Genomic DNA, 45,205 nt, shown 5'->3' with positions numbered 1-45,205 from the left:
AGCTCGATCTTTCCCCGGGCGAATGTGTTCAGCGGTCCGTAGTCGGCCAAGGCGCTGATCCGCCAGCCCTTCTGGTCGGGCAGGTCAGCCAGGGCTGGCCGGTAGGAGATGCCCAGCAGCTCCAGGAGGCCGAAGACGACGTCTGAGTAAGAACCCTGTGTCCGAGACGACGATCTCCGGCAGGTCGCCACCGTCCAAGCCGAAGATGACGTCGACCATGTGCAGGGAGTCGCGGATCGTCCCGGACACGACCTTCGCGCCGCGCCCCATGCCGCGGTCGTTCATGGCGTTCAGCCAGGTCATGCCGCGTTTGGAGCCGAAGTACTTGCGGTTATCGCCTTCACCCCGGTCAGGTGGATCTTCCCCTCCCCGTCCACCCGGACGTCGGGGTTGGCGACCAAGCGCCCGCCAACTTCGCGGAGGGCGGCGTCCAGGGTGCGGGAGTGCTCGGCCAGCAGCACGTCAGGGTCGGCGGGGAGGCTGAGCGCGGTCAGTGCGTCGGGCCGGATCGCCGCCCACTGAGCGCCTTCCAGCAGCTCGGCCTGGGGGTTGCGCCACTTGGTGGAGGCGTAGGTGTAGATCTCGCGGCGCTTCAGACCGCGCCGGAACCGCTCCAGCACGCAGAAGGCGTAGGCGTGCCGGTTCACCGCGCCACCCTCGTGGGCGGGGTGGCCGAACACCAGGCGCTTCCACGGGCCGGTGACCACACCGGCGTCGATCAGGCGGCCGGGGATCAGCGGGGCGGCCAGGCGGCTGCGGTGGACCAGTACCTCCGGCAGCGCCTTCATCGCCTCCAGCACCGGTGTGCCCTCGGCGTTCGCGCCGAAGGTGATCGTCTCGGGCAGGACCTTCAAGAACCCCGACACGGTGGTGTACCGGCCGACCAGCTCGGTCCGCCAGTCATCGGAATCAGCGGCATCGGCCGACGGCACGTTCTCGTTCACCAGCACCAGCGCGGCCCGCAAGTCGGCGCGGGAGATAACCGTCTCGATCGCCTCCCACACCTCCGCCACACGAACCTCCTCGTCCTCCCCGCCCCACCCGTCGGACTCGAACAACGCCTGCACCGCGACCGCCAGCCGGGCCGAGGCCTTGGCGAGCTTGGGGTGCTTGCGGACCTTCTCCTTGTTCGCAGCCATCTGCGCCTTGTTCAACAGCTCGGTCGCCATCAACAGGTCCAGCAGCTCCAGAGTGTCGTCAACCGACTTGCCCTCCAGATGCCGGACCATGGCCAGCAGAGTCGCCAACCGGCGGCCGTCACCGTGCCGACGCAGCGCCGAGGCGTCCGCCCGCATCCCGTACTTGGCCAGCTCACCCAACCGGCGCTGCGGCACCAGAGCCTCCGCGCCCAGGTCCGCGAGCTCCAGCCCCAGGATCTCCGCCACCTGGTCGAGAGCTTTGATGATCGTCGGGCCGGACGCTCGCGGTGGCACGCCCTTGCGCCACCGCTCCAGATCCGACACCCGCGACCCCAGCGGTACTTCCAGCAGCTGGTCCAGGACGTAACGCTGGCCGATGGTCAACAGGCCTTCCAGCACGCCCCACAACCGCTTGGTCGTGTCGTCGCGGATCTTCGCGACCAGCCGCGCCAGCGTCGTCACGCCCGGCAGCAACACCTTCCGCTCGCGCAGCCACCCCACTCCGTCGGTGAAAATCGCTTTTGGGCCATCCCCGGATGTCCAGGACCGGGCCGCCACCCACGCTACAAACTCGCCCTCGACCGAGGCGAAGTCCTTCCACTGGTAGACCTGCCGGATCTCCTGCTGATGATCGAACGGCGTCGGCCTCCGCTCGGTGTACCGCTTCACCTGCGACGGGTCCTCAACCCCCAGCTGCTCAGCTACGAACTCCAGCACCACCCCCGGCACATCCAGGGGATCTTCAAGGAACGTCCCGAGCCACCGCACCGTCACGAGCTGGAGGGCGAACCCCAGCCTCATGTGCTCGCCGCGCCGCCGTCCGACCAACGCCCGATCCTCGTCATCGAGGAAGAACACCCGCTCCAGATCAGTCTGCGCCGGCGGCCCCGCGAACCGCCCGTACGCAGCCGCCTCATCATCGGTCAGGAAATCCACCATCGGCATACGCCGCAAAGTAGGACCGACCCACCAGCAACCGGACCCAGAGCCACCGAACCGTTACAAGATCCGTGTCCGCCCGATGCCACCCGCATCAGACCGGCCAGTCACGATTAGCAGCGCCCGCCAGGCTCCTTATCGTGACTGGCCGCTTGGTTGCTGCTCAAGGGCCTATTCCTGGACGAACGCGAACGCGCCGTTCAACACCACCACCGCGATGGCCAGCGCCGGCCGGGGCATGCCCGCCAGGAGGGCCAGTCCCGCCGCGGCCCACAGCAGCAACGCGAAGAAGTGGACCATCTCGCGGATCAGCAGCACACCGGCCGGCGTCCGCCTGCCCTCGGGAAGCGTGTTCGGCCCCTCGCCGGCGAGACGCCGGGCCGCCTGCGCCCCCGTCAGCCCCGACCGTGTGCGAGAGGTGGTCGACATACCTCAATGCTTCCAACCGGAAGGTTCACCGGCGTAGAGGAGATCGTCGCAGGAGGGCGGGACCTTCGGCCTCGCGGACCTCCGGGCCTGACGGCCGGTACGGAAGTCCTCCGATCTCGGGGCTTTCTGCCCTGTTCGGGGACAAGGCCCCTGACCAGCGTGGATGGTGAACGCTCATGCGATCGGAGGGGGTCTTCCATGCACGCCAAGCAATGGACCGTACAGATCCACATCACCGAAGACGGCGACACCACCTCCGCCCGGGCGGTGCTGTCCACCGGGGACCGCACCTACCTGGCCGGGGCCGGCCACGCGTGCCGCAACCCGGCCGACCCGCAGGTACCCGAGATCGGCGACGAGCTCGCGGCCGCCCGCGCGCTGGCCGACCTGGCCGGCAGGTTGCTCGCCGTCGGCTCCGAGGACATCGCCCAGGTCAGCGGCCCCACCTCATGGTGAGGGCCCCTCATGCCGCGCCACCGGGATCAGCATGACCGGGACGCGGGCGCCGGCCACGGTTTCGCGCACGGTTCGCGCTCTTCCCTCGTCGAGGTGCTGGGACCATCCCAGCGCGATGAGATCCACACGCTCCGCCGCCACCACGTTCACCACCTGCTCTCCCGCCACTCCGCTGCGAAGCTCCATGCGCACCCCGGGGTACGCACAGCGACGGGCCAGGAACTCCTGCTCCCACGCCTGCCGGGCGTGTGCGGCCTGGTCCCAGAAGCGGGGAACGGTCGCCTCGTCGAAGACGTGCAGGACCACCAGATCGACGCCGGTACGGGTGAACAGCCCCGCGGTCTCGGTGACGGCGGCCGCGGCCTCGAAGGAGCCGTCCAGCGGCAGGAGCACCCGGGAGATGACGTGGCCGGACGCCGCCGGCTCCGCCGGTGAGGAAGGCAGCAGGACGACCGGTTTGGTGGAGCGGCGCACGATCCACCAGGACGTGACCGGAGTTGAGGCGTCACCGGCGAGGACGCCGAGAACCGTGCTCGTACGCTCCAGCTCGCGAAGCACCATCGTCGCGCTGTCCTGCGCCCGGGAGCCGACGGCGAGGTGAATCTCTCGAACACCCGTGCGCAGAACCTCCGCCATCGCCCGGGCGACGCCGGTCACGGCCGTGGCCGCGCCCGCGTCGCCGACAACGGCCAGCACGTCTTTCATGCCCGCTCCCCTCCGTGCGTCATCTCTCCGTGCGTCATCTCTCCGTGCGTCATCGGCGCCGTGGCAGGCGGGCGGAGCCGGCCACGTCCTGCGGGTCGCCGGCGCCCAGCCGTAGCCGCAGCGCTCCATCGGTTCGCACCTCGACCGCCTCCCGGGTGATGTCCGGCCGCACCCGGCGGCCCAGGCAGCGAATCCGCACGCCGAGGCTTCCCCACGCCGCGGGAAGCCGGGGGTCGAGGCACAGGATCCCGCTGTGCACCCGCGCTCCCGCGAAGCCGGTGAGCAGTGCCTGCCACACGCCCCCGAACGTGGCCAGGTGCAGGCCGGTGGCGGTGGTCCCGGTCAGATCGTCCAGATCCAGGGCCAGCGCGGTGCGCAGCAGGCTCAGCGCCTCGTCCGGGCGGCCCGCCCGGGCCAGCGAACAGGTGGTGATCGCCGGTGAGAGCGACGAGCCGTGAGCGGTACGGGGGCCGTAGAAGTCGAGGTTGGCCTCCAGCGAGCCCGCCTCGACCTCCTCGGGGACCAGGTGGTGAAGCATGAGGACATCGGGCTGTTTGATGATCTGTGTGGCGGCCAGCCGGTCACGGCCGAGCAGCAGGTCGGCGGCCACCGGCGGGACGGCGACCCGCGCCATCGTCAGCGGCTCCAGCCCGAAGTACCCGGCGAACTGCTCGTGCCTGCCCGAGGCCCTGCCCGAGGCGGGGTCGCAGCCGTCCACCAGGCGGTCCGCGAGCACGCGCCACCGGCGGCCCTCCTCGCCGCCGGAGGCGACGAGCTCGGCCGCCCGCCGCAGGTTCCACCGGGCCATCACGTTGGTGAACGCGTTGTCCGTCACCGCCTCGTGGTACTCGTCCGGCCCGATCACCTCACCGATGTGGGCCCGTCCGTCGTCATCCACCTGACAGCGCGACGTCCAGTAGCGGGCGGTCTCGATCAGGAGAGGGCGTGCGGGCCCGGCCAGGAATCCGTCGTCGCCGCTCCAGCGCGCGTAGTGGACGGCGGCCCAGGCGACGTCGGCGGTGATGTGCTCCTCCATCGGCCCGGTGAGGATGGCGACGGTCTCGCCGCCCAGATGCCCGCGGGCGGGGGTCACCTCCTCGCCCGTGGCGGCGGACTCCCAGGGGAAACGCGTACCGGAAAAGCCCAGGGCGGTGCGCGGGCCCGGGCCGCCGCCAGGCGGCGGAGCCGGTAGACGACCATGGCCCTGGCCGCGGCGGGATGCATGCTCACCAGGGCCGGCAGGACGAACACGTCGGCGTCCCAGAAGACATGACCGGCGTAGGCCTCACCTGACAGCCCTCGCGCGCCGACGGCCACCTCCTCACCACATCCGGCACTGCTCCAGAGGTGAAACAGTGCGAACCGTACGGCGCGCTGCGCTTCGGGATCATCGGGGATGCGGACGTCCACGGCCTCCCAGCGCGCGGCCCACGCCGCCCGCTGTTCGGCGAGCAGCCGGTCGAAGCCGAGCTCTCCGGCCGCCTCCAGCGCCGCGACGGCATCGCGCGGCACCGGCCGGCGGGCGGGGTGCGACGATCCGCCCGGACCAGCACGCCGACGCGCAGATCGAGCACGCGCAGATCCTCCTCGGGAGGCGTCCGCAGGATGAGCCCGGTCCACTGAGGGTCCGGCAGGCGCTGCCCGCCGGCGCCTCGCACATGAGGCAGTCGAAGGCCTCGACGGCAGCAGCTGGATCGGCAGGCTCGCTCATGTCGCAGAACCTACCGGGACCACCATTTCGAGAAGATGGTTTGCGAGAGGTTCTGAGAACGACGGTCAGGGACAAACAGGACGCGTGTCGCCGGTGTTCGCCGTCTCGCAGAACTGGTCGTTTCTGCGAATCGCGCACTTTGCGATCCAAGGGATGGGTCGGGCATGAAGGTTGCCAAGACAGGTGGTGACCTTGGAGGCTCTCCTTACCGACGCGTGCGACCTTCCAGGAGTGCCCTGTGATCATCGAGGATCTGTCCGAGCCGGAACTCGCCCTCTGGGAGGCGTTTCCCACAGCGCGTCCTGTGGATCTTCCTGGCACCCCCGTTCGGGCTGCGATCATCGCAAGGATGTTGCTCGGCGCCCGGGAACGCCTTGCAGGGCAGACGCCCGGCCTGCACCTGTCCGGCGCCCGGATCGCGGGCCGATTGGACCTGTCGTACGCCGAGGTACAGCACCCTCTGATCTTGACCAAGTGTGAGTTCGAGGAAGCGCCGGTCTTCACCGGAGCCCGCACCGGCCTGGTGGACCTCGCGGCCTCCCGGGCACCCGGACTGCAGGCTGTAGACGCTGTGATCGGCGGGGCACTGCGCCTGGAAGGCTGCGAGATGTCCGGCCCGATCCAGCTCGCCGGGGCCCATGTGTCCGGGACACTGAATCTCAGCGGCGCAGCGATCCACGCACTTCAGGCTGTCCATGCCGACGGCCTGATTGTCGACCGTGATCTTCTGTGCGCGAACGCCGTCATCGACGGTGAGTTACGTGTTGTTGGCGCCAGGATCGGCGGGACGATGACCCTCGATGGCGCACGGGTCGGGCGGTCAGGCGGCTTCAGCCTCACCGCCGAGGGGGTCGTCATCGACGGCGGGTTGTCGTGTGCCCGCGGTTTCCGCTCCTGGGGGGAGCTGAGCGTACAGGACGCCCGGATAGGGCGCCGGTGCGTCTTCAGCGGAGCCCAGCTGTCCAACCCGGACGGCATCGCCCTGAACGCGGAGAGACTCGGTGTCGAGGGCGGGCTGCGCATCGATGACGGCTTCTCGGCCGAAGGTGAAGTCCTTCTGCGCGGAGCCCGCGTGGCCGGTTCGCTCCGTTTCGCGCAGGCGAGCCTCGCCAATCCGGGAAGACGCGCGCTGAACGCGCCGCTGATGGAGATCAGCAGCGGACTGCGACTCACACCAGGTTTTGCGGCGAACGGAGAGGTCTTTCTGGACTCCACCCAGGTCCGCGGATCGGTCAACCTCGACGGCGGGACGTTGTCCAACCCGGGTGCGACGGCGCTTTCCCTGCGTCGGCTGGGGGTCACCGGCAGGCTCAGCTGCAGCAAAGGCTTCCGTGCCGACGGGGAGATCGTGCTCATCAACGCCCGAATCGAGGGCAGCTTGGAGTTTCACGGTGCCGCCCTCAGTAATCCCGGCGGGCGAGTTCTGTCCCTATGGGAGGTGAGCGCGGGCGGGGGCATCGACTGCTGCGAAGGCTTCACGGCCACGGGAGACGTCTCGATCAGGAACTCCCGGATCGCCGCCACACTGTGCCTTGCGGAGACCACCATCGACGGTGACCTTTACCTTCGTGGTGTAGAAGCGGCTTCGCTGAAGATCGGGCCCCGGACGGAACTGCTGCGGGCCGTCGACCTTCGCCACAGTCGGGTCGGCGTGCTCGATGACACTCCCAGCCGGTGGCCTGCTCACGTCCTGATGAACGGCTTCACCTATGACGGCCTGGAGGCTCCCCTGCCTGTCCAGGAGCGACTTGACTGGCTGGCCAGGGAGGCCTACCAACCTCAACCCTATGAGCAGTTGGCCGCCGTCTACCGTCGGCAGGGTCACGATGAGGCTGCTCGAGACGTGCTGCTGGCCAAACAGCGTCGCCGCCGCACGGGGCAACGGCTCGGGGCGCGGCTGTGGGGATATGTGCAGGACTGGACCGTCGGGTACGGCTACCGACCCTTCCGCGCTGCGCTCTGGCTCGCAGCCCTTCTCCTTATCGGCACGGTCGTTTTCACCGCCCACCAGCCACCGGCCTTCAAGCCAGGCGAGGCTCCCCCCTTCAACGCCTTCCTCTACACCCTGGACCTGCTCCTCCCGATCATCAGCTTCGGACAGGAGAGCTCCTTCGGCCCGCGCGGCGCACAACAGTGGCTCGCCGCAGCGATGATCATTGCAGGCTGGATCCTCGCAACGACCATCCTGGCAGGCCTCACTCGCGCACTCTCGCGCCAATAACGCGACCAGAAGCGGCCACCTTGACACCCTCTCAGCAGCCACTGACAGGGTGATCTACCTGGGAGCCGGCGCCACGGCCAGCAGAGCACCCCCGCCCCCATCATCACCCAGAGTTGCTTTGCCCCGGGTGACGCGGACCCGAGTGGGAGGCCGTGACCGAGGCCTTCGCGTCGCCGGGACCTCCCCCGCCGGCCGGCCGGAAACGATCGCCCACGACCAGCACCGGTCCCACGCCGATTCCCCGCTCGGCCAGGCAGGGCTCCGGGTCGTCCATCAGCCCCCACGTCGTCTTCCGGCGAGACCGGCCAGGGCGGCCTCGCCTCACCGTCGCCACGACGGCCACGGCGAGCTCCCCGGCTCCGGCGGGCGGAGAGCCCGAGGACGCGAGCACCCGCCGAACGGGGCGTCGGGCCGCCGACCCCGTGCCGCGGGGGCCGCCTCCAGGTTCGCGCGCCGTCCGCCGTCGCGGCAGAGCCTTCCACCCCCGGTGGAAGGGACTTTCGTCCCGTTTCCTCAGGACTCATCGCCGATGGGCACCGGATCACTTCGCCGGGTTTCGCCAGGCGAGGTGTCGCGCCGGCAGATCGGGCCATCCGGCCACGCCGTGAAGGACCTTCGGCTCTGCTCGCGGCTCCCGAACTCCCCATAACGTCAGAATTTAGAGTTATGTGGGGGTTTGTCATGAGAATGACCGTTCAGGATGTTATGACGACAAACGTCGCGACGGTGAGGGAGAACGCCTCGTTCCACGAGGTCGCCGAGACCCTCATCACCGCGGGCATCGGCGGGGTGCCGGTGACGGACGGCGCCGCCCACGTGCTCGGCGTCGTCTCCGAGGCCGACCTGCTGCGCAAGGAGGAGTTCAAACAGCGCTACCACTGCGAACGCTACCGGCCGTCGCTTCGCGCGTGGCTCCGTCACCGTGTGAACGGCGAGAGCGGCATTCGGAAAAAGGCCGAAGGCGAGACCGCGGGGGAGCTGATGAGCCGCCCCGCCATCGTCGTCACCGCCGACTCCCCCGTGGTGCTCGCCGCCCGGATGATGGACCGGCACGGGATCGGGCGGCTGCCGGTCGTGCGCGCCGACGGCGAGCTGGCCGGTATCGTCAGCCGCCGGGACCTGATCAAGGTGTTCGTCCGCGGCGACGACGAGATCAAGCGCCGCATACGTGATGACATCGTCGCCCGCGCCCTGGGGCCGGATCCCGGCGCCGTCGAGATCGAGGTTCGAGACGGCGTCGTGCGGCTCCGCGGGCGCGTGGACGAACGCAGTCAGGCCATCACCCTCGCGCAGATGACGCGGAACCTCGACGGGGTGGTCAGCGTGATCGACGAGGTTACCTGGCGAGAGGATGACATCGTGCCCATGTCGGTCATCTGGGGCGGAGCCTGATCGCCCGCGCCACCCGGCGACGGCAAGGCGTTCACCTCCCGCCCGCACGAGGAGGGATCGGCTTCGAGGCTCCGGCGAGGGAAACCGGAGGTCCTCAGTTCATCGACGGCCCGAAGTGGTCGGCGAACCAGTCGCGCGCGAGAACCGCGACGGTCTCGAGTGTTCCCGGCTCTTCGAACAGGTGTGTGGCATCGGGGACGATCTGGAGCAGGTTCTCGCAACGCAACTGCCCCTGCGCCGCCCTGTTGAGGTCGATCACCGCCTCGTCGCGGCCTCCCACGATCAGGAGGGTCGCCGCCCGCACCGCGGGAAGTCGCGGCCCGGCCAGATCGGGCCGCCCACCCCGGGAGACCACGGCGGCGACCTCGCAGCCCGGTTCCGCCGCCGCCCACAGCGCGGCCGCGGCTCCGGTGCTGGCCCCGAAATAACCGACCGGGATGCCCGCCACCTCGGGCCGATCCCCCAGCCGGTCCGTCACCTGGACAAGCCTGCCGGCCAGCAACCCGATGTCGAACACGTTGCCCCGGTCGAACTCCTCCTCCGGGGTGAGCAGGTCGAACAACAGCGTCGCCAGACCCGCGCGGTTGAGCGTCGAGGCCACATACCGGTTGCGCGGGCTGTGCCGGCTGCTGCCGCTGCCGTGCACGAACACCACCACCCCTGCGGCGTTCTGCGGAACGACGAGCCGGCCGGGCAGCCGGACCCCTCCGGCCTCCATCCGAACCTCCCCGTCGGGCTCGGGCGGATCGGCTTCCCGCGTGTTCTCCTCGCGCTCGTCCCCCGAGGCTCCGGCCCGGCGCAGCAGCTCGACCACTTGATCATCGGTGGTCTGGGAGAAATCGCGGTACCAGGCACCGATCGCGTAGAAGAACTCCGGCGTCTGCAGGCAGACCACCTCGTCGGCGACCTTGCGCAGGCTCTCGATCGTCTCCGGCGCTCCCACCGGAACCGCCAGCACCACCCGTGAGGCACCACGCGCACGGGCCACCTGGCAGGCGGCACGAGCCGTCCCGCCGGTGGCGATGCCGTCATCGACCACGATCACCGTGCGGCCCGCCAGATCCACCGGGGCACGGTCCCCGCGCAGGCGGCGCCCGCGGCGCAGGAGTTCGGCCCGCTCCAGCTCCTCCACCATGGTCATCTCTTCCTGGGTGAGATTCGCGCGCCACACGATGTCGCGATCGATCACGCGCACCCCGCCCTCCCCGAGGGCGCCGAACCCGACCTCGGGCTGGAACGGCACCCCGAGCTTGCGAACGATGATCACATCCAGCGGCGCGCCAAGGACCCTGGCCACCTCGAACGCCACCGGAACGCCGCCCCTGGGCAGCCCCACGACGACCACGTTCTCAGCGCCGGCGAACCCGCGCAGCCGCTCGGCCAGCCGCGTTCCCGCATCATGGCGATCAACGAACATCTCGTCCACCTCGCAACCTGCGATGAAAAGACCCCACTCACCACCTTCGACGGGGAAACCACGTCGGCGATAGGGCTGAAAGTCCTGATTGACGACCTCGTATGCGGGAACCGGCCCACCGGTTCCGCACAGGACAGCTCCACAGAAAAGGCCGCATCGTTCTCACGTCGGCCGCGGCCGGAGCACTCGAGCCCGCCCGAGGTCCGATCCTCGAAGGACGAAAGTCCCCGGGCCGCGCGGGCCGGAGCGGCACATGGCCGTGGGGGGACCTCCCGTCAGGCGGTGGTGACGTCCTCCGATCCGTGCCTCTCCTGGCGAACCTTGTCGGTGGGACCTCCCGTCAGGCGATGACGTCCAGGTCCGCCCGCGTCGCCCGCTCGTCCCGCAGCACGCCGCCGACGACGTCACCGTCGATCGTCTCGTGTTCGACCAGGATCGCGGCGAGCCGGTCGAGGGCGCCGCGGTGGACCCGTAACAGGTCGACCGCGCGTTTCTCGGCCTCGCGGACCAGGCGGGCGACCTCCTCGTCGATGATCTGCTGTGTCCGTTCGGAGTAGGGCTTGCGCTGGAGGTCCTCACCGTCCTTGCCAAGATACTGAGGGGCGGCGGGACAGTAGCCGACCGGGCCGAGCGCGGGTGACAGGCCGAAGTCGCGCACCATGCGGGTGGCGATCTGCGTGGCGGCCGCGAGATCGTTGGCGGCGCCGGTGGAACCCTCACCGAAGACGACCACTTCCGCGGCCCGGCCGCCCAGCCGCACGGTGAGCAGATCGGTTAGGTAGCTTTCGCTGTAGAGATGCCGCTCGGCCTCGGGCAGTTGCTCGGTGACGCCGAGTGTCAGGCCGGCGGGCAGGATGGTCACCTTCGCGACCGGATCGGCCTGTTCGCACAACGTGGCGAGCAGGGCGTGCCCGGACTCGTGCACGGCCACCGAGTGGCGCTCCTGGGGAAGCAGCGCGTTGGTCGTCTCCCGCCGTCCCAGCAGTACCCGCTCGCGTGCCGCGTCGAGGTCTTGGGCGTTGATGGTCGTGCGGTCGGCCCTGACCGCGTTGATCGCGGCCTCGTTGACGAGGTTGGCCAGGTCCGCGCCGGAGAATCCCGGCGTGGCACGGGAGATCACGCCGAGATCGACGTCCGGGGCCAGATGCTTGCCGGCCGCGTGAACGGCCAGTATCGCCGCGCGTTCGACCTGGTTGGGCAGGGGGACGGTGACCTGCCGGTCAAAGCGGCCGGGACGCAGCAGGGCCGGGTCAAGGGTCTCGGGCCTGTTCGTCGCGGCCAGAACGACGATCCCGCTGCTCTGGTCGAAGCCGTCCATCTCCGCCAGCAGCTGGTTGAGCGTCTGCTCGCGTTCGTCGTTGCCGGCGACCGCCCTGCCACGCCGGCCGCCGATGGCGTCGATCTCGTCGATGAAGACGATCGAGGGGGCACGTTTACGCGCCTCGTCGAAGAGGTCGCGGACCCGGGAGGCGCCCACGCCGACGAACATCTCCACGAACGCCGAGCCGGTGACCGACAGGAACGGCACGGCCGCCTCTCCCGCCACCGCCCGGGCGATGAGCGTCTTGCCCGTTCCCGGGGGGCCAACCATGATCACTCCCCGGGGTGGCTTCGCGCCCGCGGCCGCGTACCGGCCGGGGGCGCGCAGGAAGTCCACCACCTCGCTGATCTCCTGTTTGACACCGTCGTAACCGGCGATGTCGCCGAACCGGGTCGCCGGGCGCTGGGCCTCGATGATTTTCGCCTTCGACCGGCCGAAGCCTCCCATGCCGCCGGCCAGGGACTGCTGTGCCTGTCGCCCCATCCAGCCGAACAGGGCGATGAGCAACACCAGCGGCAGGAAGCCGACCAGGAGCGACGTCAGGGAGTTCTCCGCTCGCGTCGCGGTGATCTGGACGTGGCTGGACCTGAGCCGGTCCTCCAGCCGGCCGACGTTGAGGGCGGTGGGGATCTGGGTGGTGAACGTGGTGCCGTTGTTCAGCCTGCCCGACACCCCGCCCTGATCGTCGATCGTCACGGCCTTCACCTGTCCGGCGCTCACCTTGGCGACAAAATCGCTGTAGGAGTACGGGGCGGTCGCCGGCCCGGCGAACACCAGGGGTAGCAGCAGCCACAACGTGACGATCAGCATGACGATCGTCGGCAGCCAGCGCCGCCAGCCGGGGGCCGGCGGGGGCGCCGGCGAGGGTGGAGGCTCGTTCGGCGGTCCCGGCTTCGCCGTACCGGTCATGTGCCGACCGAGCAGCCGAATTCGCGTGATCACCAACTGGCCTCCCCCGGTCTGCTACCCCACCTGCCAGTTTTCAGCCACAGGGCAGTGGCGATACAGGGCCGAAAGACCCAAAAATCAGGACATAAAGGCTGTTGTGGCAGGAGGCGAGCCAGTCGGGCAACGGGCGCACCCGCTCACCGGCGCCGTGTCGTCCGCCGTGCCATCGGGTCGATCGCCGGCAGTCGCCGGCAGTCGCCGGCAGTGGAGTCACGGACCGTGACCAGGGGAAGGACTGAGGCATGGGGAGCCCGCCCATCCGCCCGCGATCACATCGAGGGCGGATCCGGCCGTTCGGCCGGGGCTTCGGCATCCGGCCGGCGGATTGAGCGTGGAGGCATTGCCGATGGGACCGTGGGCGCAGATCAAGGAGACGCACGTCGCCGTCGTGCTCCTGCTGGGAGATCGTGTCTTCAAGCTCAAGAAGCCGGTGGATCTCGGCTTTGTGGACTTCACCACCCGTGAGGCCCGGCGAGCCGCCTGCCACCGGGAGGTGGAGCTCAACCGGCGGCTGGCCCCGGATGTGTACGAGGGGGTCGCCGACGTGCTGGGCCCGGACGGAGAGGTCTGCGAGCATCTCGTCGTGATGCGGCGCATGCCGGAGGAACGCCGCCTCGCCGTCATGATCCGCCTGGGGCAACCGGTCGAGGAGCCCGTGCTGCGGATCGCACGGATGATCGCCGGCATGCACGCGCGGTCCCCTCACAGCCCACGGATCGACCAGCAAGGAGGAAGACCGGCGCTGCAGTCCCGCTGGAGCGCGAGCTTCGACCAGGTTCGCGCGCTTCCCGACGCGGTTCTCGAGCCCGAGGTCGTCACGGAGATCGAACGGCTCACGCTGCGCTTCCTCCGCGGCCGCGACCCCCTGTTCGCCGCCCGCGTCGAGGAGGGCCGCATCGTCGACGGCCACGGCGACCTGCTCGCGGAAGACATCTTCTGCCTGGACGACGGGCCGCGAATCCTGGACTGCCTGGAGTTCGACGAACGGCTCCGCTTTCTCGACGGCCTTGACGACGTGGCCTTTTTGGCCATGGACCTGGAGCGGCTCGGGGCGCCTCGCCTGGCCGAGGTGTTCCTGCACCGCTACACCGAGTTCACCGCCGATCCCGCTCCGCCCTCGCTCTGGCATCACTACGTCGCCTACCGGGCCTTCGTCCGCGCCAAGGTCGCCTGCCTGCGGCAGCGGCAGGAAGGCCCCGGCTCGGCCGGGCAGGCCCGGCAGTTCGCCGAGCTCACGATCCGTCACCTGCGAGCGGGGATGATCACTTTGGTTCTCGTCGGCGGAACTCCTGGAACCGGCAAGTCGACCCTGGCCGCCGCCATCGCCGACCGCCTCGGATACACGCTGCTGAACAGCGACCGCGTCCGCAAGGAACTCGCCGGCATCGCGCCCCACCAGCCGGCGGCGGCACCTTTCGGCGAGGGCCTCTACGATCGGGAGCGCACCGAACGCACCTATGACGAGTTGCTGTCTCGAGCCGAGAAGCTGCTCCAGCACGGCGAGCCGGTCATCCTCGACGCCTCCTGGATCGACGCCGAGCACCGCGCGGCGGCCGAGCAGCTGGCCCAGCGCACCTTCAGCGACCTCGTGGCCCTGCGCTGCACCGCTCCGCCACAGCTCACCGCCGAACGGCTCGCCCGCCGAACCGGCGGGGTATCCGACGCCGACCAGGCGATCGCCGCGACCATGGCGGCGAGAACGGCGCCCTGGCCCGCCGCAACCGAGATCGACACCGGCGCGACCGCGCGGCAGGCCCTCGATCGGGCCCTGACGGCGATCTGCGCTCCCTCGGCCGACATTCCCTGGCGGTTCCGGCGTCCTCAGATGGAACCCGGCTGAGAAGGCCGCGGACGAAGGGCACCTGGCCGGTATCCGGCCCGGACCCGTCACCGGACCCCGGCCGGTGACCTTCAGCCGGGCGATGGGGCCGAAGGACCCCTGACGCGGCCCCGGGCGCCGGGAGAGGCTGGCCTCATGGCGAGCTTCGACGAATGTGACGCGCTGCTGCGAAACGGGGAGATCGCCCATGTCCGGCCGCTGCGCGGCACGGACCGGGCGGCCCTGCACGACCTGGTGGACCGCACCTCCGCGAGATCGGCCTATCTGCGGTTCTTCACCGCCGGGCGCGCCACGGCCCACCGGTACATGGACCGGTTGACCGGCCCCGACCACCGCGGGCACGCCCAGGTCGCCCTCCTCGCCGACAAGCTCGTCGCGGTCGCGGAGTACATCCCCGATGAGGACCGCCACAGCGCCGACGTCTCCGTCCTCATCGACGACCGCGTACACGGGCGCGGCCTGGGCACCCTCCTGCTGGAACATCTGGCGCTCGACGCCGCGGCCCGCGGCGTGAGCGAGCTGGTGGCCGACGTGCTCACCGGCAACGGGGCGATGCTGAAAGTCCTCACCGACCTCGGCCTGGCGGCGACCCGCGAGTTCGCCGGCGACGAGGTGCGCGTCCGGATCGACCTGCGCCCCACCGACACGCTGACGGCCGCGATCGAGCGGCGCGACCACGAGGCCGAGCGCGCCTCGCTGGCGCGGGTGCTGTCGCCCCGGTCGGTCGCCGTCGTAGGTGCGAGCCGCGAGCCGGACCGGGTGGGGCACCGGCTGCTGGGCAACCTGCTCGACGGCGCCTTTCCCGGACCGGTCTACCCGGTGAACCCGAAGGCGGCCCAGATCCTCGGCGTCACCGCCTACCCGGACCTGTCCTCGATCGGCGAGCCGGTCGACCTGGTCGTCGTGGCCACCCCGGCGAGCGCCGTCCTGGACGTCGCACGCGAGTGCGCCGGCCACGGCGTGGCCGGCCTCGTCGTGGTCAGCGCCGGCTTTGCCGAGACCGGCCCGCGCGGAGCGGCACGCCAGGCCGAACTGCTGCGTGTCTGCCGTAGCGGCGGGATGCGGCTGATCGGCCCCAACTGCCTCGGGATCGTCAATACCGGCGCCGCGCTCAACGCCAGTTTCCTGCCCCATCCCCCGCCTCCGGGCGCCATGGCGCTGATGTCGCAGTCCGGGGCGGTGGCCGCCGGGCTCGTCGCCCGCGCCACCGAACTCCAGATCGGGATCTCCTCCTTCGTCTCGGTCGGCAACAAGGCCGACGTCAGCGGCAACGACCTGCTGGAGTACTGGGAGGACGACCCGCGCACCGAGGTCATCGCCCTGTACCTGGAGTCCTTCGGCAACCCGCGCAAGTTCGGCAGGATCGCCCGCCGCGTAGGACGGCACAAGCCGATCGTCGCGATCAAGAGCGGCCGCAGCACCTCGGGCGATCGGGCCGTGCGCTCGCACACCGCCGCCGCCGCGACCCCGGACATCGCCGTCGAGACCCTGCTGCGCGCCGCCGGGGTCATCCGCGTCGACGGCATGCAAGAGCTGCTGGACACCGCGCGGCTCCTGGCCACCCAGCCGCTGCCCGCCGGAGGCCGGATGGCGATCGTCGGTAACTCCGGCGGGCCGCAGGCATTGGCCGCCGACGCCTGCGAGCGCCACGGCCTGGTCGTCCCCGAACTGTCGCCCGCCACCCAGCGGCGGATGCGCTCGCGGCTGCGGGCGTCCGCCGCCGTGGCCAACCCTGTCGATCTGACGGCCGACGGGCAGGCCGAGGAGCTGGAGTTCGCCGCCTTGACCGCGCTGGAGGACCCGGCGGTCGACGCGGTCCTGATCGTCTACACCCCGCCGTTCGGTTCCGGGCTCCAGCGGACCCGCGAGGCGATCGCACGGGTGGCGGGCTCGGCGGGCAAGACCGTGGTCGCCTGCGTGGTCGGCCATGACGAGACGATCGGCTCGGTGCCGGCCTACGCCTTTCCCGAGCAGGCCGTGCAGGCGCTGAGCCGCGCCGCCGGCTACGCGCGGTGGCGCTCACGTCCGGCCCCGCCCTTCGTCCCCCCTGCGGGGACCGACATCCGGGCGGCGCGCGAACTCGTCGAAGAAGACCTGTCGCGGCATCCTGCGGGCCGCTGGCTCGACCCGGTGACGGCGGCTCGGCTTCTCGCCTGCTACGGCGTCGCGGTGGCGGAGTTCGCCACCGCGGACAGCGCTGACGAGGCCGTCCGGGCCGCCGCCCGTCTCGGGTTCCCCGTCGCGCTGAAGGCGACCGGACCGGTGCACAAGAGCGATGTCGGCGGCGTCCGGCTCGGGCTCCGCACCTCGAAGGAGGTCCGCGGCGCCTACCGTGCGATGAAGGACATGATCGGACCGGAGATGACCGGCGCGACCGTCCAGCCGATGGCCCCCGACGGCGTGGAGATCATCGTCGGCGCGGTCCGCCACCCCTCCTTCGGCCCCCTGGTCATGGTCGGCATGGGAGGCGTGAGCGCCGAACTGCTCACCGACCGGGCCTTTCGCAGCCCTCCGCTGACCGGCCAGGACGCCACGGAGATGATCCAGGAACTGCACTGCGCACCCCTGCTGTTCGGATACAGGGGCCGCCCGGTGGCCGACACCGCCGCGGTGAAGGATCACATCGTCCGCGTGGCGAAACTCGTGGACGACCTTCCCCAGATCGCCGAGCTGGACCTGAACCCGATCATCGCCGGCCCCGGCGGCGCCGTCGCGGTGGACCTGCGCATCCGGCTGGCCCCGGCCCCGCCCGCCCCCTCCCCCCTGCGCCGTCAGCTCCGTTGACGGCCAGGCGCCCCGGCCCCGGCCCCGCCCGCCGCGAGGGAAGAGCACCTGGTGGCCACGGTGAGCCGGTGCGGCGGGCCGGTGCGGTGCCCGCCCCGGCCGGGTGCCCGAACCGGCAAGGTCGCCCGGCCGCGACGAACAGGACTTTCGGCCCTGTTGCCTGCCGTTCCCCCGGCCGTAGCGTTCCCAGTGAGAAGACGTCGCCAGAGGCCGGCCCGCCAGAGCCCGGCGCCGTATCCGACGCGGCCCCGCCGCACGCCGCACGAAGTCGGCCTCCGCCGACGATGTCCATCTTCTGAGGGGAGAATCCCATGGCTGAACGCCTCGCCGCTGCCGGTGACCTCGGCCGCCGGATCACCAGACGGCGCGAAAGCCTCGGCCTGGACCGGGAAGAGCTGGCAAACCGGGCGGGAATCAACCCCTCCTACCTCGCCTACGTGGAGCAGAGGGCGGCCGCACCCGCCGTCGAGACCATAGAGCGCCTGGCCGCCGCTCTGGACACCAGCACCGCCGAACTCCTCGGAGCGACCATCGACCAACCGCCCGGGCAGGGGCGAGCCGCCCTTCATCCCGAGCTGGAGAGCCTGGACACTCAAGAGTGCCTGCGGCTCATCTCCCCCGGCGGGGTCGGCCGGCTGGCCTTCGACGACCTCGGCGGCCCGACGATCTTGCCGGTCAACTACGTCCTCCACGAGGGCTGCGTGATCTTCCGCACCGCCTTCGGCGGCCCGTTCGACGCCAACCTCAGCACCGGGGTGGAGGGGGTCGAGTTCAAAATCGCCTTCGAGGTCGATCGCATCGACGACGCCAACCGCGAGGGCTGGAGCGTGCTCATCCGCGGCGGCGTCCACCACGTCTCCACCGCCGAGGAGCAGGCGGCCGTGATGGCCCTGAGCGTCCAGTCCTGGGCCGGTGGCGACCGCGAACTCTACGTCAAGATCACTCCCGCCGAGATCACCGGCCGCCGCATCCGGCACGGCCGGTGAGCCACGCCGGGGCGGCCACTCGAAGATCACCCACCTTCGGCCGTCCCCTTCCGGCCCGCGCGCTCTTGCGGCGAAGGTCACCGGTCTCCAGCGCCGCCCGGCCCTGACGGCAGGGCCGGGCGGCGCCGTACCCCGCGGGAAGGGGCCGCTCCATGACAGCTCCCGCGGTGGTGGACCTCGAGGAGATCACCGCGGTGATCTTCGACACCGACGGGGTCATCACCGATACGGCCAGGGTGCACGCCGCCGCGTGGAAACAGGTGTTCGACACCTTTCTGGACGAGTACGCCAGACGATCCGGTGAGCGATTCCCGCCCTTCGACGCCGGCGAGGACTACCTGCGCCACGTCGACGGCAAATCCCGGCTGGACGGGGTGAACGACTTTCTTCGCTCCCGAAACATCACGGTCGATCCGGACACGGCGGCGGGCCTCGCCGCCGCGAAGGACGCGTCCTTCCGGGCTGAGATCAGCGCACACGGCGTGACCCCCTTCCCCTCGACCCTTGATCTGGTTCGCGAACTACGGCGCCGCGAAGTGCTCACGGCGGCCGTCTCGGCGAGCCGCAACTGCGCGAGAGTGCTCGAAGCGGCCAACGCCGCCGGCCTGTTCGACGTCCGGGTCGACGGCGTGGCCGCCGCCCGGCTGAAACTGGCGGGCAAACCCGATCCGGCGCTGTTCCTGCACGCGGCCCGGCGGCTGGGCGTGAGCCCGGGCCGGGCAGCCGTCGTGGAGGACTCCCTGGCCGGCGTGCGGGCGGGCAGGCGAGGCCGGTTCAAACTTGTCATCGGGGTCGACCGGCACGACCGGGGACAGGCCCTGCGGGCCGCTGGAGCCGATCTCGTCGTCACCGATCTGGCCGAACTACGGCTGAAGGGAAGAAGGCGCAACCGTTGATCGGTTCGACCGCGTCTCTTAGAGCCGACAGTCCCCGCCCGGAGAGCACTTGGACCCTACAGAATGCCGTGCACATGACCGATCCTGCCCCTATGAACCAATTGTCACCGCGTGTCCGGAGGCAGAGATGCACCATGTCACCGTCAAGGACGTGATGACCTGTCAGGTGATCTCAACGGGGGAGAACACCTGTTTCAAGGACATCGCCGAGACGCTTCTCACCCACGCGCTGAGCGCCCTGCCGGTGGTGGACGACGACGGCCACGTGGTGGGCGTCGTCTCCGAGGCCGACCTGCTGCACAGGCAGGAGCGCTGGGAGCAGTTCCCCGGCGAGCACCACCCCGCGCCCACCACGCCACCACGAAAGCCGCGCGCGGGCAGGACCGGGGGCGAGGTGGCCCGGGACCTGATGAGCACCCCCGCGGTCACGATCTCAAAGGACGCCTCCGTGGCGGCCGCCGGCCGCCTGATGCACGACAAAGCCGTCAAACGGCTCCCGGTGGTCGACGAGCACGGCCACCTGGCGGGCATCGTCAGCCGCTGCGACCTGCTGAAGGTGTTCATTCGCTCCGACCGCGAGATCGAACACGAGGTCCGCGTGGAGGTCTTGACGCGATCGCTGTGGATGGACACCTCCCGTGTCCAGGTCACGGTCAAGGACGGCGTGGTGACCCTGAGCGGGCGGATGACCCTGCGCGCGGACACGCGGATCACGCTGTGGATGACCCGGCAGATCAACGGAGTCGTCGACGTGATCGACGAACTCACCTGGGACCGGGACAACACCCCCCACCGGGGAACGAGGGATGCCGAGCATGCGAACGGAAAGTCGCGCCAGCGGACCGGATGAACGCGGCTCGCCGTGACATTCCGCCGGGCGGACGGCGAGATGGGCCGCGAAGGACCCGAAGAGCGCGAACAGATGGCTCACCGACACGTGAAGGTCAGCGACCAGATCGGCGACGGTCCATGGACAGCCGAGCCGACCTGCCCTCGCCGCGAAGGGGAACGCTCCACACCAGGCGGGTACCGCCCTCTGACCGGCAGCCGACGGCGAAGGACCCACCGAGCCGCTCGGCCCGCTCCCGAAGATTACGCAGCCCGCTGCCCCCGCCCTCGGCGAGCAGCCCGACACCGTTGTCGACCACGGTCAAAACGAGCCGCCCCCGGCCGGCATCCACCGATACGTCGACCTTCGAAGCTTCGGCATGACGCACCACGTTGGACAACGCCTCACGCAACGCGGCCAGCAGATGCTCGGCCGTCCGCGGCGGCACCTCGCTGTCCAGCCGGCCCCCCATGTCCAGACCCGGCATGAAACCCAGATGACCGCGCGCCCCCTGCACCAGGTCCACGATCTGCGCGCGCAAACCGAGGTCCTCCTCCTGCGGGGAAGCCTGCAAGGCGAAAACGGTGCAGCGGATCTGCCGGATCGTGCCGTCCAGCTCATCGATGGAGTTCCGCACCCGCGACGAGACCTCCGGCCGTTCGATCAACCGCACCGTGCTCATCAGCGTCATGGCCACCCAGAACAACCGCTGGATCACCACGTCGTGCAGGTCCTTGGCGATCCGATCGCGATCCTCCAGCAAGCTCAGCCGCTCGGTGTCCATCCGGCTCTCGGCCAGCTCCAGAGCGATCGCGGCCTGCCCGGCAAAAGAGTGCAAAGTACGCAATTCATCCTGGTTGAACGGAATGCGCCCCGAACGCTTCCCCAACGACAACACCCCCCGCACACCCCCCGACGCGCCGATCGGCACCGCCGCCACCGGCCCGAGCGAGACATACCCGGCGATCACGATCGGCACCTTCGCCTCACACGGATCAGTGACCATGAGCGGCTCACCACTGGTGAAAGCACGACCGGCCAGAGAATCGGCGATCAACGCCTCGGCATGCGCCACCTGATCACAGCCCTCCCCATCAGTGATCAACACCCGCAGAACCCGCCCACCCTCATCCGGCAGCAAAACCGCCACGACATCGGCCCCGACCATCTCCCGCGCCCGCCGCGCGATCAGCACGAGCACCTCGTGCGGCTCCACACCCGACAGCAGGCTCGTGGTGACCTCCGCCGACGCCTGCAGCCACATCTCCCTGCGCCGCGTCTCCTCGTACAACCGCGCGTTCTCGATGGCCACCCCGGCCGCACTCGCCAGCGCCGTCACCATCGCCTCGTCCTCGGCGTCGAACTCCCCTCCCCCACGCTTCTCCGTCAGATAGAGATTGCCGAACACCTCCTCACGCACCCGAACCGGCACCCCCAGAAACGACCCCATCGGCGGATGCCCCACAGGAAAACCATAAGACGCCGGATGATCAGAGATATGAGCCAGCCGCAACGTCTGCGGCTCCTTGATCAACAAACCCAGCAAGCCCAGCCCATGCGGCCAATGCTCAATCCTGGCGATCTCCTCCTCGCTCAACCCCACCGGGACGAACTGCACCAGCGTGCTCTGCTCACCGGCCACCCCCAAAGCCCCATAGGTGGCATCCACCAGCGCGGTGGCCGCCTCCACGATCCGGCGCAACACCGTCTCCAGATCCAGATCGCCACCCACCGCGACCACCGCGTTCAACAGCGCGTACACCCGGTCCCGGGTCGCCAGCACAGCCTCCAACCGCACCTGCAACTCCGCCAAGAGCTCATCCAGGCGCATATGCGCGATCAACGCACCCGGCTCGACCTTCGCCATACCCCAAGTCTCGCACCGGAGCATACGGACGCCCGCCCCGCCAAGAAGCCGACACCCACCCGGCCAACCATCGTTTACCCCACGATGGCAAGCCCCTGACCAGCGAGACACCCCCCCACCCGATAACCCACACCGAAGAGGCCACCGGCTCGGAACCCTCCCGCGCAGTGGCCGAAAGACCCCCACACCAAGGACCTGCGACCCCTGCCCGACCAGCCCCCGCGACAGTGAAATGGACATCTGAGAACCCAAAGGAAAACAGGCGAGCCACCACATCCCCGACGCGACCCGATCCACACAAGAACGAATACGCGGACGCACCCCACCACCGCGGATCCGCAGCCCGAAGGAGGCCGGCGATGCACGCGAAGGTAAAGGACCTCATGACCACACAAGTGACGTCGATCAACGACACCGCCCCGTTCAAGGAGGTCGCCGAGTCACTCATCACCCATCAGGTGAGCGCGCTCCCCGTCATCGACGGCGAAAGACGCGTCATCGGCATCATCTCCGAAGCCGACCTGCTCCACAAGGAAGAGTTCAAGGAACGCTACTACCGCGAAAACTACCGGCCACCCCTAAGCACCCGGCTGCGCCACCGCCTCAGCCGCAAGGGCGGCGACGGCCGCGCCAAGGCCCGCGGCGACACCGCCGCCGAACTCATGACCGCCCCCGCGATCACGATCCAGCCCCACGCCTCCATCGTGTCCGCCACACGCCTCATGATCGAACACGGAGTCAAAAGACTACCGGTCGTAAACGCCGACGGACTCCTCCAAGGCATCGTCAGCCGCCACGACCTGCTGAAGGTCTTCGTCCGCAGCGACCCCGACATCGCACACGAGGTCGACGAGAACATCCTCAGACACTCCCTGTGGGCCGAACCCAACACCGCCACCGCCACCGTCACACACGGCATCGTCACCCTGAGCGGCCACATGCACCGGCGCGCCGACACTCACCTCGCAACACGGATAACCCAGCGAGTGAACGGAGTCGTCGACGTGATCAACAACCTCGAATGGGACGTCGACGACGACCCGGCCCCGACAAAACGCTGAAGACCTCAACCCACGACCTCACCGAACCGCCCCACCAAGATCCCAACGAGACGACCGAAACAACGCTCACCGACCTCCTCGCCGACACCCACGTCAAGAGCCCCACCCACAACACCCAGGCGACCACACCAAGAACATCCCGCCCTACCAACCCCCCCGCACATCGTCCTCGTCATAGGTGGCATCGACGTCCAGATCGACGACCCCGTCCACCCGGCGCCCGACCTCGACGATCGCAGCGACCTGCGAACGCCTGGCGAGCCTTCCCCCGACACGAACCACCCCCGCCTCAACCGTGATCGTCAGCACTCCCGGATCCAGGCCCAAACGCGCGACGGCCGCCGCCACATCCGCCAGAACGTCACAGGCCCGCCGGGAAAAGACCTTCAGCAGGTCGGCCTGATGCACAGTGCCGACAATCTTCCCACTGGCGACATCGACCACCGGCAGCTGCTTGATCCGGTTGACGTGCATCAAACGGGCCGCCTCCCGCACCGCGGTCTGCCCGATGACCGTCAACGCAGGACTGGTCATGACATCCCGCGCGGTCATCCCAGCGGCCTTCTCACGCTCCCGGCATCGCCGGTGACCCGCGAGGACCGCCCCGCCACGCGAGACATCGACCTCCTTCAACAACAGGTCATCCTCCGACACCACCCCGACAGGACGCCCCTCACCGTCGACCACGGCGACCGCACCCACCTTGAAACGACGCATGGTCTCCACCAGCTCCGAGAACGCCGCCTCCGGACGAACCGCGATGGCCACCGCACCCATGACATCCTTCACCTGAAGCGTCATGGCCCACCTCCCCTCAGCCCCACCCCGGCCAACCCCGGTCAGCCTTTGAAGACCCGCGCGTCACCGGAGGCATCGCTGTCCGACGACATGGGCACGCCACGCAGCGGACTCTCCCAGCCCGCCGGAACGACCGCGACGGGACACAAGCCGTGCTGAAGAACCCACCTGCAGGTCGAGCCGAGCCTGCCGTGCTCACGTGCCCCGCCGACCACCACCAAGCTCGCCTCCCTGGACGCGTCCACCAGCAGGTCCTTCGCGGACGCGGCAGCGAAACACGCACGAACAGCCACACCGGGGTAGGCGACCCGCCACGGCCCCAGACGCTCGAGCATGCCGTCCTCCACCGCGTTCATCGCGACCCGCACCTCATGCGCCAACGGCTGCAAACGCCCGGCATGCACCGCCGTCAGCTTCAGCCGCCTGATACGAGCCTCACGGAAGGCAAACTCGATCACCCCGTCAGAGGTGTCGCCGCTCATCCCCAGAACCACCGCACCGCGCTCCCTCGGCACGGGAATCGGACCGGGTCCACGCACCACGATCACCGGACAACGCGCATGCGCCGCCACATACCCGGCGACCGACCCCAGAACAGTCCTGGCCAAGGCACCCATGCCACGAGAACCCACCACGATCAACAACGCACGCTCCGACAGCGCCACCAGCCGCTCAGCAGCCGCCCCCTCATACAGATCCGTGGCGACATCATCCAGAGTGCTGCACGCGCGAGCACAGTCGGCCCCGTGGTACAGCACATGCTCGGCCGCCTTACGCAGATGAAGTTTGGCCTCCTCACCGGCCTCCCCGTACGGCCACCGCCACGCGTGAGCCACCCTCAGCGGCAACCTCCCAAGCTCAGCCTCGTCCATCGCCCACTCCAGGGCCTGCATGGAGAAGTCAGAACCGTCATAACCAACGACGACCTCACGGACACCGGTCATCACCCTCACCTCCCCCTCCATGCTCGCCAGGACGGACCACGAAGAGCAGGGCGGAAAGTCCCAACAGCATGGGACCTTCCGCCCCCTCATCACAGCACCGACCTGCACAAACAGGGAACACACCATGATCTCCCACCAGCCGCCCCCGCCCACCCGCCCGCCCGGGCAACGAAACGACACCCGACGACACCCACGGGACCTTCGCCCCTACCCGGCAGACGGCAGCGCTACGAAAGATGAGAGAAACAGGGCCGCGGAAGACACGAGCGGATGACCTCATCCAGTCGCAAATCCACCCACCAACCCCACAACACCGGCCCCGGGCAACGAACCGAAGGGGATGACCATGACACAGCCCATCGTCGTCGGCGTCGACGGCTCGACATCCTCACTACAGGCCGTAACCTGGGCAACCCAGGAGGCCACACTGAGAAAGGCGCCACTGCACGTCGTACACGCCGCCCTCCGCTGGGCCTACGACGTCCCCCTCGTCCCCCAGCCCGCCCACTGGGGACCCACCGAGGAAGCCGCCTGCAAGGAACTCCTCCACCAAGCCGTCGAACAGGCCCACTCCGACGCCCCCACCCTGAAGATCACCACCGAGATCCTCGACGGAAGCGCCGCCGAGGCGCTCGCCACCGCAGCCGAGACCGCACAACTGATCGTCATCGGCCGCCGAGGCCTGGGCGGATTCACCGGGCTCCTCCTGGGCTCGGTCAGCCACGACCTGGCCACCCGATCCCCACACCCGGTAGTGATCGTCAATCAACTACCCACCACCCAGGACACCGAGATCGCCGTCGGCGTCACCGGACATACCGGCCAAGACCCCCTCCTGGAATTCGCCTTCAACGAGGCAGCCCTACGCCGGCGCCCGCTACGAGCGGTGCACGCCTGGACCCACCCCACCACCAGAGCACCCGGCGACATGCAACCACTCGTCTACGACGTCGAAGACGTCGGCAACGAAGAGGCCCGGCTGCTGGCCGAGTCGCTCGGCGGCTGGCGAGAGAGATTCCCCGATGTGACCCTCATCGAGCACGTCGTCCACGAACATCCGGCCAAAGCACTCATCGACGCCTCCGCGACCGCCGAACTGGTCATCGTGGGCACCCCCGGCCGGAAACTGTTCCTCACCTCGACCGTACGCGCCCTGCTCCACCACGCCCAGGCGCCCGTCGCCGTCCATCGCGCCTCGCACCCCCGCGGCAACTGAGCCTTCCGGCACAGCACCGCAGTGACATCGATTGCCGTGCCGCAGGAAAAGCGCGCCACGGCAGGGGTTTTCGTATTGCGCATGCCGGACAGCACGGGGCCGCTCCTGTTTCTTGGGGCAGTCTTTAGTCCTTTTTGTTCTATTTGTCCGTTTTTAACTGATCGGTCGCCTTTACGTTGTAGATTAATAATGTCCGATATTGCCGGGACATGTACTGCTCGGTGTTCAGCGTTCGTCCGAGCGGGGCCGGACGATGGCGACAGGGCAGTGCGCACGGTGCAGCACGCCGTGGCTGACCGAGCCCAGCACGGCCGAGCCGAACCCGCCCAGCCCCCGTGAGCCGACCACGACCAGGTCCGCCTGACGCGAGGCGTCGGACAGTACGCGGACCGGATGATCGCAGACGATCGACTCCTCCACCGTGACGTCCGGATACTTCTCCCGATAGGGCGCCAGCAGCCGCCGGGCGGTCTCGGCCTTGTCCGCGAAAACGCCTTCCAGCACCGGGCTGTAGCCCAGAGCGTATGGCGAGAGCATCGGCATCTGCCAGGCGCAGACCGCCCGCAGCCGCGATCCGCGCTGCCGGGCCCGGGCGAAGGCGTACTCCAGCGCGGCCTGCGAATGCTCCGACCCGTCGAACCCCGCGACGATCACGCCGCGCGCGGTCCGGACCGGCGCGCGGACGACGACAAGGGGGCCTGCCGCGTGACCCGCCAGACCGAGCCCGACCGACCCGAGCACCAGCCCGGCGAACCCGCCGATGCCCCTGCTGCCGATCACGAGCGCGTCGGCCCGCTCGGATTCACTCTTCAGCCGTTCGACCACCGCTCCCGTCGCCAGAGCAGTGGTGATCTTGATGTCGGACGTGCGGTCCCGGGCCCGTTGCGCGGCCGTGGCCAGCACGCGGTGACCGTACTCGGTCGAGTCCTTCTCCTCCCCGATCCCGGAGAGGAGGATGAGGGTGTTCCATGGCTCGCGCACATACACGATCCTCAACGCCGCACCGCTGCGCGTGGCGTCCTCGGCCGCCCATTCCACCGCCGCCGTCGCGGGTGCGGATCCGTCGGTACCGACGACGATCAGTCCGGTCATGGCCGCCTCCTCTCGAAGAGCCTTCGCGCCTTCACCTCCATCGCACACCCGCGGGAGAGATTCGGCACCGGCCGAACGTCACCCGCCGTAAGGACCAACGTCTCCCCGGAAACCATGCGGGCTCGGCGGGCTCGGCGACTCGCCGGAGGCGGGTCACGGACCACCACCCCGGCCGCCGTGACGGCACCGGTGATCCTTTTACCTCCGGAGGCCGGTCGCATGCCCGGTTCATCCGTCGAAGGGTTCGGGTCCATCGGCGCGGCGTTCAGGACCTTCGGCCGTGAGAACGGTCGTGGCCAGGTGATGTGCTGGCCGGATGAGCCGTTTTCGTCCGTGCCTCCCGCAGGGAAGCGCCTGTCCAAGGAGAGACCACACCGTGACGACTTCCCCGGCCATCGGCACGACAGACGAGTTCACCGGTACGGCGGGCGAGCACACCGTCACCGCGGTACCGGTGTTCGGCCCCGCGACGACCGCCGGCGAGGTCTGGAAGCGAATGTTCGGCGCGCGCTTCGACAGCGCCTCCGACATCGTGGTTCGCGACGACGACGGCCGCCTGCACGGGCTGGTGAGCATCGAGCGGCTGCTCGCCGCCGACCCCGGCGCCGCCCTGGCCGAACTGGCCGACCGTGATCCGCCCGTCGCGGCGCCCGGCACCGACCAGGAGGTCGCCGCCTGGCACGCCGTCCAGCACGGCGAGAGCGGCCTGGCGGTCGTCGACCCGTCCGGCCGGTTCACCGGTCTGGTCCCCCGCCGCCGGATGCTGCGCGTCCTGCTCCAGGAACACGACGAGGACATGGCCCGGCTCGGCGGCTACCTGAAAGGGTCGGCCACCGCCCGGACCGCGGCCGAGGAGTCCATCGGCAGGCGATTCGCCCATCGCATGCCCTGGCTGCTGCTGGGCCTGGCCGGGGCGATGGCCTCGGCGGGCATCGTGAGCTCCTTCGAAGAACACCTGGCCGCCAATGTCGCCCTGGCCTTCTTCCTGCCCGGCGTGGTCTACATGGCCGACGCGGTGGGCACCCAGACCGAGGCGATCGTGGTGCGCGGCCTGTCGGTGGGCGTTTCCATCCGCCGCCTCGCCCGCGGGGAGAGCGTCACCGGCCTCATCATCGGCGCCGTCATGGCGCTGGCCTTCCTGCCCTTCGCGCTGCTGTACGGCGATGTCCAGGTGGCGCTGACCGCGGCCATCGCCCTGTTCGCCGCCTGCTCGGTGGCCTCGGCGCTGGCCATGGCCCTGCCGTGGTCACTGAACCGTCTCGGCCGCGACCCCGCCTTCGGCTCCGGACCGCTGGCCACGGTGATCCAGGACCTGGTCTCCATCACCGTCTACATGTACACCGCCATGCTGCTCGTCAGCTGACGCCCCGTCGGCGAGGGTGTCCCGGTCCGAGGGCCGGTCCCCGCGGGTGCCCGGCAGGCGCGGCGCGGGCGCGCGGGTGTCCTGGCGCACGGCCGCGCGGACCGGTCGGGCGACCTGTGGGTCCGCGCGGATTCCTCCGGCGCCCGGACGGCACACCCCTCTCGCGGGCATGGCGCCGGGCCGGCTCCTACGTGGTGGGGTCCCCGTAGTACTCGCCGAAAATCGGGCGGATACGGCCGGAGGGCGGACCTGCCGCAGCAATCAGTGACCTCGTTCCCGGCCGAGGAAGCACGACAGGAGTCGTCTGAAGTCGTGCGGGTGCTCGAGCGCCGGCACGTGCCCGCATCGGCCGAGCACGTGCAGACGGACATCGGCCAGGTGTTCGAGCAGGGGCAGGGCTGCCGTCCCGAGCGGGGTGACTCGGTCCTCGGCGCCGTGGACGAGCAGTACGGGCGCGCGGACCCCTGCCAGCGTTTGCGCCGAGAGGGTGAGCTCGTCGGCCCAACGTGCCCTAGGCGGAGGGAACAACGACGCGAATGCGGCCGCCCCCGCTCGCATCGCAGCCGCGCGGGCAGCGACGGCCGACTCGGTCACGAGCGCCTGGTCGAGGACGAGGCGGCTCAACATGTCTCGTGCCCCGAGCGGGCCGGCGGGGGCGGCCCAGATCGCGTCGAGCTCGGCGGACAGCGGCGCCCCGGGGGCGCCCATCGTCGAGACCGCCACGACACGGGTGACCTGCTGGGGACGCGCGGCCGCCAACGCCAGCGCCACGGCACCGCCCATGGAGTGGCCCACCACGGCGTAGTGCTCGACACCGAGAGCGTCCATCAGGCCCGCGGCCTGTTCCGTCCACAGCCGGAGCCCGCCCCTGGAGCCCGCCGGGATCGGTGTACGGCCGAACCCCGCCTGGTCAGGAGCCACCAGGTGCCAGGACGTGCCCAGCGCCTGTGCCGTCGTCGCCCAGGCTCCGGATCCGGTCGTACCCGGTCCGGAGCCGTGCAGCATCAGCACCGCGGGCCCGGTGCCGCTCTCCAGGACGTGGACGGGGGAGCCGTCGACGGTGACGGTCCGCAGTGCCGTCACCGAGACAGGTCCGGTGTGCTCATGCCGATGCGGAGTTGACGGACTTCGAGAAGAGCTCCATCATCGCCCTGCCGAATTGCGGCATGTCGGGCCACCCCCGGCAGGAGACGAGGTTGCCGTCCACGACGTCGGGAGCGTCGATGACCGTCGCGCCCGCGTTCTCCATGTCACCGGTGATGGGGGGGAAGCACGCCGTCTTTCGGCCCTTCAGCAGCCCGTACACGGCCGGCACCTGCGCGCCGTGGCACACCAGCGCGATCGGGAGGTCGCGCGCGAAGAAGTGCTCGGTGATGCGCCTGACGTCGGGGTCGACCCGGATCCACTCGGGGGCACGTCCCCCAGGGATGATGAGGGCGTCATAGCGCTCGACGTCGACCTCGGCCCAGGGCACGTCGACAGGCAACTTTCGGCCGTTCTTCTCCACGTAGGCGTCGGAGTTGGGGTCGAACTCGTGGATGACCAGCTGAACGTCACGCATCGTCCGTGACGAGACGTCAACGTCCCAGCCGCCCTCCTGCACGCGATAGTAGGGATACATGGTGTCGAGCTCCTCGGCGGCGTCGCCGGTCAGGAGCAGTGCTCTGGGCACCTGCTTCTCCTCGCATCTGGGGCGGGTGAAGTGGATCCAATCCGATCCAATCCGATCCGATTGGGTTAGCATTCCTCGGCCCAGCCCGCCCGTCAAGCCTCCATCGCCATTCCGTCCGCGCCCTTGGCCTCGTCGAACAATCGCCGGAACCGCTCGCCGGACAGCAGGATGTGCCGACGCATGGCGTAGGCGGCGGCGTCGGGGTCACGCGCGGCGATCGCGGCCAGAACTTCCTCGTGCTCGGCCATGGCCAGGTGAGTGACCTGGGTGTCGTGGAGAAGCCGGAACAGGTGCACGTGCGTGTGCAGGCGGGCGAGCGCTTCGCGGATGACCTGGTTCTCCGCGCTCAGGGCGACGAGATCGTGAAAAGCGGCGTCGCGTAGCCCGAAGGCGCCATAGGCCATGGGCCCGTCGCCCCCCTCCAGCTCCGCCATCTCCTCCAGCATCCGTCGCAGACCGGCCACCTGCTTCGAGGATGCGCGTTCGGCGGATCTGCGCGCCGCCGCCGGCTCGAGGAGCAGGCGGATCTCAAGCATGTCCTCGAATCGGTCACGGGTGATCTGGGGGGGAATGCGATAGCCGGCATGGGGCACACGCACGACCAGGCCCTCGGCCTCCATGCGGTTCAGAGCGTCTCGGATCGGCGTCTGCGAGACCCCCAGCTCTCGCGCCAGGACGTCGATCGTGACGCGGGAGCCAGGCTCGATCCGTAGCGACATCAGCTGTCCGAGCAGCGTGTCGTACACCTCGTCGGCAAGCCGGCCGCGAGATCTTCCCGGCGGCGTTCCGCCCGTCATGGCCCCACGGCGCCGCGCGATCACCGCTTCGTCGTCCATCGTGACGTGAGGTCCTTTCTTGCGTCTTCGGGAACCTATTGACATCGGTCGCAACGCTGCGGGATGTTGAGGCTCCCACCCGGATCGTATAGGAAAGGTGACGGATGCCAGCCATCCTTCACCCATCGGGGAACCGCCCGCCATCGCTCCGCTTCGATCAGTTGGAGCTCTCATGAGCATGCTCGACGTCCTACTCGGTTCGCCACCGGGCCGCACAGGGACCGAAGGACCTCTCGACTGCCTGAAGCCCCATTACCTCGCGGCGTACTCGTGACGCCGGTCCGCGGGTCAGCCCCTGCGACAGCAGGCAACATGCCTGAACCCAGCAACCGCTCGGCGAAGCACGCAGCGAGGCTCCAGAAGTCCACCCCCCAGAAAGCAGGCAAGAAGATGCGGTACCCCAAGCGAGTAGGACGACTGTCCGTTCCCGGTCGAAAGGTGCGGCTGGCGACGGCGGCCATGTTAGCGGCCACGACCGTGGCGGCTTGCGGCGGCGGCCAGGACGAGGCGAGCGCCCCCAAGGCGCCGGCGGACATCCCGGAGCTCACCAAGGACCCGCTGACCCTCAGCTTCATCTGGTTCGAGTGGCCCCCCGCCAAAGCTCTGGAGGACTTCGCGAACGCGGAGTACACCAAGGAGCGGTCGAACGTGACCATCAAGGTCAACACCGTGCCGAACGCGAACTGGCACGACGCGATGTTCACCCAGTTCGCGGCACGCAAGACCGACTTCGACATCCCGATCCTGGACTCACAGCACATCGGCGAGGCCGTGACGAACGGCAACATCCTCGACATCACCGACTTCGTCAAGAAGAACATCGACGTCAGCGCCTACAACCCGTACCTCCTGGCGGCCTACGGCCAGTACCCCCAGGCGGAGACCGGGCAGCGCGACGAGAACGCCAGCCTGTACGGACTGCCGCTGCTCGGCGACACCTGGACGATGATCTACCGCAAGGACCTGATCGGCGACAAGCCGCCGCAGACCTGGGACGAGATGATCGCAGCCGCCGAGAAGTGCCAGGCGGACAACCCCGGCGTCAGCGGGCTGGCCTTCCACCAGGCCAACGGCTCCGACGCCGCGGCCGTGACCTACAACACGGTCAACGGCGTCTACGGCGGCAAACTCTGGGACTCCAAGACGCGCAAGATCGAGGGCGTCATCAACGACGCCGCGGGCCAGGAGGCGATGGACGTCCTGGTCAACAAGATGAAGCCGCTGACCGCCGCGGGCTCCGGCAACTGGTTCATCGACGAGGTGAACGCGGCGGTCGCCCAGGGCAAGGCGTGCATCGCGTTCAACTGGATCGCCGCGAGCGGCGGCCTGCTCGACCCGAAGGAGTCGACGCTCGGCACCACGCGGGAGGAGATCCTCGAGAAGCTGGGCTTTGCCACCCTGCCGAAGCAGAAGACGGACCTGGTGCCGCTCGGCGGCATGGGAATGCACGTGTCGGCCTACTCCTCCGCGGAGAAGCAGGCGGAGGCCCTGAACTTCATGAAGTGGTTCGAGCAGGCTGACATCCAGAAGAAGTGGGCGGCCGCCGGTGGTGTGCCCTCGCGTACGGACGCCCTGGCGTCGCCCGAGTTCCTCAATGCCGGGCCGTTCAACCAGGTGTACGCCGACTCGGTTACCCGGATGCGGGACATGTGGAACGTGCCCGAGTACGCGCGCCTCATCGACATCGAGAACACCAACGTGAACGCGGCTCTCAACGGCGCGAAGAACCCGAAGGAGGCGCTCGACGACATCGCCAAGGAACAGCAGGGCGTGCTCGACTCCGCCGGCCGCAAGGGCGGCGGCGGACTGTGAGTGACCCCGTCTCTCTGACGACGGACCACCCGGTGCAGGAGGCGTCCGCGACGCCTCCTGCACCGGGGCGGTCCCGCCACCTGAGCGACCGCTGGCTCACGGTGGCCTTCATCTCCCCCGCGTTGCTGCTGTTGCTCGCGATGTCGGTGTTCCCGCTGCTGTGGGCGTTGTACCTGTCGTTCACCGACTACTCGGCCACCCGCGGGGGGCCCGCCACTTTCGTCTGGTTCGAGAACTTCACCGCCATCCTGACGTCGGCGCAGGTCCACCTGAGGGCCTTCACGACGTTGATCTACGTGGTCGGCGCGGTCACCCTGCAGACCGTGCTCGGTTTCTCCATCGCCTACCTGATCTCACGGCGCACGCACGGGCGAGGACTGCTGACCACGCTGTTCCTGGTTCCGATGATGCTGTCGCCGGTCGTGGTCGGGCTGTTCTGGCGATTCATGCTCGACGCGCAGTTCGGCGTGATCAACAGCATGCTCGGCTCGCTCGGCCTGGGGCAGGTGGAGTGGCTCACCCGGCAGAACACGGCGTTGATCTCCCTGATCGTGGTCGACACCTGGCAGTGGACGCCGTTCATCATGCTCATCGCACTCGCGGGCCTTACCGCGGTCCCCAAGTACCTGTACGAGGCCGCCTCGATCGACCGGGCGTCCGAGTGGTTCCGGTTCCGCACCATCACTCTTCCGCTGGTGTGGCCGCTGCTCCTCATCGCCGTGCTGTTCAGGGCCATCGAGGCCTTCCGGCTGTTCGACCTCGTCTACATCCTCACCAGCGGAGGTCCGGGGGTCTCCACCGAGACGTTGTCGTTCCACGTCTACAAGGTCGCGTTCCTGGGCTTCAACACCGGAACCGCCTCGGCGTACGGGATCCTCATGGTCCTCGTCGTCATCGTCCTCGCGCAGCTCTACATGCGCTACCTGAACAAGCTCAAGGAGGACTGATGGCCGTCTCCGTCGACGAGGCCGTGTCCCCAGGTCCTGTCCGGGATCACCGGCCCCCAGGGCGCCGCTTCGGCGGCCGGGGACGCGCCGTGCTGGAGGTCGCGCTGCTGGCCGTGCTGGCCGCCGTGATGCTCTTCCCGGTGCTGTGGATGATCGAGACGTCCATCAAGGAGAACCGGGACGTCTACGCCATCCCGGCCAAGTTCTTCGACTTCACGGTCACATTGGACCATTTCAAGGACGTGTTCGTCGCCTCCGGTGGCGGTCCCTCGACCTTGTCCGGCGCGTTCCTCAACTCCGTCGTGGTCGCCGGGGTCTCCACGGCGCTGGCCACCGTGCTGGGGGTCCCGGCGGCCTGGGCCTACTCACGCTTCGCCGTGAAGGCCAAGAAGGACCAGCTGTTCTTCATCCTGTCCACCCGGTTCATGCCGCCCGTGGTGGTCGTGATCCCGATCTTCCTCATGTACCGCCAGGTCGGACTCTTCGACACCAAGCTCGGCCTGATCCTCATCTACACCGCGTTCAACGTCCCGTTCACGATCTGGATGATGAAGGGGTTCGTCGACGAGGTGCCCGCGGAGTACGAGGACGCCGCCATGCTCGACGGCTACACCCGCCTGCAGGCGTTCTGGAAATTCACCCTTCCCCTGCTCCTGCCCGGCATCGCCGCGACGGCGGTCTTCGCCCTCATCTTCTCGTGGAACGAGTTCGTGTTCGCCATCTTCCTCACCTCCAGCGACGCCGTGCGGACGGCTCCACCCGCCATCGCCGGCCTCATCGGCGGAACCACTGTGGACTGGGGTCTCGTGGCCGCCGCCTCCATAGTGTTCGCCCTACCGGTGCTCGTCTTCGCCTACCTGGTGCGCAAGCACCTCGTCGCCGGTGTGACGCTCGGGGCGGTGCGACGCTGATGGCGGGCATCGAGGTGACCGCGCTGCACAAGCGCTACCCGGACGGGACGGTCGCGGTCGAGCACGTGGACCTGTCCATCGCCGACGGCGAGCTGTTCGTGATGCTCGGCCCTTCGGGCTGCGGCAAGACGACCACGCTGCGGGCCGTCGCCGGCCTGGAGAGGCAGACGACGGGCGACATCCGCATCGGCGACACGCTGGTCAACGACCTGCCGCCCGCCGAGCGCGACATCGCCATGGTGTTCCAGTTCTACGCTCTCTATCCCCATCTGAGAACCCGCGACAACCTGGCGTTTCCCCTGCGGGCCGAAGGACTGCCCAAGCAGGAGGTGCAGGAGCGGGTCGACGAGGCCGCCCGGCTGATGCGGCTCGGTCCGCTCCTGGACCGGCGACCGCACCGGCTGTCCGGCGGGGAGCAGCAGCGCGTCGCGCTCGCTCGCGCCCTGGTGCGACGACCGCGCGCGTTCCTCATGGACGAACCCCTCACCAACCTGGACGCGGAGCTGAGGGCGGACATGCGCACGGAGATCAAGCACCTGCAGGGGGAGCTGGGGACGACGATGGTCTACGTCACCCACGACCAGGTCGAGGCGATGTCGCTCGGTCACAGGATCGCCATCCTCAACAAGGGCCGCGTCGAGCAGATCGGCACGCCGCTGGAGGTCTACGACCGTCCGGCGAGTCTCTTCTGCGCCGCGTTCATCGGCTCCCCGCCGATGAACCTGATCGAGGTGGAGCTGGCCGACGGGCAACTGCGCAGTAAGAGCGGACTGGCCCTCACGCCACCGCCAGGCCTGCCGCGCGACCGTTCCCTGGTCGCAGGCGTCCGGCCGGAGGCGCTGGAAGTCACGGAACCAGGGGCGGAACGTTCGGTCCCGGCCCGCGTGGTCTCGGCGGAGTGGCTGGGCGACGAGATCATCTACGTGGTCGACCACGGCGACCGGCGCGACGTACGAGTTCGGATGCCACTGACTGTCCGTTTCGCTGCCGACGCGCCGGTCGGGCTGCGGCACACCGGCGGGCCCCCGCCCGTCTACGACGCGAGCACGGAAGAGCTGGTGGCCTGATGGGAACCGTGGCAGTGCACGGGCTGTCCAAGTCCTTCGGTAAAGTCCAGGCCCTCGACGGGGTGACGCTGGACGTGCCGGACGGCTCGTTCTTCGTCGTGCTCGGGCCCTCCGGGGCAGGCAAGACGACGACGCTGCGAGCGATCGCCGGCCTTGAGAAGCTCGACGCCGGGTCGGTGCACCTGGACGGGAGGGACGCGACCGGCGACACCCCGGCCGCACGCGACCTAGCCATGGTCTTCCAGAGCTACGCCCTCTACCCGCGACTCACGGCGTACGAGAACATCGCCTCGCCGCTGCGGGCACGCCGCTGGTCTTCCAGCGAGATCGCCGCCGCCGTCGAGAAGATGTCGAACCTGCTGCACATCGAACGCCTGCTGCAGCGTCGTCCCGCGCAGATGTCGGGCGGTGAGATGCAGCGTGTCGCCCTGGCCCGGGCGCTGGTCCGTCGCCCGCGCGCGTTTCTCATGGACGAGCCGCTGACGAACCTCGACCTCAAGCTCCGCGTCGAGATGCGCACCGAGCTCACCCGCATCCACCGGAGCCTCGGGGGAACCTTCGTCTATGTGACCAACGACCAGGTCGAGGCCCTGTCCATGGCCGACCAGGTCGCGGTCCTCAAGGAGGGGAAGGTGCAACAGGTCGGAACGCCGGCCGAGGTGTACGAGCGGCCGGCCAACCAGTGGGTCGCGGGATTCGTCGGGAGCCCGGCGATCAGCCTGCTCGCCTGCCACGCCGAGGGAGATCGTCTGGTCGGGGCGGAAGGCTGGACGCTGCCGCGGCCCCGCTGGACCACCGCTGAGGACGGTCGTCCGCTGCTGCTGGGCCTGCGCGCGGAGGACCTGTCCGTCGAGCAGCGTGGGGACGCGTCGTTGTCGGGTGAGCTCTACGGCCTTGAGCCGCTCGGTGACCGAACGGTGGTCGACGTCCAAGTGGGGACGGTGATCCTCAAGGTCAAGGCACGACCCACCGTCACCGGTACGCCGGGCGAGCGGCTGCATGTCACGGTCGACCTGGACCGTGCGCACCTGTTCGACGCGGGCACCGGGCTGGCGCTGTCCGAGGCCGGGAGGTAACCGCGCAGGGCGGCGACGTCAACATGCGCCCGCACGTGGCAATCGAGCCTCGGCGGACCGTCACCGGTGAGCACGGCCCGACGACGCTGAAGCAGCCATGGCCCGAGAAGGCGATCGGTGGCGCGGGGCGTCGCCCTGCAGCCAGGGCCCCAGGGCTAACGGCCACGTTCGACCCGCTCGGCAACCTCGACCCCGACGAGGCCGTGTGACCCGTTCGTCAACGCGCGTGGCGCGATCGCTGAGGTCACGCCGGACATCACCAAGAACATCACAGGAGGCGACGCAATGAGTGACCCGATGAACGTCCTGGCCCCCGAGCACCGGCGGCTCCGGATTGGCGACGCCTGGCGCGACGCCGCCGGCGGAGCCACCTTTGTCGTCGAGGACCCGGCCACCGGCGAGACCATCGCCGAGGTGGCGGACGCCGACGTCGTTGACGGGCTCGCCGCTCTGGACGTGGCGAGCAAGGCAATGGCGGAGTGGGCGGCGACCCCGCCGCGAAAACGGTCAGAGTTGTTGACCGCGACGTACCGGGCACTGACCGAGCGATCCGAGGAGGTCGCCCGGCTGATAACTCTCGAGATGGGCAAGCCGCTCGCCGAGGCTCGGGGAGAGGTGGCCTACGGCGCCGAGTTCTTCCGTTGGTTCGCCGAGGAGGCGGTGCGCGTCGAGGGGCGCTACAACACCGCTCCCGCTGGTGGATATCGCATCCTCACCGTGCCGAAGCCGGTCGGACCGTGCGTCTTCGTGACGCCCTGGAACTTTCCGTTGGCCATGGGTGCCCGCAAGATCGCTCCTGCGCTGGCGGCGGGCTGCACGACGATCACCAAGCCGGCGGCCCAGACACCACTCACCATGCTGTTCCTGGCCCGCATCATGGAGGAGGTCGGCGTTCCCCCGGGCGTCGTCAACGTCGTGACGACCAAGCGTGCCGGCGAGGTGGTCTCAGCACTCCTGGCCGACCGTCGGACCCGCAAGCTTTCGTTCACCGGGTCGACCGAGGTCGGACGCGTGCTGCTACGACAGGCGGCGGACAACGTGCTGCGCACCTCCATGGAACTGGGCGGCAACGCGGCCTTGATCGTGTGTGCCGACGCGGACCTGGACGTCGCGCTCGACGGTGCCATGGTGGCCAAGATGCGCAACATCGGGGAGTCCTGCATCGCGGCCAACCGAATCTACGTCGAGGAGCCGGTGCGCGAGGAGTTCACGGCGCGCTTCGCCGAGCGGATGGGCGCGCTCTCGGTGGGCCATGGTCTCGACGACGGCGTGGACGTCGGGGCGTTGATCGACGAGGCCTCGGTCACCAAGATCGACGAGCTCGTCGCCGACGCGGTCGATCGCGGCGCCCGTGTCTTGGTGGGCGGCGAGCGTCCGAATGGGCCGGGCCACTTCTACCCGCCTACGGTCCTCGTCGACGTGCCCGAAGACGCGCGGATGCTGGAGGCGGAAATCTTCGGCCCGGTGGCGCCGATCATCTCGTTCACGTCCGACGACGAGGTGATGGCGAAGGCCAACGACACCGAGCACGGCCTGGTCGGATACGTCTTCACCCGTGACCTCCAGCGGGCGCTCCGGTTCACCGAGGGGCTGGAGACGGGGATGGTCGGCATCAACCGTGGTCTGATCTCGGACCCGTCAGCTCCGTTCGGAGGCGTGAAGCAGTCCGGGATCGGCAAGGAGGGGTCGCACGAGGGCATCCTTGAGTACCTCGACGTCACCTACGCGGCGATCGACCTACCGTGACCGGCCCGCTGCTCCGGGTGCCCGCCGAGGATCACCGCGCCCTGTGCACACATGACCTGACCGGCCTCCACCCGTGGGGCGGGACCCGGGCCATGGCCGGCACGAATCCGCCGGCACCCGGGGACGCCGTCGGCTCCTCCGGGGTGCGCCTGCGCCACCCGGCAGCCAACCTCGCCGACGCCGTCCCGGTCTCGCAGGTGACCTGGACGCCCGCCCAGCAAATCACCGCCGACGTTCCAGAGAGGCACTGACATGCTTGAGACCGTCCGCGGACCACGCCAGCTGATAGTGGGCGAAGGGGTCGCGCAGAACATCCCACGAGTGGTGGCCGAGTGTGGCTCGCGAGTCCTCATCGTGACCGACCGGGTTCTTCTGGGGCAGCCGGGCGTGGCCGAGATCGTGGCCGCCGTGCGGGAGAAGGCCGAAGTCGTCGGGGTGTTCGCCGACGCGACTCCCGACGTGCCACTCGCCGATGTCGCCCTGGCCGTCTCGGTCGCCGCAGAGGTGGACGCCGACGTGATCCTCGCCATCGGGGGTGGCACGGTGATCGACCTCGCCAAAATCGTCGGCGTCATCCGGCGCCACGGTGGGACGCCGCGCGACTTCTACGGCGAGTCGAAGGTGCCGGGGCCGACGATTCCTCTCGTCGCGGTCCCGACGACGTCAGGCACCGGCTCCGAGCTCACGCCCGTCTCGGTGTTGACCGACCCGGACCGCGAGCTGAAGGTGGGGGTCTCCAGCGTCCACATCGTGCCCGACTTCGCCATCGTCGACCCCGAGCTCACCTACACCTGCCCTGCGACCGTCACCGCCCACTCCGGCATCGACGCGTTCTGTCACGCGGTGGAGAGCTACACCGCGCGACCCCGGGCCCACGGACCGCGCGACCCGGTGGAGCAGGTCTTCCTCGGCCGCAACCCGATCACCGATCACTACGCGCTCCTGGCCGCGGAGCGGATCGCCCGCAGCTTGCCCCGTGTCGTCAGGGACGGAGGCGACAAGGACGCGCGCGCGGACATGTCCTATGGGTCCATGCTGGCCGGGCTCGCATTTTCCCACGCGGGCAACGCGGCTCCGCACGCCCTCCAGTACCCCATCGGCGCAGCCACCCACACGCCGCACGGCCTGGGCGTCGGGCTGCTGCTGCCCTACGCGCTGGACGCGGCCAGGGATGCCATCGGCGACCGGCTGGCCATCCTCGCCGGGGTGTGCGGGCTCGACGTGACCGACGCCTCGGATGCCGAGGCCGCAGATGCGTTCCTCACCTGGCTCGACGGGCTCCTTGCCGACATCGGCATCCCTGCCACCTTGGCGGACATCGGCGTGGCACGCGCCGACCTCCCGCGCTTCGCGGAGATGGCCGGTGGCGTCACCCGCTTGATCCAGAACCATCCAGGCCCGACCGACACCGCCAGCCTGACCGCGATCCTCGAAGCGGCCTGGATCGGGGACCGGACCCGACACGTCCTGACTCCGGAGCAGAGATAGTGACGGGCGCAAACACCCCCGTCGCCACGAACGACCTCCAGCCAGGCCCCACAGACCACCAGCAAAGAAGCCGTTCAGCCATATCCGCCCGATTTACGGCGAGTACTACGGCGACCCCGTGATCCGGTGAGCGCCGGCCTGTCGTGCCGAGGCCAGCGCCATCCCCCACTGGCGGGCTCGCCCGGTCTCCCCCTCCAGGAGCGGACCGGGGGTACCGGAGACGTAGAAGCTCCGTGAGCCGGTCAGGATCGCGAAGCCGTGCCCGCGCAGGTTTTTCTCGAAGCCCCGCCGGGCCGATCCCGGAATCCAGGGGTTCTTGATCCGCGTGTCGAACGCCGCGGCCGACAGGGCCCGGGAGTGGTCGCCGAGGTCGGCGAGCCATTCGCGCAGCCCTTGCCCCTTGGACACCAGCTCGGTGGCGGCCTGCTCGGCCTGCTCGGCGGCCGACTGCCTGGTGCTGGGCCTGCTCATGCCGAGAGCGTGGGTGGGCCCGCCGACGACGAGGAGGTCCACGTCGTCGGGAACGGACACCGGGGCGTCGCCGACCTCGACCAGGTCCACCTCCATCTGGGTGGCCAGACCGTCGGCGACGGCCTCGGCGATCGCCTGGGTGTTGCCGAACATCGATTCGAAGACCACGAGCGCACGCATCGGGATCGTCCCCTTCTCCATTGACGCTCCGCGGAAGGTGGGAATCGGGGGCGATCCCCACCTTCCGCCGGTTGCCTTCAGGATTTCGCCCATCGGTTCGCGGGTGAAGGGGCGGACGGCTTCCGCGGCGAGGACGAAAGACCCTGCGTGGAGGCCTGCGGCGAGGACGTCGACGCGCCGTGAGACCCGGGCCCGGTGGCCTCCCGCACGGCCGTGACCGACGACTGTGCCGTCCAGGACCTTCGGCTCTGCCCCGCCCGGCCACCCCGCGGAAGACTCGGAGGTGAAAGCGAAGGGAAGGCAAGACCATGAACATGCGCGCCGCCGTCGTCACCGCGTTCGACAGGCCCCTGGAGATTCGAGAGATTCCCGTCCCCGAGCCCGCGGCCCACCAGGTCCTGGTCCGCATCGAGGCCAGCGGCCTGTGCCACACCGACATCCACGCCGCCCGCGGCGACTGGCCGGTCAAACCGGCGCCGCCCTTCACACCGGGGCACGAGGGCGTCGGCGTCATCGAGAAGACCGGCTCTGCCGTGACCGGCCGGACCGTCGGCGAGCGCGTGGCCATCCCGTGGCTGGGTTACGCCTGCGGAACCTGCGAGTACTGCGTCAGCGGCCGCGAGACCCTGTGCGAGTCCCAGCAGAACACCGGTTACACCGTCGACGGCGGCCACGCCGAGTACGCCGTCGCCCACGCCGCCTACGTCGTACCGGTCCCCGACGGCGTCTCCCCCGCCGAGGCCGCCCCGCTGACCTGCGCGGGCGTGACCACCTACAAGGCCGTCAAGGTCTCGGGCCTGCGCCCGGCCGAGCGCGCCGCGATCTTCGGCATCGGCGGCCTGGGCCATCTGGCCCAGCAGTACGCGCAGATCTTCGGAGCCGAGACCGTCGCCGTCGACATCACCGACGACAAGCTCCGCCTGGCCCGGCGGCTCGGCGCCACCCACACCGTCAACGCCGCCACCACCGACCCGGTCGCCGCGATCAAGGCACTGGGCGGGGCCGACGTGGCGATCGTACTGGCCGCCAGCCCTCGCGTTCTGGAGCAGGCCCATGCCTCGCTGCGGCGCGGTGGCCGCCTGGTGCTGGTCTCCCTGCCCAGGGACAACACGATGAGCCTGCCGATCTTCGAGACCGTCCTGAAGGGCATCAGCGTGATCGGCTCCATCGTCGGCACCCGCGCAGACCTGGCGGAGGTCTTCCGGCTGCACGCCGCCGGCCGGACCAAAGTGATCTACGAGACCCGCAAGCTCGACGAGATCAATGCCTCCTTCGACGAGGTCCTCGGCAGCGGTGTCCTGGCCCGCCTGGTCTTCGAGATGTGACCGCCCTGGGCCGAGGGCGGGGGCCCTCGCCTTGCTATCGGGGTTGGGGCCGTAGTCCGTCGAGGATGATCTGGGCGATGTGCGCGGAGCGTTCGCGGCTGGTGTCCGCGTCGGCGTGCCGGATCGCGGCGAAGGCGCCGGCGACGATCGCCATCACCTCGTCGACTGTCACGTCGTGGCGTACGACCCCGGCGCGATGGGCGCGATCGAGCAAGCGTGCGACCTGGTGCGTGAGGTCGGCGGCGGCGTCAGGAGCGGCGTTGCGAAGGTCGAACTCGGCGGCCGTGAGCGCGCTCTTCACCGCCGCGTTCTCGGCGCCCGAGGCCATCATCCGGGACAGCAGCGTGAACAGGGCGGCTGGATCGTCGGTGCCCGTGAGCGTTTCCCCCTCGATGACCAGCTGCCTGATCTGGTCGATCGCGACGGCGAGGTAGAGCGCTTCCTTGGTGGGGAAGTGCCGGTGGACGGTGCCTGGACCGACACCCGCGCGGCGGGCGATCTCGTCGAGCGAGATGCCGAGGCCTCGCGAGGCGAACAACTGCTGCGCGGTCCGCAGCACCCGCTCACGATTGCGGCGCGCGTCGGCCCGCAGCCCCCGGTCGTTCCCGGGAGCCGTCGGCGGCTCGGCTGGAGTTCCTTCAGGCGTTCGGCTGGACATCTCATCCCTAGCTTAACCGGGGCGTCGCCCCGTATGCTGCCTCACATAAGCGGGGCAAAGCCCCGCTTACAAATTCGTGTCATTTCACCATGAGCAGGACCCACCGAACACGAGGAGGCCCCTTCAATGACCACACGCGAGGAAGCCAGCGCCCTGGTGCTGCGGATGCAGGAATGCTTCAACACCCGGCGGTTCGACCAGGCCGCCGACCTGTTCACCCCCGACTTCCTCAACCACCCGCTTGGCGCCACCGGGTTCGAAGCGGGCAAGGACGCCTGGAACCAGGTCGTTGCCCGGTTCCCGGCCATGCGCGTTGTCGCCGACGACATCCTGATCGACGGCGACAAGGTCGCCGTCCGCTCATCCGTCGAAGGGATGGCGACCCCGGGCAGCGACGTCCGGCCCGTGCTCATCGAAATCTTCCGCATCGACAACGGCCGGCTCGCGGAGACCTGGGGCCTCACCGAAGGCCCGGACCCACGTCACTGAGGCCCCCGCGGTCTCGCCAGGTCCTCCGGCGGGTCAGCCCCACCGCGCCGACGCCACCGCGTCAGAATAGTCAGCGGTGACAAGACCAGCGCCGCAGGCCCCGGCCCGGGACCAGCCGGGCCGCCACGCCGGATTCGCCCGGCAACCGCACGGGCCCGTTCGGAGTCGTGATCACGTGGCAGGAAAAGGACTGGACGGTGTGATGCCCGGGCTTGTAACTTGCAGTCGACCGTGACACCGCCTGAGGAGGTGAGACCCATGAACGCTGTATCGATGTGGGTGCTCCCCCTTCCTGTCACGATCGGGCGATCGACGTAGGTGTCGCCGGGAGCGCCTCGCCAACAAGGCACTCCCGAAAGGCAACACCCATGCACTCTCCGCAGTTCACCGCCGAGCCGTCGTCGAACGGTACGGTCGAGCGCGACTTCACCGTGGGCGACGTCCCCGGACTCCGGTCGCCGGCCTCCGGCGCCGGCCGCGCGCCCCTCACGTTCGACGTGATCATTGCCGGGTGCGGGCCGACCGGTGCGATGCTGGCCGCCGAGCTGCGGCTGCACGACGTGCGGGTACTCGTTGTGGAGAAGGAAACCGAGCCCGTGTCGTTCGTCCGCATAGTCGGTCTGCACATCCGCAGTCTCGAGCTGATGGCGATGCGCGGCCTGCTGGATCGCGTCCTCCAGCACGGAAGACAGCGTCCGGCCGGCGGTTTCTTCGCCGCCATCCCCAAACCCGTGCCCGAAGGCCTGGATTCCGCGTACGCCTATCTGCTGGGTATCCCGCAGCCGGTCATCGTTCATCTGCTCGAAGAACATGCGATCGAACTGGGCGCGCAGGTCCTGCGCGATTGTGCGGTCGCCGGTTTCGAGCAGGACGACGAGGGCGTGACCGTCGAGCTGTCCGGCGGGGAACGGCTGCGTTCGCGCTACCTCGTCGGCTGTGACGGCGCGCGCAGTACGGTGCGCAAACTGCTCGGCGTCGGCTTCCCCGGCGAGCCCTCACAAACCGACACGCTCATGGGCGAGATGAAAGTGGGCGTACCGCAGGAGGAGGTCGCCGCCAAGGTGGCCGAGATCAGCAAGAACCATCAGCCGTTCTGGCTCCGGCCCTTCGGCGAAGGGGTCTACAGCGTCGTGGTCCCCGCCGCGGTAGTCAGCGACCGCGCGGAACCGCCCACCCTCGAGGATTTCAAACAGCGGTTGCGCACCATCGCCGGAACCGATTTCGGCGTGCACTCCCCGCGCTGGTTGTCCCGCTTCGGGGATGCCACCCGGCTGGCCGAACGTTATCGCGTCGGGCGGGTGCTGCTGGCCGGCGACGCGGCGCACATCCATCCACCCATCGGCGGACAGGGCCTCAACCTGGGCGTTCAGGACGCGTTCAACCTCGGCTGGAAACTGGCCGCGCAGATCCGCGGCTGGGCGCCGGAGACCCTGCTGGACACCTACCAGGCCGAACGTCATCCGGTCGCCGAGGACGTGCTGGACAACACCCGCGCCCAGGTGCAGCTGCTGTCCGCCGAACCGGGCCCGCAGGCCGTGCGCAGGCTGCTCACCGAACTGATGGACTTCGACGAGGTGAACCGCCATCTGATCGAGAAGATCACCGCGATCGGCATCCGCTACGACTTCGGCGAAGGCCCCGACCTGCTGGGCCGCCGCCTGCGCGACATCGACGTGCAACAGGGCCACCTCTACGGTCTGCTGCATCGCGGCCGCGGCCTGCTGCTGGACCGCACAGAACGCCTGACCGTCGGCGGCTGGTCCGACCGGGTCGACTACCTCGCGGATCCCACCGCGGTGCTGGATGTTCCGTGCGTCCTGCTACGCCCCGACGGCCACGTCGCCTGGATCGGCGACGATCAGCAGGACCTGGACGGCCACCTCTCCCGCTGGTTCGGCAAGCCCGCCGGCTGATTTCGCCTGAGCAACCGAAAAGGCCCGTGAGGATGACGGGCCGGACGGGAGCCGGCGCCGGGAAGTGACCCGCGTCCTGCTCGTGAGCGACCGCGAAGCGGTGCGGTGCCGGGCGAGACACCGGGAGATTCGGGTCCGGGACGTGGAAAGGCCCGCTCCCGTACCGGGGGCGGGCCTTGTGCTGTCTGTGGGTGGGGGTGGTTATCGGAGGATGGGGTAGCGGCGCACCAGGGGGGTGGTGGCCCACCAGGTGCCGATGC

Annotated in this window: 40 protein-coding genes and 1 pseudogene; 23 read left to right on the top strand and 18 right to left on the bottom strand. The window is 69.4% G+C overall.

Going from position 1 to position 45,205, the window contains the following annotated elements; all coding sequences use genetic code 11:
• The 4 genes and pseudogenes from ACTOQ2_RS39335 to ACTOQ2_RS39320 all read right to left on the bottom strand — a co-directional run.
• Positions 1-191: Tn3 family transposase (locus tag ACTOQ2_RS39335; RefSeq protein WP_440106396.1), on the bottom strand; the 191-nt coding region annotated here is incomplete at its 3' end.
• A 25-nt stretch (positions 192-216) separates the two neighbouring features.
• Positions 217-285 (bottom strand): annotated as a pseudogene (locus ACTOQ2_RS39330) (hypothetical protein); the annotation flags it as partial.
• A 14-nt stretch (positions 286-299) separates the two neighbouring features.
• A complete protein-coding gene (locus tag ACTOQ2_RS39325; RefSeq protein WP_440106394.1) occupies positions 300-2,084 on the bottom strand; it encodes a DUF4158 domain-containing protein in 1,785 nt (594 codons plus the stop codon).
• Between the two features lie 165 nt (positions 2,085-2,249).
• Positions 2,250-2,507 (bottom strand): cation-transporting P-type ATPase, encoded by a 258-nt coding sequence (locus ACTOQ2_RS39320; protein ID WP_440106392.1) that lies wholly within the window; start codon positions 2,505-2,507, stop codon positions 2,250-2,252.
• Positions 2,508-2,705: 198 nt separating this feature from the next.
• On the opposite strand from ACTOQ2_RS39320, the gene ACTOQ2_RS39315 reads away from it, so the two are divergent.
• Complete coding sequence (locus ACTOQ2_RS39315; RefSeq protein ID WP_440106391.1) at positions 2,706-2,963, top strand: dsRBD fold-containing protein; 258 nt, start codon at positions 2,706-2,708, stop codon at positions 2,961-2,963.
• On the opposite strand, the gene ACTOQ2_RS39310 is transcribed toward ACTOQ2_RS39315, so the two are convergent.
• The 3 genes from ACTOQ2_RS39310 to ACTOQ2_RS39300 are packed head-to-tail and all read right to left on the bottom strand — an operon-like array spanning position 2,955 to position 5,180.
• The gene (locus ACTOQ2_RS39310) at positions 2,955-3,668 is read right to left on the bottom strand and encodes a universal stress protein (RefSeq protein ID WP_440106389.1); all 714 of its coding nucleotides are present in this window, start codon (positions 3,666-3,668) and stop codon (positions 2,955-2,957) included. The genes ACTOQ2_RS39315 and ACTOQ2_RS39310 overlap by 9 nt on opposite strands.
• A gap of 49 nt (positions 3,669-3,717) precedes the next feature.
• Positions 3,718-4,761 carry a glycosyl hydrolase family 65 protein gene (locus ACTOQ2_RS39305; RefSeq protein WP_440106386.1) on the bottom strand — a complete coding sequence of 348 codons (1,044 nt, stop codon included), beginning with the start codon at positions 4,759-4,761 and terminating at the stop codon, positions 3,718-3,720.
• The gene (locus tag ACTOQ2_RS39300; RefSeq protein ID WP_440106384.1) at positions 4,758-5,180 is read right to left on the bottom strand and encodes a hypothetical protein; all 423 of its coding nucleotides are present in this window, start codon (positions 5,178-5,180) and stop codon (positions 4,758-4,760) included. The genes ACTOQ2_RS39305 and ACTOQ2_RS39300 overlap by 4 nt, the downstream gene beginning before the upstream one ends.
• A gap of 437 nt (positions 5,181-5,617) precedes the next feature.
• Here ACTOQ2_RS39300 and ACTOQ2_RS39295 point away from each other — a divergent pair, with 437 nt between their 5' ends.
• Both ACTOQ2_RS39295 and ACTOQ2_RS39290 read left to right on the top strand, forming a co-directional pair.
• Entirely contained in the window at positions 5,618-7,600 is a 1,983-nt protein-coding gene (locus tag ACTOQ2_RS39295) for a hypothetical protein (protein WP_440106382.1), read from the top strand.
• A gap of 705 nt (positions 7,601-8,305) precedes the next feature.
• Entirely contained in the window at positions 8,306-8,992 is a 687-nt protein-coding gene (locus tag ACTOQ2_RS39290; protein WP_440106380.1) for a CBS domain-containing protein, read from the top strand.
• 94 nt (positions 8,993-9,086) lie between these two features.
• Here ACTOQ2_RS39290 and ACTOQ2_RS39285 read toward each other — a convergent pair whose 3' ends face one another.
• Entirely contained in the window at positions 9,087-10,409 is a 1,323-nt protein-coding gene (locus ACTOQ2_RS39285) for a phosphoribosyltransferase family protein (RefSeq protein ID WP_440106378.1), read from the bottom strand.
• A 340-nt stretch (positions 10,410-10,749) separates the two neighbouring features.
• Positions 10,750-12,672, bottom strand: coding sequence for an ATP-dependent zinc metalloprotease FtsH (ftsH, locus tag ACTOQ2_RS39280; RefSeq protein WP_440106376.1), 1,923 nt, complete (start codon positions 12,670-12,672; stop codon positions 10,750-10,752).
• A gap of 337 nt (positions 12,673-13,009) precedes the next feature.
• Here ftsH and ACTOQ2_RS39275 point away from each other — a divergent pair, with 337 nt between their 5' ends.
• The 5 genes from ACTOQ2_RS39275 to ACTOQ2_RS39255 all read left to right on the top strand — a co-directional run bounded on the left by ACTOQ2_RS39275 (position 13,010) and on the right by ACTOQ2_RS39255 (position 20,034).
• Entirely contained in the window at positions 13,010-14,518 is a 1,509-nt protein-coding gene (locus tag ACTOQ2_RS39275) for an AAA family ATPase (protein WP_440106374.1), read from the top strand.
• 135 nt (positions 14,519-14,653) lie between these two features.
• Complete coding sequence (locus ACTOQ2_RS39270; protein ID WP_440106372.1) at positions 14,654-17,302, top strand: bifunctional acetate--CoA ligase family protein/GNAT family N-acetyltransferase; 2,649 nt, start codon at positions 14,654-14,656, stop codon at positions 17,300-17,302.
• A 311-nt stretch (positions 17,303-17,613) separates the two neighbouring features.
• Positions 17,614-18,288 (top strand): pyridoxamine 5'-phosphate oxidase family protein, encoded by a 675-nt coding sequence (locus ACTOQ2_RS39265; protein ID WP_440106370.1) that lies wholly within the window; start codon positions 17,614-17,616, stop codon positions 18,286-18,288.
• Positions 18,289-18,440: 152 nt separating this feature from the next.
• Positions 18,441-19,184, top strand: coding sequence for an HAD family hydrolase (locus ACTOQ2_RS39260; RefSeq protein ID WP_440106368.1), 744 nt, complete (start codon positions 18,441-18,443; stop codon positions 19,182-19,184).
• Positions 19,185-19,311: 127 nt separating this feature from the next.
• On the top strand, positions 19,312-20,034 hold the full coding sequence (locus tag ACTOQ2_RS39255) for a CBS domain-containing protein (protein ID WP_440106366.1): 723 nt from the start codon (positions 19,312-19,314) through the stop codon (positions 20,032-20,034).
• 94 nt (positions 20,035-20,128) lie between these two features.
• Here the strand turns inward: ACTOQ2_RS39255 and ACTOQ2_RS39250 are convergent, their stop codons facing one another.
• Positions 20,129-21,880, bottom strand: a complete 1,752-nt coding sequence (locus ACTOQ2_RS39250) for a GAF domain-containing protein (protein WP_440106364.1) — start codon at positions 21,878-21,880, stop codon at positions 20,129-20,131.
• A 359-nt stretch (positions 21,881-22,239) separates the two neighbouring features.
• On the opposite strand from ACTOQ2_RS39250, the gene ACTOQ2_RS39245 reads away from it, so the two are divergent.
• On the top strand, positions 22,240-22,941 hold the full coding sequence (locus tag ACTOQ2_RS39245; RefSeq protein ID WP_440106362.1) for a CBS domain-containing protein: 702 nt from the start codon (positions 22,240-22,242) through the stop codon (positions 22,939-22,941).
• A gap of 144 nt (positions 22,942-23,085) precedes the next feature.
• Here ACTOQ2_RS39245 and ACTOQ2_RS39240 read toward each other — a convergent pair whose 3' ends face one another.
• Both ACTOQ2_RS39240 and ACTOQ2_RS39235 read right to left on the bottom strand, forming a co-directional pair.
• A complete protein-coding gene (locus tag ACTOQ2_RS39240; RefSeq protein WP_440106360.1) occupies positions 23,086-23,742 on the bottom strand; it encodes a CBS domain-containing protein in 657 nt (218 codons plus the stop codon).
• Between the two features lie 38 nt (positions 23,743-23,780).
• Complete coding sequence (locus ACTOQ2_RS39235) at positions 23,781-24,683, bottom strand: universal stress protein (RefSeq protein ID WP_440106358.1); 903 nt, start codon at positions 24,681-24,683, stop codon at positions 23,781-23,783.
• A gap of 346 nt (positions 24,684-25,029) precedes the next feature.
• Here ACTOQ2_RS39235 and ACTOQ2_RS39230 point away from each other — a divergent pair, with 346 nt between their 5' ends.
• A complete protein-coding gene (locus tag ACTOQ2_RS39230; protein WP_440106356.1) occupies positions 25,030-25,899 on the top strand; it encodes a universal stress protein in 870 nt (289 codons plus the stop codon).
• A gap of 225 nt (positions 25,900-26,124) precedes the next feature.
• Here the strand turns inward: ACTOQ2_RS39230 and ACTOQ2_RS39225 are convergent, their stop codons facing one another.
• Positions 26,125-26,991, bottom strand: a complete 867-nt coding sequence (locus ACTOQ2_RS39225) for a universal stress protein (RefSeq protein ID WP_440106354.1) — start codon at positions 26,989-26,991, stop codon at positions 26,125-26,127.
• Between the two features lie 376 nt (positions 26,992-27,367).
• On the opposite strand from ACTOQ2_RS39225, the gene ACTOQ2_RS39220 reads away from it, so the two are divergent.
• On the top strand, positions 27,368-28,354 hold the full coding sequence (locus tag ACTOQ2_RS39220; RefSeq protein WP_440106352.1) for a magnesium transporter: 987 nt from the start codon (positions 27,368-27,370) through the stop codon (positions 28,352-28,354).
• Positions 28,355-28,615: 261 nt separating this feature from the next.
• Here the strand turns inward: ACTOQ2_RS39220 and ACTOQ2_RS39215 are convergent, their stop codons facing one another.
• The 3 genes from ACTOQ2_RS39215 to ACTOQ2_RS39205 form a co-directional block, all read right to left on the bottom strand.
• Positions 28,616-29,437, bottom strand: a complete 822-nt coding sequence (locus ACTOQ2_RS39215) for an alpha/beta fold hydrolase (RefSeq protein ID WP_440106350.1) — start codon at positions 29,435-29,437, stop codon at positions 28,616-28,618.
• A gap of 19 nt (positions 29,438-29,456) precedes the next feature.
• Positions 29,457-30,026: a DJ-1/PfpI family protein gene (locus ACTOQ2_RS39210; RefSeq protein WP_440072285.1), complete on the bottom strand. Its 570-nt coding sequence runs from the start codon at positions 30,024-30,026 to the stop codon at positions 29,457-29,459.
• Positions 30,027-30,118: 92 nt separating this feature from the next.
• Positions 30,119-30,862: a GntR family transcriptional regulator gene (locus ACTOQ2_RS39205; RefSeq protein WP_440106349.1), complete on the bottom strand. Its 744-nt coding sequence runs from the start codon at positions 30,860-30,862 to the stop codon at positions 30,119-30,121.
• A gap of 312 nt (positions 30,863-31,174) precedes the next feature.
• Between ACTOQ2_RS39205 and ACTOQ2_RS39200 the strand changes: the two genes are divergently transcribed.
• From ACTOQ2_RS39200 to ACTOQ2_RS39160, 9 genes are all read left to right on the top strand, one after another.
• Positions 31,175-32,674, top strand: a complete 1,500-nt coding sequence (locus ACTOQ2_RS39200; protein ID WP_440106347.1) for an extracellular solute-binding protein — start codon at positions 31,175-31,177, stop codon at positions 32,672-32,674.
• The gene (locus tag ACTOQ2_RS39195; RefSeq protein WP_440072282.1) at positions 32,671-33,621 is read left to right on the top strand and encodes a carbohydrate ABC transporter permease; all 951 of its coding nucleotides are present in this window, start codon (positions 32,671-32,673) and stop codon (positions 33,619-33,621) included. Before ACTOQ2_RS39200 ends, ACTOQ2_RS39195 begins: the two co-directional genes overlap by 4 nt.
• Positions 33,621-34,532, top strand: a complete 912-nt coding sequence (locus ACTOQ2_RS39190) for a carbohydrate ABC transporter permease (protein ID WP_440072281.1) — start codon at positions 33,621-33,623, stop codon at positions 34,530-34,532. The genes ACTOQ2_RS39195 and ACTOQ2_RS39190 overlap by 1 nt, the downstream gene beginning before the upstream one ends.
• A complete protein-coding gene (locus ACTOQ2_RS39185) occupies positions 34,532-35,599 on the top strand; it encodes an ABC transporter ATP-binding protein (RefSeq protein ID WP_440072280.1) in 1,068 nt (355 codons plus the stop codon). Before ACTOQ2_RS39190 ends, ACTOQ2_RS39185 begins: the two co-directional genes overlap by 1 nt.
• Positions 35,599-36,675, top strand: coding sequence for an ABC transporter ATP-binding protein (locus ACTOQ2_RS39180; RefSeq protein WP_440106345.1), 1,077 nt, complete (start codon positions 35,599-35,601; stop codon positions 36,673-36,675). Before ACTOQ2_RS39185 ends, ACTOQ2_RS39180 begins: the two co-directional genes overlap by 1 nt.
• Before the next feature lie 35 nt (positions 36,676-36,710).
• Entirely contained in the window at positions 36,711-36,884 is a 174-nt protein-coding gene (locus ACTOQ2_RS39175; RefSeq protein WP_440106343.1) for a hypothetical protein, read from the top strand.
• Between the two features lie 76 nt (positions 36,885-36,960).
• The gene (locus tag ACTOQ2_RS39170; protein WP_440106341.1) at positions 36,961-38,421 is read left to right on the top strand and encodes an NAD-dependent succinate-semialdehyde dehydrogenase; all 1,461 of its coding nucleotides are present in this window, start codon (positions 36,961-36,963) and stop codon (positions 38,419-38,421) included.
• Positions 38,418-38,672: a hypothetical protein gene (locus ACTOQ2_RS39165; RefSeq protein WP_440106339.1), complete on the top strand. Its 255-nt coding sequence runs from the start codon at positions 38,418-38,420 to the stop codon at positions 38,670-38,672. Before ACTOQ2_RS39170 ends, ACTOQ2_RS39165 begins: the two co-directional genes overlap by 4 nt.
• Position 38,673: 1 nt before the next feature.
• On the top strand, positions 38,674-39,909 hold the full coding sequence (locus ACTOQ2_RS39160; protein ID WP_440106337.1) for an iron-containing alcohol dehydrogenase: 1,236 nt from the start codon (positions 38,674-38,676) through the stop codon (positions 39,907-39,909).
• A gap of 105 nt (positions 39,910-40,014) precedes the next feature.
• Here the strand turns inward: ACTOQ2_RS39160 and ACTOQ2_RS39155 are convergent, their stop codons facing one another.
• Positions 40,015-40,581: a flavodoxin family protein gene (locus ACTOQ2_RS39155; protein WP_440106335.1), complete on the bottom strand. Its 567-nt coding sequence runs from the start codon at positions 40,579-40,581 to the stop codon at positions 40,015-40,017.
• Between the two features lie 287 nt (positions 40,582-40,868).
• Here ACTOQ2_RS39155 and ACTOQ2_RS39150 point away from each other — a divergent pair, with 287 nt between their 5' ends.
• Entirely contained in the window at positions 40,869-41,885 is a 1,017-nt protein-coding gene (locus ACTOQ2_RS39150) for a zinc-dependent alcohol dehydrogenase (protein WP_440073737.1), read from the top strand.
• Between the two features lie 34 nt (positions 41,886-41,919).
• Here the strand turns inward: ACTOQ2_RS39150 and ACTOQ2_RS39145 are convergent, their stop codons facing one another.
• Complete coding sequence (locus tag ACTOQ2_RS39145; RefSeq protein ID WP_440106333.1) at positions 41,920-42,543, bottom strand: TetR/AcrR family transcriptional regulator; 624 nt, start codon at positions 42,541-42,543, stop codon at positions 41,920-41,922.
• Positions 42,544-42,669: 126 nt separating this feature from the next.
• Here ACTOQ2_RS39145 and ACTOQ2_RS39140 point away from each other — a divergent pair, with 126 nt between their 5' ends.
• On the top strand, positions 42,670-43,032 hold the full coding sequence (locus ACTOQ2_RS39140; protein ID WP_440106331.1) for an ester cyclase: 363 nt from the start codon (positions 42,670-42,672) through the stop codon (positions 43,030-43,032).
• A 368-nt stretch (positions 43,033-43,400) separates the two neighbouring features.
• Entirely contained in the window at positions 43,401-44,945 is a 1,545-nt protein-coding gene (rox, locus tag ACTOQ2_RS39135) for a rifampin monooxygenase (protein WP_440106329.1), read from the top strand.
• Positions 44,946-45,205 lie beyond the last annotated feature (260 nt).

Origin of the sequence: Streptosporangium sp. H16, assembly GCF_051918855.1 — a bacterium.
Taxonomy (GTDB): Bacteria; Actinomycetota; Actinomycetes; order Streptosporangiales; family Streptosporangiaceae; genus Streptosporangium.
The sequence above is the reverse complement of the archived record's forward strand: the minus strand, read 5'-3'. Positions and strand labels throughout refer to the sequence as shown.

Coding starts and splice junctions, on each gene's coding strand:
- ACTOQ2_RS39325 (WP_440106394.1), bottom strand. CDS start 2,084: ATGCCGATGGTGGATTTCCTGACCGATGATGAGGCGGCTGCGTACGGG.
- ACTOQ2_RS39320 (WP_440106392.1), bottom strand. CDS start 2,507: ATGTCGACCACCTCTCGCACACGGTCGGGGCTGACGGGGGCGCAGGCG.
- ACTOQ2_RS39315 (WP_440106391.1), top strand. CDS start 2,706: ATGCACGCCAAGCAATGGACCGTACAGATCCACATCACCGAAGACGGC.
- ACTOQ2_RS39310 (WP_440106389.1), bottom strand. CDS start 3,668: ATGAAAGACGTGCTGGCCGTTGTCGGCGACGCGGGCGCGGCCACGGCC.
- ACTOQ2_RS39290 (WP_440106380.1), top strand. CDS start 8,306: ATGACGACAAACGTCGCGACGGTGAGGGAGAACGCCTCGTTCCACGAG.
- ACTOQ2_RS39285 (WP_440106378.1), bottom strand. CDS start 10,409: ATGTTCGTTGATCGCCATGATGCGGGAACGCGGCTGGCCGAGCGGCTG.
- ACTOQ2_RS39270 (WP_440106372.1), top strand. CDS start 14,654: ATGGCGAGCTTCGACGAATGTGACGCGCTGCTGCGAAACGGGGAGATC.
- ACTOQ2_RS39265 (WP_440106370.1), top strand. CDS start 17,614: ATGGCTGAACGCCTCGCCGCTGCCGGTGACCTCGGCCGCCGGATCACC.
- ACTOQ2_RS39260 (WP_440106368.1), top strand. CDS start 18,441: ATGACAGCTCCCGCGGTGGTGGACCTCGAGGAGATCACCGCGGTGATC.
- ACTOQ2_RS39255 (WP_440106366.1), top strand. CDS start 19,312: ATGCACCATGTCACCGTCAAGGACGTGATGACCTGTCAGGTGATCTCA.
- ACTOQ2_RS39250 (WP_440106364.1), bottom strand. CDS start 21,880: ATGGCGAAGGTCGAGCCGGGTGCGTTGATCGCGCATATGCGCCTGGAT.
- ACTOQ2_RS39245 (WP_440106362.1), top strand. CDS start 22,240: ATGCACGCGAAGGTAAAGGACCTCATGACCACACAAGTGACGTCGATC.
- ACTOQ2_RS39240 (WP_440106360.1), bottom strand. CDS start 23,742: ATGACGCTTCAGGTGAAGGATGTCATGGGTGCGGTGGCCATCGCGGTT.
- ACTOQ2_RS39235 (WP_440106358.1), bottom strand. CDS start 24,683: ATGACCGGTGTCCGTGAGGTCGTCGTTGGTTATGACGGTTCTGACTTC.
- ACTOQ2_RS39230 (WP_440106356.1), top strand. CDS start 25,030: ATGACACAGCCCATCGTCGTCGGCGTCGACGGCTCGACATCCTCACTA.
- ACTOQ2_RS39225 (WP_440106354.1), bottom strand. CDS start 26,991: ATGACCGGACTGATCGTCGTCGGTACCGACGGATCCGCACCCGCGACG.
- ACTOQ2_RS39205 (WP_440106349.1), bottom strand. CDS start 30,862: ATGGACGACGAAGCGGTGATCGCGCGGCGCCGTGGGGCCATGACGGGC.
- ACTOQ2_RS39200 (WP_440106347.1), top strand. CDS start 31,175: ATGCCTGAACCCAGCAACCGCTCGGCGAAGCACGCAGCGAGGCTCCAG.
- ACTOQ2_RS39190 (WP_440072281.1), top strand. CDS start 33,621: ATGGCCGTCTCCGTCGACGAGGCCGTGTCCCCAGGTCCTGTCCGGGAT.
- ACTOQ2_RS39185 (WP_440072280.1), top strand. CDS start 34,532: ATGGCGGGCATCGAGGTGACCGCGCTGCACAAGCGCTACCCGGACGGG.
- ACTOQ2_RS39180 (WP_440106345.1), top strand. CDS start 35,599: ATGGGAACCGTGGCAGTGCACGGGCTGTCCAAGTCCTTCGGTAAAGTC.
- ACTOQ2_RS39170 (WP_440106341.1), top strand. CDS start 36,961: ATGAGTGACCCGATGAACGTCCTGGCCCCCGAGCACCGGCGGCTCCGG.
- ACTOQ2_RS39160 (WP_440106337.1), top strand. CDS start 38,674: ATGCTTGAGACCGTCCGCGGACCACGCCAGCTGATAGTGGGCGAAGGG.
- ACTOQ2_RS39155 (WP_440106335.1), bottom strand. CDS start 40,581: ATGGAGAAGGGGACGATCCCGATGCGTGCGCTCGTGGTCTTCGAATCG.
- ACTOQ2_RS39150 (WP_440073737.1), top strand. CDS start 40,869: ATGAACATGCGCGCCGCCGTCGTCACCGCGTTCGACAGGCCCCTGGAG.
- ACTOQ2_RS39145 (WP_440106333.1), bottom strand. CDS start 42,543: ATGTCCAGCCGAACGCCTGAAGGAACTCCAGCCGAGCCGCCGACGGCT.
- ACTOQ2_RS39140 (WP_440106331.1), top strand. CDS start 42,670: ATGACCACACGCGAGGAAGCCAGCGCCCTGGTGCTGCGGATGCAGGAA.
- rox (WP_440106329.1), top strand. CDS start 43,401: ATGCACTCTCCGCAGTTCACCGCCGAGCCGTCGTCGAACGGTACGGTC.